Origin of the sequence: Streptococcus sp. HMSC064H09 (genome assembly GCF_001812625.1) — a bacterium.
Taxonomy (GTDB): Bacteria; Bacillota; Bacilli; order Lactobacillales; family Streptococcaceae; genus Streptococcus.
In genome coordinates, this window is record NZ_KV809556.1 from 1 (window position 1) to 50,616 (window position 50,616).

The following is a 50,616-nucleotide window of genomic DNA, read 5'->3' on the forward strand; positions in this document are numbered from 1 at the left end:
AATTCTCATTGCTAGACCTAGGTCTAGCTTTTTTTGTTTTATTTTCTTGTTAATTTCATGTTTTTAAGATATTATATGATTAGATTTTTATTCGAGAGGTATTATTATGTCAAATTTTGCATCAGCTTTTACACCTATTTCTGTTTCTTCGGCTAAGGAGAATATTGATACAGCTGAAAAATTTATTTTATTTATTGGACGTCCTTCTTGTCCATATTGTCAACTTTTTGAACCTAAATTATCAAATGTGGCACGTAATTCAAATCTTACTATTTTCTATATTAATAGCGAAAATAGTGAAGAATTAGAGGATATTCAAGCTTTACGTAAAAGATATGGTATTGCTACAGTTCCTGCTCTCTTTGTTTCAGAAAATGGAGCTGCTAAGGTTGTATGTGACTCATCTCTTTCTGAGGATGATATTTTAGATTTTATTTCTTAGTCTTTTTGGAGGTTCTTATGTTTATTTGTAAACACGAGGTCCAGTATTATGAAACAGATCGAATGGGTATTACTCATCATTCTAATTATGTTCGATGGATGGAAGAGGCGAGAACTTTTTTTCTAAGAGAGATAGGTTGGCCTTATGAAAAAATTGAAGAGGAGGGAATTATCTCTCCTGTTACTTCAATTTCCTGTGACTATAAAGCTACTTCTACTTTTGCAGATGTAATTTCTATCGAGACTAATGTTAAAAGAGTTAAATCTGCTAAACTTACTTTTGTATACAATATGGTAAATCAAAACGGAATCCTTGTTTGTACAGCTGTTTCTGAACATAGTTTCTTGTCTAAGAACGGTAGTTTTGTCAATCTTAAAAGAGATTATTCGTCATTTTTTAATCTTTTAAAAGAGCATTCAGTTATGCAATAAAAAAGAAGAAAATCAAATCGATTTTCTTCTTTTATTTGGCAAGGAGTTTTTTATAAATAGCTAAATTTTCATCATCAAATACGTTAAATATTACTTTTTTTATTATACTTGACTCGTCAATAAAGGTTTTGACTGTTTGAATGGCGATTTTGGCAGCTTCTTGTTTTGGGAAATTGAAATCTCCAGTTGATAGACATGGTATAGCAATTGATTCAATGTTATTTTTCTCAGCTAGTGCTAATACTGAAAGATAACTTTTTGCTAAAAGATCTTCATCAATTTGTGTCGGTTGGTCTACTATTTTTGGACCTACTGTATGAATGACAAAGGCAGAAGGAAGATTGTAAGCTGGGGTGATTTTAGCCATGCCAACGGGTTCTTCATATCCTTGTTCTAAGATGAGCTCGAAACAAGCTTGGCGTAACTGAACTCCTGCGTATGTATGAATAGCGTTATCTACACAATCATGAAGTGGTTTCATACATCCAAGTAAGGTTTTATTAGCTGCATTTACGATTGCATCTACTTCGAGTCTTGTAATATCACCTTTCCAGAGGTAGATTCGATCATCTTGTGGAATGGGCTGGAGCGAACTGAGTTGTACAAATCCTCTTTCCCCTTTTCTAACTTGTAGGTAAAGGTCTTGGATTGTTAAGAATTGTGTTGATGCTGCCATTGGTTTACGTGTATTAAAGAGTGCTCTGAGAAGTTTTTGTTTTTCCTCGAGTTCTTCTGGGATAATCAAATCATGTAATTCTAGATTTTCTTTTTTGAGTTCACCTATGAGATAGGTAATCATTGCATCTTTATCCATATTTACTCATTTCTATTTTTATAGTTTTTTATTATTATACTCCCAAGACTGCCTGTGGGCAAGTGATGTCTATGATAGGTAATGACTAATATTTGATAAGAATTTTTTATGTATGTGTCAAATTCTTGCAATAGCCTTTAGAATCATATAGAATAGGTCTACAAAAGTTTTATAATGTCTAGGAGGATGATTAAATGACACAAGTAGTAACAGATGCTACATTTGAACAAGAAACAGCTGAAGGCCTCGTTTTGATTGATTTTTGGGCAACTTGGTGTGGGCCTTGCTTGATGCAAGCACCAATTCTTGAGCAACTTTCTGAAGAAATTTCAGAAGATGAACTTAAGATTGTTAAAATTGATGTTGATGAGAACCCAGAAACAGCTCAGAAGTTTGGAATTATGTCTATTCCAACTTTACTCTTCAAAAAAGATGGTGAGGTTGTTAAGCAAGTAGCAGGTGTACATACAAAAGAACAAATTAAAGCTATCGTTGCCGAGCTTAGCTAACTAATCGTCACAGTCCCGTTTGGGGATTTTTATTTTTAGTTTATTCAAACGACGAGGAGAATCATATGTCTTATTCATTTCAAAATCCTGGTGATGAGGTTATAGAATCTTATTTAAAATCTGCAAAGACGATTGCAATTGTTGGTTTATCTCATCGCAAGGAGGCAGCATCTTATCAGGTTGCTCATTTTCTACAAGCTGCTGGTTATCGTATTATACCAGTAAATCCCAAACTAAAAGGTCAGGAGCTTCTAGGAGAGCATGTTTATGCTCATCTTAAAGATATCCCATTTTCGATTGATATTGTTGATGTATTTAGACGAAGTGAGCTTTTACCAGATGTTGCCTATGATTTTCTTGAAACGGATGCAACAGTTTTTTGGAGTCAAATTGGTCTTGAGAATGAGGAGGCTGAGACTATTCTTCGTCAAGCGAAGAGACAGGATATTGTAATGAATCGTTGTACAAAGAGAGAATATATGCGACTCTTTGTTTAATAAAATGAAAAGGTGAGTGAGCTATGCTCGCTCGTTTTTGTTATAATAGAGCTATGATTGAAATTTTTGATACGCATACCCATCTTAATGTGGATAATTTTGCAGGAAAAGAACAAGAAGAAATAGATTTTGCAGCTGAACTAGGTGTTATTAAAATGAATATTGTTGGTTTTGATAAGCCAACAATTGATAAATCTTTAGCACTATCAGAGAAGTATGATCAACTATATAGTACGATTGGATGGCATCCTACGGAAGCAGGGTCCTATTCTCAGGAAATTGAGGATATGATTGTATCACAATTGGATAATCCCAAAGTAGTGGCACTTGGAGAAATCGGTTTGGATTATTATTGGATGGAAGATCCTAAAGAGATTCAGATTGATGTCTTTAAGCGTCAAATAGCTTTGTCAAAGAAACACAATCTACCTTTTGTTGTCCATACACGTGATGCACTCGAGGATACTTACGCTGTTATTAAAGAAGTTGGTGTTGGTCCTCGTGGGGGGATTATGCACTCCTACTCAGGATCCCTAGAGATGGCTCAAAAATTTGTTGATCTTGGAATGATGATTTCATTTTCAGGTGTTGTAACTTTTAGGAAAGCTTTGGATGTCCAAGAAGCTGCTCAGAAGTTACCTTTAGATAAGATTCTGGTTGAAACGGATGCACCGTATTTGGCACCCGTTCCCAAACGTGGTCGAGAGAATCGTACAGGCTATACACGTTACGTAGTAGACAAGATTGCTGAGCTTCGTGGTTTAACAAGTGAAGAGGTTGCTAGGGCTACTTATAATAATGCGATGAGGATTTTTGGGCTGGATGAATAAAATAAAAATTCAAGAAGTCATCGTGGTAGAAGGTAAGGATGATACTGCAAATTTGAGACGCTTTTATGAGGTGGATACCTATGAGACTAGAGGCTCTGCTATCAATGAAGACGACTTAGAGCGTATCAATAAGCTTAATGATTTACGCGGGGTGATTGTTTTTACTGATCCAGACTATAATGGTGAACGTATCCGTAAAATCATCATGGAAGCTGTTCCGACAGCAAAGCATGCTTTTTTAAACCGTGGGGAAGCAACACCAAAATCTAAGACTAAAGGTCGTTCATTGGGTGTTGAGCATGCGAGTTTTGAGGATCTTCAAAAGGCCTTATCTGGAGTTCTAGGTAGTTACGATGATGATAATCAGTTTGATATTAGTAAATCAAATCTTATGAAGTTAGGACTACTAATGGGAGCAGATAGTCGAAAGCGTCGAGAATATTTGGGCGAGGCGCTTCGTATTGGTTATTGCAATGGAAAGCAGCTTCTAAAACGTTTGGAATTGTTTGGAATCACTCTAGAGGAGCTGGAAGAGGCTATGTCAAATTATTAGACTACCAGTAATCTTAAAATCAAATCGCTATTAAGTAGCTTATTATAGAGGTTGGGATAATTAAGAATTTGGACCTATTTTTTGTCCAAATATAAAAATCGTGAAATTAATAAGAAAAGAGAATAAATGAGAATTGCAGATTATAGCGTGACCAAGGCTGTCCTTGAACGCCATGGCTTTACCTTTAAGAAGTCTTTCGGACAGAACTTCTTAACAGATACAAATATTTTACAAAAAATTGTTGATACGGCAGAGATTGATAAAAATGTCAATGTAATTGAAATTGGACCTGGTATTGGAGCATTAACAGAATTCTTGGCTGAAAATGCTGCGGAAGTTATGGCTTTTGAAATTGATGATCGATTGGTTCCGATTTTGGAGGATACATTACGTGATCATGATAATGTTAACGTGATTAATGAAGATGTTCTCAAGGCGGATTTACAGACACGAGTAAAAGAATTTAAAAATCCAGAACTACCAATTAAGGTCGTAGCCAATTTGCCATATTATATTACGACGCCAATCTTGATGCATTTGATTGAGAGTAAGATTCCTTTTGCAGAATTTGTCGTTATGATGCAAAAAGAAGTCGCTGACCGTATTTCTGCAGAGCCTAATAGTAAGGCTTATGGTTCTCTATCAATTGCTGTTCAGTATTATATGATCGCTAAAGTGGCATTCATTGTCCCTCGTACAGTCTTTGTACCAGCCCCTAATGTTGACTCAGCTATTTTGAAGATGACGCGTCGTGAACAACCGTTGGTTGAAGTTAAAGATGAGGATTTCCTTTTCCGAGTGGCTAAGGCTAGCTTTGTCCATCGTCGTAAGACATTGTGGAATAATTTAACAAATCATTTTGGTAAATCTGAGGAAGTGAAAGCCAAACTTGAGCAGGCTTTGGAAATTGCAGATATAAAACCTTCTATTCGTGGAGAGGCTTTATCTATTTCTGATTTTGCACACTTATCAGATGCTTTGAGAGAAGCAGGCCTATAATTCAAAAATCCCACTGAGATTCAGTGGGATTTTTAGCTATGCGGAGAGAGGGATTTGAACCCTCACGCTTGAAAAAGCACATGCGCCTGAAGCATGCGTGTCTGCCATTCCACCACCTCCGCAGATGATATGCCTATTATACTGCAATCTATTGAAAATGCAAGGAGGCCCATGGGAAATGGAAGATCCGTTTTTTTGTTCCAGAAAAGCTTTCTAATTTGTGATATAATAGGGCTATTAAACGAATGAGGAGTTCACTTGCAAGGAAGAATTATCAAAGCACTGGCAGGTTTCTATTATGTAGAGCATGATGGTGTTGTATACCAGACGCGTGCACGAGGAAATTTTAGAAAAAAAGGACAAACACCTTATGTTGGAGATTTTGTTGAATTTTCAGCAGAGGAAAATTCAGAAGGTTATATCCTTAAAATTGGTCAACGAATCAATAGTTTAGTGCGTCCACCCATTGTCAATATAAATCAGGCTGTGGTTATTATGTCTGCCAAGGAACCGGATTTTAACAGTAATCTTTTGGACCGTTTTTTGGTTTTACTAGAGCATAAAAATATAAAGCCTGTAATCTATATTTCTAAGATGGACTTGGTTGAAGATGATTCAGAAATGAAAGCTATTCAAAAACAGTATCAAAAAATTGGTTTTGATTTTATCTTCAGTTTGGAAGAACTATTGCCGCTCTTGACTGATAAAATAACAGTCTTTATGGGACAGACAGGTGTTGGAAAATCAACCTTGTTGAACCGTATTGCCCCACAGTTACATATAGAAACAGGTGAGATTTCAGACAGTCTAGGTCGTGGACGTCATACTACAAGGGCTGTAAGTCTTTATGACGTTCATGGTGGGAAGATTGCTGATACACCAGGATTCTCTTCGCTAGATTATGAAGTGGATAATGCAGAGGACTTGAGTGAAGCTTTTCCGGAAATCCGTCAAGCTAGTCATGGCTGTAAATTCCGTTCTTGTACTCATACCCATGAGCCTTCTTGTGCTGTTAAGGATGAGGTTGAAAATGGCCAGATCTGGCAAGTCCGTTATGATAATTACCTTCAATTTTTAAGTGAAATTGAAAATCGTCGTGAAACATATAAAAAAACTGTAAAAAGAAAGTAGGTCTCTCATGTCATATAAAATTGCTCCTTCTATCCTAGCTGCTGATTACGCTAATTTTGCTTCAGAACTAGCTCGTATTGATGCATCAGGTGCGGAGTATGTTCACATTGATATTATGGATGGTCAATTTGTTCCTAATATCAGTTGGGGAGCAGATGTGGTTGCTAGCATGCGTAAACATAGCAAGTTAGTTTTTGATTGTCACCTTATGGTTGTTGATCCTGAGCGTTATGTGGATGCCTATGCACAAGCTGGTGCAGATATCATGACCATTCATGTTGAAGCCACTAAGCATATCCATGGTGCCCTCCAGAAAATCAAAGCTGCTGGTATGAAAGCAGGTGTTGTGATTAATCCTGGAACCCCAGTTGAGGCACTTATTCCTGTACTTGATTTAGTGGATCAAGTACTTATCATGACTGTAAATCCAGGTTTTGGTGGTCAGGCGTTCATTCCAGAAATGATGTCTAAAGTAGAGCGTGTTGTGGAGCTTCGTGAAAAAGGTGGCTATTCATTCGATATTGAAGTTGATGGTGGTGTAGATAACAACACTATTGCAGCATGTGCCAAGGCGGGGGCTAATGTTTTTGTAGCGGGCTCTTACCTCTTCAAAAATCCTGATTTGACAGCGCAAGTTCAAACGCTTCGTGATGCTATCGATGCCTAAAATAGCTTTATTTGTCGGTGGTGAGCTAGAGTGGTTCGCTACCGATTTTGATTATTTTGTTGGGGTGGATCGTGCGTGCTTACGTTTGTTGGAGTTAGGTTTACCTCTTGATTTGGCTGTCGGAGACTTTGATTCAGTATCTCGGTCAGAGTTAGAGATGATTCAATCAGCTGCCAAAGATTGTATGATTGCTCCAGCTGAAAAGGATGATACGGATACAGAGTTAGCCCTAAAAATTATATTTCAGCTATATCCTGAGGCGGAAGTAACTATTTTTGGTGCTTTTGGTGGCAGAATTGATCATATGTTATCAAATATATTTTTGGTCAGCGATCCTGAATTAGCTCCTTTTATGAGGCGTATCTGTTTGCGAGATAAGCAAAATAAGATTACTTATTATCCAGAAGGAAGTCATAAAGTTTTACCAGAACCCGGAATGACATATGTTTCTTTTTTACATGAAGGAGATGGAGAACTGACGATTTTGGGAGCAAAATACGAATTAACTAGTATGAATTATTTCCAGAAGAAAATCTATTCTAGCAATGAATTCGTTGATGGTCCGATTCAAGTGCTTGTGCCAAATGGATATGTGATTGTCATCCAGACTAAAGATAGGAGTTAGTATGATCTATCTACTTACACTTTTAACTTTATTAAGCTTGGGGATTCTTATTGCTCTTTTCTTGAAGAATATGGAGTTAAAAGAACAGATTAATAAGAGTTTGGAAGAAAATGCAGATAATCTTTCAGATCAAGTTTCGTTTCAATTGGAATCTTTTGCTAAGACAAATCAACTGGAAACGACAAAGCAATTGAACCAATTGCAGATGGAACTATATCAACAGTTGACAGATATCCGAGAGGTTTTACATCAAAATTTGTCTGATAATCGAGACCGTTCCGACCAACGCCTTGAGCAAATAAACCAAAGCTTAACCAAAGCTGTTAAAGATATGCAGGATTCCAATGAGAAACGTTTGGAACAAATGCGTCAGACAGTTGAAGAGAAACTTGAGCAAACCTTACAAACACGTTTACAAGCCTCTTTTGAGACGGTTTCAAGACAATTAGAGTCGGTTAACCAGGGCTTGGGGGAAATGAAAAATGTAGCCAAGGATGTTGGAAGTCTTAACAAGGTCCTTTCAAATACAAAAACACGAGGTATTTTGGGAGAGCTTCAATTAGGGCAAATTATTGAAGACATATTGACTGTTAATCAGTACGAGCGAGAATTTCCTACGGTATCAGGTTCAAGTGAACGAGTTGAATATGCAATCAAAATGCCAGGAAACCATAAAGATGAATATATCTACCTTCCCATTGATTCTAAGTTTCCTTTGGAAGATTACTATCGTCTGGAAGATGCTTATGAGTCTGGTAATAAAGAGGAGATTGAGAATCACCGTAAGTCACTTTTGACTAGTATTAAGCGATTTGCAAAGGATATTAACAAGAAGTATCTTAACCCACCTGAAACCACAAATTTTGGTATATTATTTTTGCCGACGGAAGGACTTTATGCTGAGGTAGTACGTCAACCAGCCTTCTTTGATGCCCTTCGTCGCGAGGAGAATATTGTTATCGCAGGGCCGTCAACCTTATCAGCACTCTTGAATTCATTGTCTGTAGGATTTAGAACTTTGAATATTCAAAAGAATGCGGATGATATTAGTAAGATTTTAGGCAACGTCAAACTAGAGTTTGGCAGGTTTGGAGATATGTTAGCTAAAGCTCAGAAACAATTGAATACAGCAAGTAAAACCGTCGATAGTCTTCTTAACACAAGGAGTAGGGCAATTGTTAGAGCTCTTGATACAATTGAAACCTATCAAGACAGTGCGACACAAAGTTTGTTGGATTTACCACGATTAGAAAACGAGGACAAGCATGAAGATTAATCAAATGAAAAAAGACGAGTATTTTGAAGGTTTTTATCTGATTAAGCGTGCAGAGGTACGTAAGACAAGAGCAGGAAAGGATTACATTGCCTTTACATTCCAGGATGATACTGGAGAGATTTCAGGCAACCTATGGGATGCTCAGCCTTATAATGTCGAAGAATTTACCGCAGGTAAAGTAGTGCATATGGAGGGCCGTCGAGAGGTTTATAATAATACTCCTCAGGTAAACCAAATTACCTTACGCTTGCCTACATTTGGTGAGCCAAATGATCCGGCTGATTTCAAAGAGAAACCACCAGTAAATCCTTCCGAAGTACGCGAATACCTAGAGCAAATGATTTTCAAGATTGAGGAAGCAACTTGGCAGCGTGTTGTTCGTGCCCTCTATCGAAAGTATAATAAAGAGTTTTTCACTTTTCCAGCTGCTAAAACAAATCATCATGCCTTTGAAAGTGGACTAGCCTATCATACAGCTACTATGGTTCGCTTAGCGGACAGCATTGGAGATATTTATCCAGAGCTCAATAAGAGTCTACTCTTTGCCGGAATTATGCTTCATGATTTAGCTAAGGTTATTGAACTTACTGGTCCTGAAAATACTGAGTATACGGTTCGTGGAAACTTGATTGGTCATATTGCTTTGATTGATGAAGAAATCACTAAGGTGCTCATGGAGCTCAATATTGACGATACGCGTGAGGATGTCGTTGTTTTGCGTCATGTCATTCTTAGCCACCACGGACAACTAGAGTATGGTAGTCCAGTGCGCCCCCGTATTATGGAAGCAGAAATTATTCATATGATTGATAATCTTGATGCCAGTATGATGATGATGACGACAGCACTTAACCTAGTAGGTCCAGGAGAAATGACAAATCGTCTCTTTGCTATGGATAATCGTTCCTTCTACAAGCCAAAATTTGATTAAAATCGAAATTAAGCGAGCATTTCATATGAAAATGTTCGTTTTTTGCTGTATTATGGTATAATAGTTAAAAAGTACAGAAAATATAGGTAACATATGAAATTAAAACGAAGTGAGCGCATGGTAGTTATTTCAAACTACCTGATTAATAATCCTTATCAATTGACAAGCCTCAACACCTTTGCAGAGCGTTATGAAGCTGCAAAGTCTTCAATCTCAGAAGATGTTGCTATCATTAAAAAAGCTTTTGAGGAAAGTCAAATAGGAGAAATCGAAACAGTAACTGGTGCATCTGGTGGGGTTATGTTTACACCGACTATTTCTGATGAAGATGCAAGAAGTCTGGTTGAAGATCTTTGTAAACGTCTTTCCGAGAGTGATCGTATCTTACCAGGTGGTTATCTCTACCTATCTGATTTACTGAGTACACCGTCTATTTTAAAAAATGTTGGTCGTATCATTGCCAGTGCCTTTAAAGGACAAAAAATTGATGCCGTTATGACTGTTGCAACTAAAGGAGTTCCTTTAGCAAATGCAGTAGCAGATGTCTTGAACATTCCATTTGTTATTGTTCGTCGTGACTTGAAAATTACAGAAGGTTCAACCGTATCGGTAAACTACGTTAGTGGTTCAAGTGATCGTATTGAAAAGATGTTCCTTTCAAAACGTAGTTTGAAACCTAATAGCCGTGTCCTTATTGTCGATGATTTTCTTAAAGGTGGCGGTACCATTACGGGTATGATTAGCTTGCTTTCAGAATTTGATAGTGAGTTAGTAGGTGTAGCTGTATTCGCAGAGAATGCTAAAGGCGATCGTGATATCCATGAATATAAATCATTACTTACTGTTTCTGACATCGATGTAAAAGCACAGAAGGTAGAAGTTGAAGTCGGTAATATTTTTGATAAATAATTAATCTACGATAGTATTCCTAATTTAACGATTAGGAATTTTTCTTTTTAACAAGAAAGTCTTGACAATAATCATCAAAAAATGATACTATATTAGACGGTACTTTTTACTTTTGGTCTCTCAAAAGTGTACAGAGACGTGCTGACATAAGTTGCAAAAGTACACACAGATATGGGCTGTCACCAAGTGCCATATCAACCAAAAATAAAAAAACACAGGAGAATGTAGATGCCTACAATTAACCAATTGGTTCGTAAACCACGTCAATCAAAAGTTGTAAAATCTAAATCACCAGCTTTGAACGTTGGTTACAACAGCCACAAAAAAGTTCAAACTAACGTATCTTCACCACAAAAACGTGGTGTTGCAACACGTGTTGGAACAATGACACCTAAGAAACCTAACTCAGCCCTTCGTAAATTCGCTCGTGTACGTTTGAGCAACCTTATCGAAGTTACTGCTTACATCCCAGGTATCGGACACAACCTCCAAGAACACAGCGTTGTTCTTATCCGTGGTGGACGTGTAAAAGACCTTCCAGGGGTACGTTACCACATCGTCCGTGGTGCACTTGATACTGCAGGTGTAGCTGATCGTAAACAAAGCCGTTCTAAATACGGTGCTAAACGTCCTAAAGGATAAGAAGGGAGATAAGATAAAATGAGTCGTAAAAATAGAGCGCCTAAACGCGAAGTGTTGGCAGATCCATTGTACAATTCAAAAATCGTTACACGTCTTATCAACCGTGTAATGCTTGACGGTAAACGTGGTACTGCTGCAACAATCGTATACGATGCTTTCGAGCAAATCAAAGAAGCAACTGGAAACGATGCTCTTGAAGTATTTGAAACAGCTATGGACAACATCATGCCTGTACTTGAAGTACGTGCACGTCGTGTCGGTGGTTCAAACTACCAAGTCCCAGTTGAAGTTCGTCCAGAACGTCGTACAACTCTTGGTCTTCGTTGGTTGGTTAACGCATCACGTGCGCGTGGTGAACACACTATGAAAGATCGTCTTGCAAAAGAAATCATGGATGCTGCAAACAACACTGGTGCATCAGTTAAGAAACGTGAAGATACTCACAAAATGGCTGAAGCAAACCGTGCCTTTGCACACTTCCGCTGGTAATCATAAGTTTCAAGCTGAATTACAGTCATATATTCATAAGCTAAGATTATGGATTTGTAATAGGCTGACTCTGAATTTAAATAATATTATTCATATCATTTGAAAACCAGTTAAATATTAGTGAAAAAACGGGTAGGTCCTGCCTATCCGTTTTTTGACAATAATGTTATAATAAATAAGTAAACTAAAATATTTATAGGAGAATAAACCTAATGGCACGCGAATTTTCACTTGCAAAAACTCGTAATATCGGTATCATGGCCCACGTCGATGCCGGTAAAACAACTACAACAGAGCGTATCCTTTACTACACTGGTAAAATCCACAAAATCGGTGAAACTCACGAAGGTGCATCACAAATGGACTGGATGGAGCAAGAACAAGAGCGTGGTATCACAATCACATCTGCCGCTACAACAGCACAATGGGATGGTCACCGCGTTAACATCATCGATACACCAGGACACGTGGACTTCACAATCGAAGTACAACGTTCACTCCGTGTATTGGATGGTGCCGTAACCGTTCTTGACTCACAATCAGGTGTAGAACCTCAAACTGAAACAGTTTGGCGTCAAGCAACTGAGTATGGTGTTCCACGTATCGTATTTGCCAACAAAATGGATAAAATCGGTGCAGACTTCCTTTACTCAGTAAGCACACTTCACGATCGTCTTCAAGCAAACGCACACCCAATCCAATTGCCAATCGGTGCTGAAGATGATTTCCGTGGTATCATTGACTTGATTAAAATGAAAGCTGAAATCTATACTAATGACCTTGGTACAGATATTCTTGAAGAAGATATTCCAGCTGATTACGTTGATCAAGCAAACGAATACCGTGAAAAATTGATCGAAGCAGTTGCTGAAACTGACGAAGATTTGATGATGAAATACCTTGAAGGTGAAGAAATCACTAACGAGGAATTGAAAGCAGCTATCCGTCGTGCAACAATCAACGTTGAATTCTTCCCAGTTCTTTGTGGTTCTGCCTTCAAGAACAAAGGTGTTCAATTGATGCTTGATGCGGTTATCGATTACCTTCCAAGTCCACTTGATATCCCTGCAATCAAAGGTATCAACCCAGATACAGACGAAGAAGAAACTCGTCCAGCATCTGATGATGAGCCATTTGCAGCTCTTGCCTTCAAGATCATGACTGACCCATTTGTAGGTCGTTTGACATTTATCCGTGTTTACTCAGGTATCCTTCAATCAGGTTCATATGTAATGAACACATCTAAAGGTAAACGTGAACGTATCGGACGTATCCTTCAAATGCACGCTAACAGCCGTCAAGAAATTGAACAAGTATACGCTGGTGATATCGCTGCTGCTATCGGTTTGAAAGATACTACAACTGGTGACTCATTGACTGATGAAAAAGCTAAAGTTATTCTTGAGTCAATCGAAGTTCCAGAACCAGTTATCCAATTGATGGTTGAGCCTAAGACTAAAGCTGACCAAGATAAGATGGGTATCGGTCTTCAAAAACTTGCTGAAGAAGATCCAACATTCCGTGTTGAAACTAACCCTGAAACTGGTGAAACAGTTATCTCTGGTATGGGTGAACTTCACCTTGATGTCCTTGTTGACCGTTTGAAACGTGAACACAAAGTTGAAGCAAACGTTGGTGCTCCACAAGTATCTTACCGTGAAACATTCCGTGCTGGAACACAAGCACGTGGATTCTTCAAACGTCAATCTGGTGGTAAAGGTCAGTTTGGTGATGTTTGGATTGAATTTACTCCAAATGAAGAAGGTAAAGGTTTCGAATTCGAAAATGCTATCGTCGGTGGTGTGGTTCCACGTGAATTCATCCCTGCAGTAGAAAAAGGATTGGAAGAATCTATGGCTAACGGTGTCCTTGCTGGATACCCAATGGTTGACATCAAAGCTAAGCTTTACGATGGTTCATACCACGATGTCGATTCATCTGAAACTGCCTTCAAGATTGCTGCGTCTCTTGCACTTAAAGAAGCTGCTAAGACTGCACAACCAACTATCCTTGAACCAATGATGCTTGTAACAATCACTGTTCCTGAAGAAAACCTTGGTGATGTTATGGGTCACGTTACAGCTCGTCGTGGACGTGTTGATGGTATGGAAGCACACGGTAACAGCCAAATCGTTCGTGCGTATGTTCCACTTGCTGAAATGTTCGGTTATGCAACAACACTTCGTTCTGCAACTCAAGGTCGTGGTACATTCATGATGGTATTTGACCACTATGAAGATGTTCCTAAATCAGTTCAAGAAGAAATCATCAAGAAAAATTCTGGTGAAGCTTAATTAGAACTTATAAAGTTAAGGTACTTATGAAAGTAAGTGCCTTTTCTATTTGCAATTTTTTGAAAAAAATTATATAATATGACTGTTGAAAGGTTGAATTGAAAGCGCTCAAGTTAATCTTTTCACAATAGGGAGAGCTTGCTCTCAAAATTATATTTATTTGATTTTCATAAGGAGGAAATCACTAATGGTAGTTAAAGTTGGTATTAACGGTTTCGGTCGTATCGGTCGTCTTGCTTTCCGTCGTATCCAAAACGTAGAAGGTGTTGAAGTTACACGCATCAACGACCTTACAGATCCAGTTATGCTTGCACACTTGTTGAAATACGACACAACTCAAGGTCGTTTCGACGGTACTGTTGAAGTTAAAGATGGTGGATTTGAAGTTAACGGTAAATTCGTTAAAGTTTCTGCTGAACGTGACCCAGAACAAATTGACTGGGCTAACGACGGTGTAGAAATCGTTCTTGAAGCAACTGGTTTCTTTGCTAAGAAAGATGCTGCTGAAAAACACTTGCACGAAGGTGGAGCTAAGAAAGTTGTTATCACTGCTCCTGGTGGAAACGATGTTAAAACAATCGTATTTAACACTAACCACGATATCCTTGATGGTACTGAAACAGTTATCTCAGGTGCTTCATGTACTACAAACTGCTTGGCTCCAATGGCTAAAGCATTGCAAGATAACTTCGGTGTTAAACAAGGTTTGATGACTACTATCCACGCTTACACTGGTGACCAAATGATCCTTGACGGACCACACCGTGGTGGTGACCTTCGTCGTGCACGTGCTGGTGCTGCAAACATCGTTCCTAACTCAACTGGTGCTGCTAAAGCTATCGGTTTGGTTATCCCAGAATTGAACGGTAAACTTGACGGTGCTGCACAACGTGTTCCAGTTCCAACTGGATCAGTTACTGAATTGGTAGCAGTTCTTGAAAAAGACGTTACTGTTGATGAAGTGAACGCAGCTATGAAAGCAGCTTCAAACGAATCATTCGGTTACACTGAAGATCCAATCGTATCTTCAGATATCGTAGGTATTTCTTACGGTTCATTGTTTGATGCAACTCAAACTAAAGTACAAACTGTTGATGGTAAACAATTGGTTAAAGTTGTTTCTTGGTACGACAACGAAATGTCATACACTTCACAACTTGTACGTACTCTTGAATACTTCGCGAAAATCGCTAAATAATTCAATTGTATAAAAAGAAGAGCTTCGGCTCTTTTTTTATTTTCCAAAATAATAAAACAGCCGTATAAATAGGCTGTTATAATCTCAGTAGGATTGTGATTTATGAATAAGCTAGAAGGCATTCCAAATGAGTAGAAAGAGCATGATACAACCCCAGGCGTTTTTATTATGTTTTTGTATAGCTAGCATACCATAAATAAGTATAAAAACGGTAAGTGATTCAAATAGGGTATAGACATCAAAACCAATGATTCCATGGATAAGGAGGCAAAAAATCGCACAAGTTATTGCCCCACTATCTAACCAAATGTAAGGAGATGGAAAACGTATGCGTATCTTTTCAGCGATGACTACATAGTTAAATCCTTCCCAGAATCCCCAAATAAGACAGATGAATAGGTATGCCAGGATATTACTAGGAAATGATTGGCTCATTACTTCTTTTGTTAATTGTATTGATTGAAGAGGTAGATAGGAATGAATCTGATGAGTAATTCCTTTAAATATGATAAGTGGTAGGGCTACAAGAAGAGATTGAAAAAGGGTGGTAACTAGATTTTTGGTGATTAATCCAAAGTGTCTGAAAGATTCTTTGCGATAAAGCATAACAGTGCTGGTTCCTAAGCCTGCGATGGCAAATTGACAACTAGCTAATAAGATTAATCGCAGCCATAGCGGTACTGAGGTTTGGTTAGTGTATGAAAAAAGAGTTGGTTTAAGAGTAAGAAAGAGGAGCAGAGGAACAAGGGTAAGAATAAGGATTACATTTAGATCATGGTCAGCTTGTTTCTGCTTCTTGTTTAGCGGTTTTTTCATGGATATTCGACCTTTCTATTTAGATTATATGCTAAATGTCTTATACTAGCAATAAGCTAGAAATCCTTCTGATTTTGCTATCTCTTTTATGCATTTTGTGATATAATGAAAACGTATTAAAAAATTAAGGAGTCTGATCAAATGGCTAAATTGACTGTTAAAGATGTTGACTTGAAAGGGAAAAAAGTTCTCGTTCGTGTTGACTTCAACGTACCTGTAAAAGATGGCGTGATCACTAACGACAACCGTATCACTGCTGCCCTTCCAACTATCAAGTACATTCTTGAACAAGGTGGACGTGCAATCCTCTTCTCTCACCTTGGACGTGTAAAAGAAGAAGCTGATAAAGAAGGCAAATCACTTGCTCCTGTAGCTGCTGACTTGGCTGCTAAATTGGGTCAAGACGTTAAATTTATCCCAGGTGTTACACGTGGTGCTGAATTGGAAGCAGCTGTTAACGCTCTTGAAGATGGACAAGTTCTCTTGGTTGAAAACACTCGTTTTGAAGATGTTGATGGCAAGAAAGAATCTAAAAATGATCCTGAACTTGGTAAATACTGGGCATCACTTGGAGATGGTATCTTCGTAAACGATGCATTCGGTACAGCTCACCGTGCACACGCATCTAACGTTGGTATCTCAGCAAACGTTGATAAAGCTGTTGCTGGTTTCCTTCTTGAAAACGAAATTGCTTACATCAAAGAAGCAGTTGAAACTCCAGAACGTCCATTCGTAGCTATCCTTGGTGGTTCTAAAGTATCTGATAAGATTGGTGTTATCGAAAACCTTCTTGCAAAAGCTGATAAAGTTCTTATCGGTGGTGGTATGACTTACACATTCTACAAAGCACAAGGTATCGAAATCGGTAACTCACTTGTAGAAGAAGATAAACTTGATGTTGCTAAAGCTCTTCTTGAAAAATCAAACGGTAAATTGATCTTGCCAGTTGACTCAAAAGAAGCTAATGCATTTGCTGACTACACTGAAGTGAAAGACACTGAAGGTGAAGCAGTAGACCCAGGTTTCCTTGGTTTGGATATCGGTCCTAAATCAATTGCTGAATTCGATAAAGCCTTGACTGGTGCGAAAACAGTTGTATGGAATGGTCCTATGGGTGTATTTGAAAACCCTGACTTCCAAGCTGGTACAATCGGTGTGATGGACGCAATCGTGAAACAACCAGGCGTTAAATCAATCATCGGTGGTGGTGACTCAGCTGCTGCAGCAATCAACCTTGGACGTGCAGATAAATTCTCATGGATCTCTACTGGTGGTGGTGCTTCTATGGAACTTCTTGAAGGTAAAGAACTTCCAGGATTGGCTGCACTTACTGATAAATAAGTCTATTAGAATGAAAAGAGTTGGGAAACCAACTCTTTTTTGTGTCATCCCTTTGAATATTTGATAGAGGCTAAAATTATTATTGGGAAGTAAATTTCTCTCAAAAAATTGCGATTATTAGTTTGAACTTTGCGTCATAATACTGTAGAAGTAACCAAAAGTTTCATAATCATGTTAAAATAGTAAAATGGGATTGAAATTTGAACCGAAAAAATTTAAATTTGGTATGCGTACACTTAAGACGGGGATTGCTGTCTTTCTTGTTTTAGGTCTTTTTTCTGCTTTAGGGTGGGAAGGGCTTCAGATTGGTTGTTTGACAGCAGTCTTTAGTCTTCGAGAAAATTTTGACAGAAGTATTCAGTTTGGTAAATCACGTATTTTTGCGAATACGGTTGGAGGGCTTTTGTCGCTATTATTTTACTTTGTGAATATGTGGTTTAATCATTCAGTTTGGGTGACCTTGCTATTGGTTCCAATTTTGACCATGCTGACGATTGTCATTAATGTGTCTTTTAATAATGCATCTGGTGTTATTGGAGGGGTGGCTGCACTTCTGATTATTACCTTGTCCATTCCACCTGATAATACTTTTACTTATGTTATTGCTCGAGTCTTTGAAACTTTCTGTGGAGTCTTTATTGCAATCCTTGTCAATTATGATTATGATTGGCTACTTAAACATTTAAAATAAGAATGATAGGGTTCTATTGAACTCTATTTTTTATGTTTTTTTGATAAAATCCTTAAATTAGAGCGAATAGACAATATAATGTTCGGGAATTGCTCGTTGTGTAAGAAAAAGTAACATAAACTGTTGACATGTAGAAATATTCAGAATATAATTGTTAGGAAAGGAGGATGATCATGGCAAGAGAGAAAGAATTAAGGCGTTCTCTAGCTGTTTTTCCGATTGGAACAGTTATGAAATTGACGGATTTAACTGCTCGTCAAATTCGTTACTATGAAGATCAAGGTTTAATTCAACCTGAACGTACAGCTGGAAATCGTCGGATGTACTCATTAAATGATATGGATCGTTTATTGGAAATCAAAGATTTTTTGGATGATGGTTACAATATTGCAGCGATTAAGCATGAGTACGAAGAGCGTGAAGTTCGTGCCCAACAAAAACAAGCGGCTTTAACAGATGCGGACGTTCGACGTATCTTGCATGATGAACTCCTTCAGCAAGGCCGTTTTACGACCCCGTCACAACAATTTGGTAACTTGCGTATCTAATTACGCTTTGAACTTTTATTTTTGGTTTTTATAAAGGAGACCCCTATTATGGCAATCACAGCAGCTGATATTCGTCGCGAAGTCAAAGAGAAGAATGTTACTTTCTTGCGTTTAATGTTCTCTGATATTCTTGGTGTTATGAAGAACGTTGAAATTCCTGCGACAGATGAACAGTTGGATAAGGTACTTTCAAATAAAGCTATGTTTGATGGTTCATCAATCGAGGGATTTGTTCGTATCAACGAATCTGATATGTATCTTTACCCAGATCTTGATACGTGGACAGTTTTCCCTTGGGGGGATGAAAATGGTGCAGTAGCTGGTCTTATTTGTGATATCTATACCTCTGCAGGTGAACCATTTGCTGGTGACCCTCGTGGTAACTTGAAAAAGGCTTTGCGTCATATGGAAGAAGTTGGTTATAAATCATTTAACCTTGGACCAGAACCAGAATTCTTCCTTTTCAAATTAGATGAACAAGGTAATCCTACACTTGAAGTTAACGATAAAGGTGGTTATTTTGACCTTGCGCCAACTGACCTTGCAGATAACACACGTCGTGAAATCGTTAATGTGTTGACAGAAATGGGATTCGATGTTGAAGCATCTCACCACGAAGTGGCTGTTGGTCAACATGAAATCGACTTCAAGTATACAGATGTTTTGAAGGCTTGTGATAATATCCAAATTTTCAAATTGGTTGTTAAGACAATCGCTCGTAAACATGGTCTTTATGCGACATTTATGGCGAAACCTAAATATGGTATTGCTGGTAGCGGTATGCACTGTAACATGTCTCTCTTCACTGAAGAAGGAAATGCATTCTTTGATCCAGAGGATCCACGTGGTATGCAATTGTCTCAAGATGCTTACTACTTCCTTGGTGGTTTGATGAAACATGCATACAACTATACTGCAATTATTAACCCAACAGTTAACTCTTACAAACGTTTGGTTCCTGGATACGAAGCTCCTGTATATATTGCATGGGCAGGTAGCAACCGTTCACCATTGATCCGCGTTCCTGCGTCTCGAGGTATGGGTACACGTTTGGAATTGCGTTCAGTAGACCCAATGGCAAACCCATACTTGGCACTTGCTGTACTTTTGGAAGCTGGTCTTGATGGTATTATTAACAAGATTGATGCTCCAGATCCAGTTGAAACAAATATCTACTCAATGTCTCCTGAAGAACGTAAAGAAGCTGGTATTATTGATTTGCCATCAACACTTCGTAACGCTCTTAAAGCATTGGAAACAGATGAAGTGGTTCGCCAAGCTTTGGGTAATCATATCTATACAAACTTCCTTGATGCGAAACGTATGGAATGGGCAAGTTATGCTACCTTTGTTTCACAATGGGAAATTGATAACTACTTGGACATTTATTAAGAAATTAAATTTGAAAATCAGGTTATGCCTGGTTTTCTTTTTCTTTTAAATTTATTAAGTTCTTGGACAAATTACGTAGTTTTAACTGAGCTGTTTTCTTTTGTCATATTTCTTTATTCCCCCTTAATCGCATTAAAATATGAGAGTGTTAAACTAATTTTATATTAATCTTATTCAGGGGGAAATATGAAAACTACAAAAAAAGCTGCTTTGGCAGTAGCCTCAAGTGCATTATTGCTTGGTCTTACAGTCGCACAAACAGTTAATGCTGATACTTATACAGTTCAAAATGGAGATTCATTCTTCGGGATTGCAAGTCAGTATGGTGTAGATCCTTATCAATTGGCAGCTGAAAATGGCATGACTATTTGGTCAACAATTGTTCCTGGTGGAAGCTTGGAAGTTTCAGGTGCTACGACAGCAGTTGAGGAAACAACAGAAGCTTCTTCTTCAGAGGTAACAGCTACTGATTCAGATGCTACTTGGAATCGTTATCCAGTTGGGCAATGTACATGGGGTGTTAAGGAAGTCGCTCCATGGGCAAGTAACTGGTGGGGTAATGGTGGCGATTGGGCAGGAAGCGCTGCTAGCCAAGGTTATGCTGTAGGTTCAACACCTGTGACAGGATCAATTGTATGTTGGACTGATGGTGGTTATGGTCACGTTGGTTATGTAACAGAAGTTGGTCAAGATGGTCAAATTCAAATCTTGGAGTCAAACTATAACAACCAGCAACAAATCAACAACTATCGTGGTTGGTTTGACCCACAAAACTCAACTACACCAGGTTCAGTATCTTACATTTATCCAGGTGCATAAAATGAAAAAAGCGTTATAAGCGCTTTTTTTTTACTTGTTGGAAGGGTTGTGCTCCAGATTGGATTTAAACTTAAAAAAAATGGTAGCTAGAGGACAGCCTGACACTCAGCACTCTAAAAATAATCTGAGTTCACGCATCTTATATGTAAGCTAAAAGACGGTTCAAATGAGCCGTCTTTTTCATGTATTCAACTATCGTTCACTAAAGGATATTTGAAAATTATACATTGTACATTTAGGATTTTTACAAACTTTTATAACTTTACCACGCGCTCTATCTTCTGCATAAAACCATAAAACTTCGTTACATTTTGTGCATCTTTCAGTCATATTTGTCCTCCTATAGTTTATTACCACAGTTACAACACCGTTCTGGTCGGTCGCTTGTTTTTCGCCCACAGGTTGGGCATTCAATAGTTGCTGTAAGAATTTTTTTAACTTGTTTAATCATAATGATTACCATCCAGATTTCTTTTGACAAGTTCCATAATTGCAGTTATGGTAAGAAAGATTGTGGTAAATAGCTTCTTTACACCAATCGCATTTATTACCGCTTAAAGCTCGTTCACAAGCACAATACCATTCATTAGGGTTTCCCATTACGATTCCTCCTTGTTTTATATTTTAAGTCCAAAGTTTTTCGCCCATTCTTCCAAAGTTAGCCCACTCTGTGTTGATAAATCTAAAAGAGCCATTTCTATTTTCGCACGCCCCCCTTCGACTTCCGTTTTCCATCGTAAAGCTTCCTCTAGGTTTGGTATGACCACTTCTAATCTTCTTACAAATCTTTCGGTATCTTCTTTTTCTCGAAAAAGTTGCTTGTATTCATCACGATTTGCGGAACCTAGTTTTCCTCCAATTTCATTGAGGTCAGCTAAAAGTTCATAACGGATATTTTGGGCTGTTTCTAGCACTCTTCTAGCTAGTTCTAATTTTTCGTTGTATTCCTTTGTAGCAGACTCATTTGATTGTATTTTAAACCAAAAAAATCCACCTACAATCGCAATTACCAATATCAAAAAAAACATATTTTCTCCTTAACAAAACCTCTAAGCATTTGTAGCACATTAAAAATCGTATTTATCTTAATACGAAAAACCTCCTTATTTTATTTTTACTCAAAAATACCTGCTACAATAGGTGTGAGTTTGTTTTAGCGAACGGTCGTCAACTAAAACAATGAAAAATCAAAAAAATGCCAACGTGACAGAGCCTATAAACCTTGTCAAATCAGCATTTTAAATATTTTTATTGGTAACTTTGATTGTTTTAACAAACGACCGTTTACTAAAACTGTTGATAGGTTAAATTTACTATTTTTCTAAGGATTTGTCAATCAATTATAGGTTATTTTTTCTATTTATTTGAATACCATTACGCTTTAGTACATTATAAATAGTTGCGGTAGAAATATTCAGCTGATTCGCAATCTTACGTACAGTCAGTTCTTTTTGTAAGTATTGCTTTATTATTTGTTTTTCTTTAGACTGTTCCAACCCTTTATTACCAAGTTTTACACCTTTTTCTTTCGCTTTACGGAGTCCGTCTTTAGTACGTTCAGAAATTGCTTGAAGCTCCCATTCTGCCACATAACCCAACATCAAACAAAAGAACTTTCCAGTTAAAGAATCTGTTTCAATATTTTCATGAATAGATTGAAGATGAATACCATGTTTGGTTAAATCTTCAATAATAGCAGAGAGGTGAAACATCTTTCTGGTAAGTCTATCCAATTTATATACGACAAAATTTGTTTTAACACCTTTCTGGGCGTATTTTTTCGCCATTTTCATAGCTTTTTTGAGTTGTGGTCGCTCTTGGTTTCCACCTGAATCTTTTTCGATAAAGAGCTTATCGCAGAATTTGAGAGCTTCAGTTTGAACAGATAGTCCCAATTCTTGTCGATTATCTGTTGAGCTAACTCTGGCATAGCCGATAGTAATAGAATCTTTATTTTGACATTGTTCAATATTTTTCTTCACATTTTTCCTCCTTACTTTACTATTGTAGCAGGGTAGATATATTTTAGAGAAAAATTAACGAAATGAAAAAGACCCACGAGGATGGGGCTTGGGGGTACAATGTGGTAGAATTGCCATTTTAGTCAGTTCCTTTGCTCTGTAATGTGCGAGAGACAGTCAACAAAAAACGTATTCATTTGTTGTTGCGCCATTATTAACCAGGTCAAATACTTAAAATTGTTCTTCCCATTGCTTTGTATAATAAATAAAAGTGCTTGCTCTTTCAAAGAATAAAAATCCTCCTGTTAATGTTGACCCAGAGAAATATTTTACTATAGATTACACCTCGATAAATAGTAAAATAAGAAACCTTTTGAAAAATCTTCTGCTTCTTTGTATAATAATACTGTAAATAATAATTATTCTATTTCAGGATTCTTGTTTGACTATTTTCCAATTTCGCCACAATTTATTTCACAATAATTTATGGAGGAATCAAATATGGCATCAAAAAACAAGAAAATTTTTCCCTATGTTTATACTGGTCTTGGTATAATTTGTTTACCTTTTAATTTAGTTAACTCTCCAAATGTTATTCATGATGGTATAAATAAGTTAGAAGCGTATAGAATGGTAAACTTTCCCAAAGAAGTCAAAGAATTTGGAGATACTCTTGCAGGAAATCCAGATAAAGCGATTGAAGAACTTAAAGGTATTACACAAGATAACAATGATTTAAGTAACAATATTTTAAAAGATTTATCTGAGACAAAGTTTGAGATTGAAAATATAAAAACAATACAAACTAACCAAAATCAATACTCATCACCTAAAGAGCCAAATCCTCAAGACATTGTTAATGTTACCGTTATTAATGTTTGCACGGGAGAAAAGCAACAAGTTAAAATGACTTATGCAGAATACCTTAGTTACATTCAACATTAAGCAGCATATTTCTTAGAGAAAAAATAGGTAGTATAACAAAAGCGAAAAATAAAAAGCACCACTCAGAATGGTGCTAAATAGAAAAGAACCTAAACAATAGAATAACAAAATATTTACATGAAACTGTAAGTCCCTGTCTCATCACCTTGAGCTATACTTGCAGTTTTTTGTTGTCTTCTACTGAATAACTTTTACATTATACACCAAAAGTTCTATTTTGTCAATAATTTTCTGAATTTTCTTTATTTTAACAGATTCTTCACCTCCCCAAACCTCTTCAAACTCTCCAGCTCATCAATCGCCTCAACATCATATAGGCCGACCTGCACAGGCGTTTCCGACAATTCCTTTCGAAAATGTTGACCCAACTTTACCAAAAATTCTGGGTTGTATCCAATCTCCAATAATTCCAACAAAGTTTTCGCCGTTTGGGTTAGGTGGAAGGCGTGATAGTTAAAAACATAGTCTTCGGCTTTAGTGGTAAAAACCAGCACTCTCTCATCGGTTTGAAATCCCGCCAGTTCGCCTTGCTTCACTAAAATCTCGTGCCGTCCACCACCCAAAAGCAAACCCGCCTCCAGCAGTTTCGAAATCTCCACCGCCTTGACCTCAAAAGTTTCATACAGCTCAAAGAAATCTTCGTGCGAAATCAGCTGGTGGTCTTCGACATACTCACCCGATAGTTCATCAAAGGAATTGTCATAAAAAGTCAGCGGTGCTATTTTTCGAAAAAGTGTGATATCTTCTTGGCTCAATAAATTAAGGGCTTGAACCGTTCGAGGGTTGGGGTTACTGGTGTTTGTGACGAGGTCTTCAAACAGAAAATTCGAAACTGCTTGCTCTTTTTGAAATTCCAGAGAATGGTAGCTGACCTGATTATCTTTAGCATTGGCAAGGGCGTAATAGAGACATTCCGCCAAAAAGAGATAAGGTCGAGTTTGGTAATGCTGTTCGAAAGAGTGTTTCAGACCACTGTAAATATCTTTGGGAAAGTTAGCGGAAGTTTCCAAAAGCTGGTAAATTTCTTCAATCGTGTCGTGGAGTTCAAACTTGCTTTCACGGTAGTTTTCGTTTTTCAAGCGTTTTTCTACCGTAAACAAGTAACTTGCAACATCTCCCCTTATCTCATCGTCTTTAATGAAATAATATAGAGTTCGCCCTTGATTTGCTCCGCTGTAAAGCTTGTTAAAGCTGGTATCGGCAATGTTTCCCAACGCATCCTCATACAGTGTCTTAGTGATACCTACGGCAACCTTTTTCGGCACAGCCCAGTTCTCGTACTTGGAATGGTTGAAGATAATAGAGAGTAGTTTTGAAAATGTGAACATAGGCAAACCTAGCAAATGGCATTACTTTGGCATTGAAATGGAACAAAATAGCCTTTCCGTGGAGATATAATAGAGCCATCAGTTAGCTAACAACATTATATCACACCAGAGCTCGGGCGTGATAGAGATAGGAGGACTTGCTTATAGGCGAATAACTGTAACATATTTCATCAAAGAATAAAGGAGAAACCTCATGAATCACATTCAAAAATCAACCCCAAAAGCAGAACTTTCTCAACTTGTTAATCCCTATCAGTTAAAAGTCGCAAAAACACTTAGCGAAGCGATGGCAGATAATCAAGCCTTAGAGCTTCTAGCTAATGATATTTTATATAAAGTGGGCAATTTGGCACTTACTCAGTCTGAAATACTCAAAAATACTCCAGAAGCTAAAGACTATACAGATTATATTCTTAAAGCATTTACTTATTATGCTACTGAAAAGATGAAATGAGGTAGCTTCATGGTGGATTACTTTATAGCTTTTATAATTATCGTCGTTGCCATATTTATTTGGGATTGGTTCGAAAAACCAAAACCAGAAGACAAAAAACACTGTAGTGAAGAAGAAATTGCCCTGGCAGATTTTCTGGAAAAACGGAAAGAAATCAATGAACTCTTCTTGGTTGCTAAAGCAGAAATGCGAAAAATTTCAAGAAAATAAAAGGACTGTTTAGACTAGACAAATGGTCAAAATATGTTGAAATATACTACTGTTTCATTGCTTAAATTTCATTCTAATCGCTCTTAAAACTGAAGGCAACTAAATTTAACTTTTCACCAACTTTCTTGTATAAATGGAGACAGAAAGGAGACCAGCCATGAAAAAACTAATAGCATATATTCTTGGATTTGTTGCTTGCGCTTGGCTCATTAACTGGGCGGTGAAACTAATTCTGGAAGTTTGGTGGTTCTTGGTTTTGATGACAGCGGTTGTTTTCATCGGCTGGCTTGCCTTTCGGATTATTAAAACTAAAGATTGGAGGTAGAGATGAAAAGAAAATTTGAAACACTATCTTGGAGTGAACTCAACTGGATGCGCCCGTTTAAAATAGATGATGTGAAATCTATGCTGGGTCAACTGGTGGGGTTGACTCGGCGCAAAGCGGTTATTTTTGAAATTCGACTATCTAAGAATCGTGTACGCTATCTGCTAGGAACAGAAGAACAAGACAAGCGACATATCAGCCAACTAATTCAATCACACCGAGCTATTCAGTTTTCAAGAGCTCCTAAACGCGAAAAACTTTCGGTTGCGCGGTTAGTGAACATCAAAGAGTCTCACTATGCTTTAAAAACGGACTCTGTAGAAAACATGATACGTTCAAGCCTTGCAATTTCAAAAATACTTCAGCCAGATGAAACAGTAGTTGTTCAGTTGGTCATTGGTGCAGGCTCACCACCTCGGCCGCAGCCAAAAGATTTGCCGAATTTATCCGTTAAATGGTATCAAGTGATTACAAATAATATTCCTGAGCTTTCCGAAAATTCCAAAAAGCTGATGAAACAAAAATTAAACCAATCTACTTTTAAGTGTGAAATTCGTCTTGGTGTCCAATCTCGCAGTATTTTGCGAACAAAGGAATTTTTTGATAGCCTACTTAGTAGTTTTCGCATGATGGAGTCAAATGCAACCATCGAATTAAAACCATTAGCTATCCAAAAACTAAATCAAGCACAACCTTCTTGGGCTTATCCCTATAGCTTGGGAATTTCAGACCTTGCTTGTTTTCTACTTCTACCAATTGGTGAAGAAAATATTGCAGGCGTACCAAATGTTCACCCTAAATTAGTAGTGCCACCTTTAGGTTACAATGTTAATCGAAAAACTCAGCGAAGTTTGGCGCAAACGGTTGAAAGTCAATCAAGACCAATTCAAATTTCAGCTCAAGCTGGCAAAAGGCATACCGTTTTTCTCGGTTCAACAGGTTGTGGTAAAACCACCACCATGAGTCATTTGATTTTATCAGATATACAATCTAAACATCATAGCGTAGTTGTGGTGGACGCCAAAGGTCAACTTACTCATGAATTATTAGAACGCACGTCAACTGAACACGATGAAGATATAGTAGTCATCTCGCCAACTGCCAAACGAGTTGTTGGTATAAATCCTTTTGAACTCACAAAACACGGTATTGAACCCGAAGTTATCGCAGACTATCTGTTGGAGCTATTTAAAGGACTTTATCCTGAACATTTTGGGATTTACTCGCTGGATATTTTGTCGCACAGTTTTTTAACTCTGGCGCGCATTCCAAACACTTCTTTAGTCATGCTACCAAGTTTACTCACTAATCAATCCTTTCGAAATAAACTATTAAGAGAGTTAAAAGACCCAATCGGGCTGGAAAGTTTCTGGAACTGGTTTGAGCTACTCAGTGAAGCTCAACGTCACCAGATGTTAAACCCCATTTTGAATAAATTCCGACAGTTTTTGCTTCGTCCGCAACTTCGGGCAATGTTGGGACAAACTAATCCAAATTTCAGTCTTGCAGAAATCTTCAAAAGCAGAAAAATCGTATTGATTCCACTAAATAAATCGGTAATCGGTTCAGAATCTGCGAAACTCATTGGTAGCCTCATCACTTCAATACTCTGGATGCTAATTTTGCGCCAGTCTTCGGTTGAGCCAAGTAAACGCCAATCGGTCTTTATCTATATCGATGAGACACCGAGTTTCCTAGGAATCCCCAATTCTAACTTAGACGAAGCACTTTCGCAATCTCGTCAGTTTAATGTTGGCTGGAATATCGGCTTCCAGCATCTTGCACAGATGTCACCCCAGTTAAAAGCTGGAATTGAATCTAATGTTGCGAATAAAATTGTTTTTGGCTTAAATCTTGATGAAGCTCGCGAAATGGCAAAATATACTCTGGAGATTGATAAAGAAGATTTTTACAGCTTACCCCCATTTTGGGCATATATTCGTACTGAAATTTCACAAAACACTTATCGATGGATTATTGGTAAAGCCTACCCACCTAAACCAAAAATTAGAGATAGTCGCACGCCATTTTTGAATAGCTTGAGCCGATACGGACAAGATATTTCAGAAATTGAAAGCCAATTTAAAAACTACATTTTTGAAAAATCTGCTTCAAAAAATGAAGATTCTAATCAAAAATTAACAGATTTAGGGAGGAAAAAGCTTTCCAATCGCTCTTCGAATCGTGTTGATGAAGAAAATTCTTCCACCCCTGACAAATAAAGGTTTTTAAGATTTTTACTAACACGACTTACTCCGTAACTAAGCACATTTTACGGGAGCACACCTTTTAAATTTAATGGAGAACAAAACAGATGAAATGGAATTACAAAACAGATAACGACAAGCAAATTCTTTACTTTTTAAGTCAAGCTAGATATGCCACTACCAACCAACTAGCCAGATTATTTTTTGACAGTAGCGTGAGGGCTGACACCTCAATTCGCCGAGCTAGTTTTGCGCTTCAAAGTCTGAAGAAAGCTGGATTGATTTCACACTTGAAACGGCGAATTGGTGGCGTACGCCGTGGCTCTGCTTCTTATGTTTGGCAAATTACTTTTCAGGGACTAAAATTCCTTAAAAAACAAGATGACAGTATTATATTGCGTTATAAAAATAAATACGAGCCAACTCAACATCATGTTGAGCATACTTTAGCGATTACGGAAATTTTTGTTGAGACGCTGGAGGCTGTTCGAAATTCAGAAAAACTGTCGCTTGAAACTTTTTCCTTTGAGCCAAACTCTTGGCGCAGCTACCAAAAACTTTCTGGTGTTGGAATGACCCTAAAACCAGATGCTTATTTAGAGCTGGTTAATCACGATTACGAAGACCATTATTTTCTGGAGATAGACCGAAGCACAGAAAGTCTTGCGCGCATAGTAAATACTTGCAAGAAATATATTGAATATTATCGGTCAGGTATAGAACAGCGACAAAAGGAAGTTTTTCCCTATGTTTTGTGGGTTGTGCCAGATGACAAGCGAAAGCTTGCGATTTCGAAAGTGATTCAAAAAGAACTCTACAGTTTTTGGGAATTATTCACTGTGATTACTTTAGACGAATATTCAGATTATATCAAAGGAGGGGTTTCTAATGAATCAGAAGAATCAAGATAGAGATTCAAAGCAGGCTTTACACACCGCAGATGAAATTTGTCGAATTGGTCGAACGACTTACTTAATCCGTCACCGTTTTACTGGAAATCGCAATCTTGAAAATGTCCTAGAAAGGTTGATTTTAAGCGATAAATCACTACTTTAACAGTAGTAAGAATGGTATAATAGAAGTATAAGGTGTGTGAACTCCAAAAGGAGAAAAACACATGAACAGAACTTTGACAATTTCAGATTATAAACAAGTAGATACTTCGAAACTTTCAGATATTACAGTGGTTTATTGTCGCTTAAGTCAAGATGATGGACTGGACGGAGATAGTAACTCAATTACCAATCAGAAGAAAATCCTGCTTGATGTAGTTGTAAAAGAAAGTCTCTCTAATCCTATTTTGTTTGTCGATGATGGCTTTAGTGGTACAAATTTTGACCGTCCAGCTATTTCAGAAGCTCTTAGATTGGTAGAAAATCGGCAAGTTTCGAACTTTATCGTTAAGGATTTAAGCCGTTTAGGTCGGTCTTATATCAAGGTTGGTCAACTAACGGAAATTACTTTTCCGAGCTTTGACGTTCGCTTTATCGCTCTTAATGACGGTATAGATTCTAGTAAGCCTAATGAAACTAATTCTATTTTCTTACCAATTAAGAGTTTAATGGACGAAATGTATGCGGCGGATACCAGCAAGAAGATTCGGGCAGTGGTGCAATCTAAAGCGAGAGCTGGCGAGCGTGTTACAGTAAATCCACCTTATGGCTACCTCAAAACCCCAAACAACCCTAAAAATTGGATTGTTGACCCAGTTGCCAGTGAGGTTGTGAAGCGGATTTTCCAGGAAGCAAAAAGTGGAAAAAGTCTTTCAGAGATTTCAAAAGGTTTAAAAAATGACAAAATTTTTAAACCAGACCGTCACCGAATAGAAATTGGTTTGAAACCTATTTCCTCCAGTCCAAATGTGGAAACTCTACCGTATTTTTGGACACGAGAAACCTTAAGCGCTATCTTAGGGCGTGAAGAGTATCTGGGGCATACGGTCAATCTTCGAACACGGACAAAATCTTATAAAGACAAACGTAAAGTAGATAACCCAAAAGAAGATTGGCTAATTTTCAAAAATACTCATGAAGCAATTATCGACCAAGAAACTTTTGATATTGTCCGAAAAATGCGAAATCATAAGCGGTCTAATCAACGGTATAAAAATCGGATTGGTCATGAAAACTTGTTTGCTGGATTAGTTTTTTGTGGAACTTGTGGGCGAAAACATTATTTTTGCCCACAAGAGAAAAATGGACTCAACCACGACCATTACAAGTGTTCTGGCTACCGTAAGCTGATTGATGGTTGTGAAAATCCCCACTATATTCAAAAATCTGCCTTGATTGAGATTGTGAGTGGTAAACTCCGCCAAACTATTCAGGAAATCCACTTCGACCAAGAAGCCTTTTTGAAAAAGTTAGAACAGCAAAGCCAAGCTCAATTCAGCAGAAACAATAAATGCCAGCGCCAGCAACTTCAAAAGGATGAACACCGCTCTAAAGAGATTGACAGCATCATTCAGAAGCTTTATGAAGATAATCTACTTGGAAAAATTTCAGATGAACGCTTTGTGAAGCTAAGTCAGAGCTATGAAGAAGAACAGAAACAGCTTCAAGCTTCCATTTCTGATTTAACTGAAAAACTCGCCAAACAACAAGAAGACAGCTTGAATATCTCCAAGTTTATGGCGAGAATTTCAAAATATACAGAGCTTCCAAAATTGACCGTTGAAATAGTGAATGAACTGATTGACAAGATTGTTATTCAGAAACCAACTGGCACGAAACGCAATCGAATTATTCAGGTTGACATTTACTACAATTTCATCGGAAAATTAAATAATGAAAAAAGCGAGCCAAACAACTAGGCTCGCTAATATTAACCCATTTAACTAAACTGCTATATGTCAGGTCAGTTGATGGCTACCATTTTTTTATTTATCAGGTGTGAGAATCATTGGAATAATGATTGGTTCACGTTCTGTTTTTTCATATAAGAATGGGCGTAAAGCATTGACGATTGCTCCGTTAACGGATTGGATGCTAGCATCCTTATTTTTAAGAGCGATACGAATAGCATTGAATAGAATGCGTTGGCTCTCACGAATAAGATCGCCTGATTCACGCATATAGATGAAGCCACGGCTGAGGATGTCTGGGCCAGCCAGAATCATCTTAGACTTGAAGTCGACAGTTGCTACGGCAAGTACGACACCATCTTCAGAGAGATCACGACGGTCACGAAGAACGGCAGCTCCGATATCCCCAATACCATTACCATCAACATAGATATCTTGAGCATTGAAGTGACCTGCACGACGCGCAGAGTCTTTTGTTAGGGCTAAGACATCACCATTTTCCATGATAAAGATATTATCTTTTGGAACACCACAATCAACAGCAAGACCTGCGTGGACTTTCTGCATGCGGTATTCACCGTGAACAGGCATAAAGAATTTTGGTTTGATCAAACGAAGCATGAGTTTTTGCTCTTGTTGACCACCGTGTCCAGAGGTATGGATATTGTTGATTTTACCGTGGATAACATCGACACCAGCTTCTTGAATAGTATTAATCAAGCGGTTTACGCTGGTTGTGTTTCCTGGGATAGGGCTAGATGAGAAGATAACAGTGTCACCAGGTTGCAGTGTCACTTGGCGGTGCATCCCGTTAGCGATACGTGCAAGGGCTGCCATAGGCTCTCCTTGAGAACCGGTACACATGATAAGAATCTCACTGGCATGGTAGTTTTTCATCTCACTAGGGTCAATGATAGTTCCTTTTGGAACTTTGATGTAGCCTAGTTCAACCCCATTGACAATGGCTTTTTCCATAGAACGTCCGAAGACAACAATCTTACGGCCAGTTTTTACAGCGGCTTCGGCAGCTTGTTGCAGACGGAAAATGTTTGAGGCAAATGAGGCGAAGATAATACGTCCGTGGATGCCTTCAATGATTTTCATGATAGATTGGCCGACGACTTTCTCGGAATTTGTGAAAGTTGGTACTTCAGCATTGGTTGAGTCTGAGAGGAGGCAAAGAACGCCTTCTTCACCAAGTGCAGCCATACGGTGAAGGTCTGCTGGCTCACCTACTGGGGTGAAGTCAAACTTAAAGTCACCGGTACACACAATTTTACCTTGAGGTGTATGGATGACAATACCGAGAGGTTCTGGAATTGAGTGAGTAGTGCGGAAGAAGGTCACGCTCATATTTTTGAAAGTAAGCTCTGTATTAGCATTAATTTCATAGAGTTGTGCGTCACGAAGTAGTCCGTGTTCTTCCAATTTTCCTTTGATAAGAGCAAGAGCAAGTGGCCCTGCATAAATTGGGATATTTGCCTGTTTAAGAAGGAAGGGGATCCCACCAATATGGTCTTCGTGACCGTGGGTAATGACAAGTGCCTTTACACGATCAACATTTTCAACGATGTAAGAATAGTCCGGGATAACATAATCGATTCCGAGAAGATCATCCTCGGGGAATTTAATACCCGCATCGACGATTATAATCTCATCTTGGTATTCAATACCATAGGTATTTTTACCGATTTCCCCCAAACCACCAATCGCATAAACCCCAACTTCTTCAGGTTTTAGATTGATTTTTGATGCCATGGTCTTAGAACTCCGTTACTTCAAAAACGCCTGTTTCTTTTTCGTATTCAAGGGCTTTTTCTGAGAGGAGCTCGATGAATTCGATGTTATAGGCAGTGTTTTTTTCGATGATTTTACGAGCTTGGATACGTCCCTCAAGTTCAGTTTCTGCATCGATATCTAGGTAGAGTGATTTTGTCTGTTCACGGCGTGGATTACGCTCTTTAGTTTCTTGGTAAAAGACTTTATAAATCATGGTTTTCCTTTCTTTCCAAAAGGCTCTGCCATTCTATAAAAAAACCGGTCAAGTTAATCTTTCTATGATTTACTTGACGTTATGATATTCACTTTATGAGTAATAGCTAGTAGCCTTGATTCGTTTAACAATTACTATTATTGTACCATAAGATAAGGGCTAGATAAAGAAAATGGCGGAAAAAGTTGGAAAATGTTCGTTTCTGGGAAACAGTGACTTGTGTTATAATAGAAAAGCATAAAAGGAAACAAGGAAAAAAGATGAAAATATTAGCATTTGATACTTCTAGCACAGCTTTATCAGTAGCCTTGTTAGAAGATGAGAAACTAGTGGCAGAGTCAACTGTCACAGTAAAAAAGAACCACAGTATTAGTCTAATGCCCACCATTGATTTTTTAGTTGCTCAGGCAGGCTGGCAACCGTCTGATTTAGAACGTATTGTGGTTGCACAGGGTCCTGGATCCTACACAGGGCTTCGTGTGGCTGTCGCAACAGCTAAGACTTTAGCCTATGCCCTCGACATTGATTTGGTGGGAGTTTCAAGTCTACAGGCACTGACAGACCTTACAGTTGACGGTGTTGTGATTCCTATCATGGATGCTCGTCGTAATAATGTTTACGTTGGTTTTTATGAAAATGGTCAGGCCCTCGTCCCAGATTGCCATGCATCTTTTGTAGATGTTCTGGAGCAAGCTAAAACTTTTGAAAAGGTGACATTTGTCGGTGAAGTGGCTAATTTTGTGGATCAGATTAAAGAAAGCCTTCCAGAAGCAACTATCTTGTCAAGTCTTCCGTCTGCCCAGTTAATTGGTCGTTTAGGCTTGTCCTTGCCTTCTGTTGATGTAGATGCTTTTGTTCCACATTACTTGAAGCGAGTTGAGGCGGAGGAGAATTGGCTTAAGACGCATGAGGAGACTAACCGTGACAACTACATCAAGCGCGTCTAGATTGAGTAGCCAAGAGCAAGCTCAACTGATTTATCGGATTTTGTCGGATGTTTATGACAAATCTCCGTGGACGATAGAACAAGTGGTAGCAGACTTGGCTTTGGATACTACGGAGTATTTCTATGTTTATGATCAGGAAGAAGTTGTTGGTTTTTTAGCCCTTCAAAATTTAGTGGGTGAGCTTGAGGTGACCAATATCGCCATTTTAAAAGCTTACCAGGGGCGTGGTTATGCTAGTCAGCTGATGAAGCATTTGGAAGAGCGTAGTGAACCTATATTCCTAGAAGTGAGGGCTTCAAATCAAGTCGCTCAGGCACTTTATAGAAAATTTGGTTTTGAAAGTCTAGGAATTCGGAAAAATTATTATCATGAGCCTCAAGAAGATGCAGTTATCATGAGGCGAGAGGAAGTCTAATGGCAGATAGATATATTTTGGCAGTGGAGAGCTCGTGTGATGAGACTTCAGTTGCCGTTTTGAAAAATGAGAAAGTACTTTTAAGTAATATTATTGCCAGTCAGGTGGAAAGCCATAAACGTTTTGGTGGTGTTGTTCCTGAGGTGGCTAGTCGTCACCATGTGGAAGTGGTGACTCTTTGCATTAAAGATGCCCTTTCTGAGGCGGGAATTACTGCTGAACAACTAGATGCTGTAGCAGTAACCTATGGTCCTGGTTTGGTCGGGGCGCTCTTGGTCGGGATGGCAGCGGCTAAGGCCTTCGCTTGGGCACATGGGTTGCCTTTGATTCCAGTTAACCATATGGCTGGGCATCTTATGGCAGCGCGTGAGGTTCAAGAATTGGAATATCCCCTCTTAGCACTTTTGGTGTCTGGGGGACACACAGAGTTGGTTTATGTGTCAGAACCGGGGAATTACAAGATTGTTGGTGAGACACGTGATGATGCAGTTGGTGAGGCCTATGACAAGGTCGGGCGTGTGATGGGGTTGACCTACCCAGCCGGGCGTGAAATTGATGAATTGGCTCATAAAGGGAAAGATGTTTATGATTTTCCACGCGCTATGATTAAGGAAGACCACTTGGAGTTTTCATTTTCAGGCCTGAAGTCAGCTTTCATCAATTTGCATCACAATGCAGAACAGAAGGGAGAAGTTCTAGTCAAAGAGGACCTTTGTGCATCCTTCCAAGCTGCTGTGTTGGATATTCTCCTAGCTAAGACTAAGAAAGCCTTGGAGCGTTATCCTGTCAAGACACTTGTTGTTGCAGGTGGTGTGGCAGCTAATCAAGGATTACGTGAACGTTTGGCTGAAGAAATCACAGATGTAGATGTGGTTATTCCGCCTTTACGTCTTTGTGGTGACAATGCTGGTATGATTGCTCTAGCAGCCGCTATTGAATGTAATCAAAAACATTTTGCTGAGTTGGACTTGAATGCAAAACCAAGTCTAGCCTTTGCAGGATTTGAAGAATAAGAAGAGCCTCTTACTAGTTTGGTAAGAGGTTCCTTTAGAAAGGAATTGAGTGTGTCTGACTTTCGTTTAGGTATAAAAGCCGCGGTACCGACAGCTTTAGGCTATGTAGCTATTGGCCTAGCCTTTGGTGTTGTAGCAGCTGCTTCGGGTCTATCAGCCCTTGAGGTTGGCCTCATGTGTGCCTTGGTCTATGGTGGCTCGGCTCAGTTTGCTATGTGTGCATTAGTAGTTGCAGGAGCTAGCCTTGGTGAGTTAACCTTGACTGTTTTCTTAGTTAATTTGCGTAACATGTTGATGAGTTTACATGCAACGACGATTTTTACAAAAACAAGCCTCTGGAATCAGCTGGGAATTGGTAGTCTGATTACGGATGAAAGTTATGGTGTCTTGTTGGGAGAATATGTGCATCATAAAGATATTTCTGCGAACTGGATGCATGGGAACAATATTTTCAGCTATCTGGTTTGGATTGTATCATCAGTTGTTGGGTGTTTGATTGGTTCCATGATTCCTAATCCTGAGCTTTTTGGTTTGGATTTTGCCTTGATTGCCATGTTTATAGGTTTGTTAAGTAGTCAGATAGATGCTTTGTTAGGTGAAGGCGTGCGTAAGCTATTCTTGATTTTACTATCTATTGCTGTGGCTTATCTGAGCTTTAGTGTCATCTTGTCGGAATCTTTGGCTGTTTTACTGGCTACTTTAGTTGGATGTAGTGTGGGGGTGATGTGTGATGGCCGTCAATAATTTTATTCTCATTGCCATTCTACTTGGGTTTGTGGTTAGCTGGGTGCCCCGTGTTCTCCCCTTTGTATTAGTGAAATACAAGGGCTTACCAGATATCGTTGTTCGATTTTTGCACTACTTACCAGTTTCTATCCTCTTTGCTCTGATTCTCTCTAGTCTTACGACTGAGAAGATTGGTCACTTGCCACAGTTTAAGTGGATGGAAATACTGGCTACAGTGCCAACGGTAATTGTAGCATTTAAGAGCAAAAATTTGCTCTATGCAGTAATCGTCGGTATAGTGTCGATGGCCCTGATTCGTTTAGTGTTTTAGTAAATGAAAAGACTTGGAGTTGCTCTTAGTGAGTTGCTTTCCAAGTCTTTTTTAGTTATTGTTAAAAAAGGCAGCTATATCGTCTTCACTGAGACCAATCATTGGATCTATAGTTGACCAATTATCTTCAGTTAAACGATAGTTTTCTTCGGTTTGCACAGGTTTGTTAACAGACTTATCCACAGGCTGTGAATAAGTGTTAATAAGAGTTGGAGATGGATTTATATTTCCCGAAATGTCTTTGTTTTCAAGGGGTTCTGAGGATCCGTTGTTTTCCTTTTTGGTTTGATTGGATGCGTCTATTGCCTCGATTGTAACAATCTTCTCGACAGACTTATCAACAGCTTGTGTATAAGTTTGTTCAAAACGTTGGATGAGATAAGTATTTCGTTTAGCCCCCTCGTTGTGAACAGCATAATCGAAGGCTGCGATTTCCCCTAGCATGACTAGTTTACTCTTGGCGCGTGTGATTGCGGTGTAAATGAGGTTACGTTGTAGCATACGCCCACTTTGGCGTGTGATGGGAAGGATAACGACTGGGAACTCACTCCCTTGGGATTTGTGGATTGACATAGCATAGGCCAGAGTAATCTTATTCCATTCGTTACGAGGATAGATAACCTCATTGCCGTCGAAGGACATGTAAATTTCGTCCTGTTTGCTTTCAGTATATTTACCAGGAATGAGATCAGTAATGATTCCGATGTCTCCATTGAAGACATTGAGTTCTGTATCGTTGACCAGATGGAGAATCTTGTCGTTCTTGCGGAAGAAGATATCATTAAAGGCGAACTGATTGGCCTTTTCTTGAGGATTAAGTAGGTCTTGCATAATGGTATTGAGATTGTTAATACCAGCCTGTCCTCGGTACATGGGGGCTAGAATCTGCACATCCTGAGCAGCAATCCCGCTCTTTATAGCAGCAGAGACAATTTTTGGAACCATCTGTGGAATATGGTTAGCATTGGCCTCAAAGTAAGAGCGGTCAGCCTTTTTCTCTGTGAAATCAGCGGGTAGTTGGCCTTGTCGCATCTGACTAGCCAGGGTAACGATAGTGGAATCCTCGGATTGTCTGAAAATTTTGGTTAGGGAAACCTTAGGCAAGTTATCAATCTGCAAAAGGTCAGCCAAGACTTGGCCAGGGCCTACGGAAGGTAGTTGGTCTTGGTCACCCACAATGATAACTTGTGTTGAATCAGAGATACTTTCAAAGAGTTGATTGGCCAACCAAGTATCAACCATAGAGAACTCATCGATGATAATCAAATCGCAATCGAGATAGTCCTCTAAGGTCTTAAAATCGTCCTCGCTATTGAGGCCTAAATGTCTATGAATAGTGGCGCTAGGGAGTTGGGTGAGTTCGTTCATCCGACGAGCAGCCCGTCCCGTTGGTGCTGCTAAAATAATAGGTAAATCAGACTTTTTGAGATCTAGGCCATGAAGGTCAGCATAGGTTTTAATAATGCCGTTAATAACAGTTGTTTTCCCTGTTCCAGGACCCCCTGTCAGGATGAAGACTTTGCTTTGTAGGGCTTTGATAATGGCATCTTTTTGAACCTGATCATAAGTAATACCAAGCTCCTCTTCCACCCCTTCAAGGCTGTCTAAGATTTTGTCTTCAGAGCTGACGTCAGGTTGGTCCTTCATGATACGAGTTAGGTGGGTATAAATGCCCTGTTCCGCAAAATATAGGGTATTATCAAAGATTTTAGTCTCTACATTTTGCACCTTATCCTCTTGGATAAGATTGGTTAATTGGTTAGCGACCAAGGCGGGGTCAAGTTCAATCGGACGAGCACCTTCCAAAAGAATGATGGTCCGTTCAAGCAAGGCTTTGGCTTCTATGTAGGTGTCGCCTTCTTCCATACTGGCTTCTAGTAGACAATGAATCAAGGCTGCTCGTAAACGCTCAGGAGCATCACTAGCAATTCCAAGACGTTCAGCTAGTTGGTCAGCCATTTTAAAACCGATTCCTTGAATCTCCTCTACTAATAGATAAGGGTGTTCCTCAATAAGATTTAGTGACTCTTCCTTATATTGGTTGAAAATTTGTGAGGCGGCCTTTGGTGTGAGTCCATAGCTAGAAAGTTTGGACAGGACTTGCTCGGCTCCATAATTGATTTTTAACTTAGCAACAAAGGCTTCTCGATTGACCTTGGAGAGGTTGGGAATCTGCTCTAATTCGCTAGGATTCTCGAGAATCTTGTCAATAGGATCTTCTCCGTAAATTTCGACAATACGCTCGGCCGTTTTTTTACCGATTCCTTTGAAATTGTCGCTGGCAAAATATTTGATAAGACCGCTGGCAGAAGGTTTTGAACGCTCGTAGCGGGTCATTTGTAGCTGTTCCCCATATTTAGGGTGATTGGTTAGTTGGCCCCAGAAGGTATAGTCTTCACCCTCCATGACATCCCCCATAGTTCCTGTGACAATGATTTCGTAGTCTTCAAAATCACTGTCCGTTTCGTCAATCTCTAAGAGTAAGATACGAAAAAAATTGCTAGCGTTTTCGAAAATGACGCGTTCGATAGTTCCTGAAAAATAAAATTCTTGCATGTGTTTTTCCTAGATACATAATAAGGCTGGGTTTCCCCAACCTTATCTTATTTAGTAGTTTTAGTTGTCTTCAACGGTACCAATTTTATTAAGTGGCCAGAAGCGGAATTTGACTTCCCCTACAAGAGCACTCTTGTCAAAGTAACCAACTTCGCGGCTATCTTTTGAAACGATACGGTTATCTCCAAGTAGGAAATATTTGCCTTCAGGAACAGTGACAGAGAAAGTGGTGTTTTTGTCTGCGTTGACAGTGAAGGCCTTAGATTCTTTAGCCAGTTGTTGGAAGTAATCGCGGTATGCATACTCTTTTTGTAGCTTATCTTTGGCAAAGGCAGCCTGGAATTCTTTGAGGTATTCTTCCTTGACTTCTTTACCGTTGACAGTAAGTTTATCGTTTTGATAGGTAATGGTATCACCTGGCATCCCAATGACACGTTTTACGATTTGTTTCGTCTTACCATTTTCAACCTCCTTGGCAACGACAATATCAAAGCGTTCAATGGACGTGTGTTTCAAAACAATAACACGCTGGTTATTGGCGAGAGTTGGATCCATTGAGTGGCCGTCAACCTGAACAGGAAGCCAGAGGAAGAGGCGAGTCAAGAGGAAGAATGTGATAAAGAGGATAAAGAGTCCCCATTCACGAAGAAAAATGAGAAAGTATTGGGTCCATTTGTTTTTCATAGTTAAGGCCTTTCAGGGTTATTTTAAGCGTTGGTAGGCTTTTTTAGTATTGGCGAAATGATATTTAGCAGTAGCTTGGAGAGCCTGATCTCCGTAGGCTTGAAGAAGCTTGGCTGCGACCTGGTCGGACTTAGCACCAGCACCTGAAGGAAGAGTATAACCTACTTCTTGGCTGAGTTTATCCAGATTTTCCAGGAAGAGATTGCGAGCGATGATAGAGCTCACCGCGACAGCTAGGTATTTACCTTCGGCTTTTTCTTCTAAAGTAATAGGGAAGTCAAAGCGATTACGTTCGTTCTTGAGATATTTTTGATAATTTTTCTCGCTGGTGAAGGCATCGATGACAATCTTATCTGGTTTAGCACCTGATTGTAACAATAGGAAGATAGCCTGATTATGGAGGGCTACTTTAACGGACACAGCATTATGATTCTTACCGTCTCCAACCACTTCATTGTACTTTCTAGGCGAAAGAAGGAGTGCCTTGTGAGGAATTTTCTCCTCCAACATAGGTGCAATCTGACGAATCTTGATATCGTTAAGATTTTTAGAATCATCAACTCCTAGAGATTTCAAAAAGGCATGGTCAGCTGGGGTAACTAGACTAGCTACAACAGCTAGACCACCAAAATAGGAGCCATTTCCGACTTCGTCTGATCCAATTAGGGCTAGGTTTTGCCCATCAGGTGAATGCTTAGGTTCAGCTTGGTATCCAAAACGGCTAGCTAGGATTTCTGGCTTAGCACCTTGGAAAGTTACCTTTCCTGAAGTATAGGCGATGACACTTATTCCATCGACCTTGGCTGAAAAACTTGCATAAGGATTTTTAGTCGCAGTCGCATAGCTTGCTAGGTCCTTCTGGAGTGTCGAAATCTGCTCTGCTGTCATTTTTAATACGATTGTGCCCATGAAATCTATTTTAGCACAAAAAAGGAGAATTGGTAGATATTTTACAGACTCGGAATCCCTGAAAATTATTTTTCTAGAGAAGTGCAAAGTCTAAAATTTACGAAAGTTAAAATTTAGGATATAATGATTAGAAAGAGAATGCCTAACCCTGCTCTTTTTTCCACAATTAGAAGAAATAGGTTGGCATTTAAGTGTCGAACACGCCTCAGAGTAAGTGTCTGAATCTTACTAAAAAATGGCGATATAAAAGCAATAAAATAAGGAGAAGCTGCGGTGGCGAATCCGTGACCACCATTGATTGGCAGCTAACAAGCAAATGGCAAATAAGAACCGTTACAAATTTCATTTTGGAGAGAAGAACCTCACGCTAACAACTGATAAAGATAACCTATTCATGGAAGAGGTTGAGCGTGTTGCCCACGAGAAATATAAAATTATCAAAGAGCAGATGAAAAACGCTGACAATGAAACGATTGCTATCCTAATGGCTATCAATTCTTTGTCGACTCAGTTGGAACGTGAAATCCAAGTTGAAGATATGGAAAAAGAGTTGGAAACATTGAGAGCTAAGCAACTTGAACAACTTAAGGTCAAGGCGACAGCTACAAATGACGATGAGGATGACGCATGATTGGACTCCTTGTCTTAGCTATCGTGGCTTGGAATTTCTACATTGGCTACCGTCGAGGCCTCTTTATGCAAGCTTATTACGTGGTTTCAGTCATTATTGCCATGTGTGTAGCGGCCTACTTTTACCGGTCGCTAGGAGAGGCTATCAATCTTTGGGTACCTTATACCAATCCAACCAAAGATGCTAGTTTAGCTTTTTTTACAGACCAAAATATTTTTTCACTTGACCGCGTCTATTATGCAGGTGTTGCCTATTTTGCCATTTACTGTGTGGCTTATTATGGTTTGCGCTTTCTTGGTATTTTCTTCCACTTTGTGAGAATTGAGCGACTTGACCAGAGACGATTTCAAGTGGTAGGTGGTGTCTTGGCCTCCTTAGTGAGTCTTGTGCCTTTGACTATGTTTGGGAATATTCTTGCGACTGTTCCCATGAATAACATTCAAACGGTCTTGTCATCTAGCTGGGTTTTGCGCCTTTTGATTAATTGGAATTTTCCAGTTAGTCAGATTATCCAGCACTTGTGGACAAGTGTGATATAGAAAATAGAAGTCTTCCTTGATTAAGGGAGGCTTTTTTGTTCTTTGTTTTGGTAACATATGAAAAAAGACTGAACACAAGGTCTCAGTCTTTCTTATCTATTTTTACCCTAAGGTTGCAATGGTACATCCGGAACCACCAGCACTTTGTGGGGCATATTCAAAACTTTTAACATGGCGATGACGGCGGAGATATTTGGTAACAGCATCACGGATGACACCTGTACCAATACCGTGGATGATGTCCACCTGACTCATGTTATTAAGTAGGGCTTGGTCAATAAAGGCATCAAGCTCTTGCATAGCTTCTTCGTAACGTTTCCCACGAAGGTCTAGACGGGCACGAGGACCGCCAGATGTCTTCTTGGCTTTTTTAACCACGTTAATCTGTTTTTTCTTAGGTTGTTGGGCTTCAGCTTGGGCACGAACCAGAGTGAATTCGTCTGCCTTGAGGGTCATCTTGATGAGACCGACCTGAGCTTCCCAGTTACCATTTTTGGCTTGACTGGTAAGGGTACCACGTTGCCCATAGGCGGTAACGATGATATCATCTCCGACACGAGGGGCACGCGCAGCCTTTTCTTTCTTAGCCTTACGAAGGACCTTATTCTTAGAGAGGTCCACTTGTGGGGCAAGTTTCTTGAGTTTTCCTTTGGCGTCGATAACTTCATGAGGTTTGAGTTGACTCTTATCGTGGAGATTTTTGAGAATACTATCGCTCTCAGCCAAAGCGGTATCAACCATCTCTTGAATTTCTTTTTGAGCCTTTTCGAGTTCCTTGTCGTATTCATGGGAGAATTCGTTATAGAGTTTCTTGACCGCACGGTTGAATTTAAGGTTTTCTTGCTCAACGTCCTTGATGTGCTCCAGACGTTTTTGTGTTTCCACAGTTTGGGCTTCAAGTTGCTCGATGATACGGTTGACATCACTATCAGTATCCGTGAGGTTTTCTGCTTCCTTGACAATAATCTCATTCAAGCCGAGGCGACGAGCGATTTCAAAGGCGTTAGAGCGACCAGGGACACCCTGCATAAAACGATAGGTAGGGCTTAGAGTTGCTGTGTCAAACTCCATACTAGCATTTTCCACATGTTGCGTCTCAATCCCATAGGCCTTAAGCTCAGGATAGTGAGTAGTAGCCATGGTCTTAATCTGACTCAAACGGAGGTGCTCTAGGATTGCCATGGCTAGACTAGCCCCTTCCTGAGGGTCAGTACCAGCCCCAAGCTCATCGACCAAGACAAGACTGTTGTTGTCGGCAGCATCCAAAATCTCGACAATGTGGGTCATGTGACTAGAGAATGTTGACAAACTCTGTTCGATAGACTGTTCATCTCCGATGTCCGCAAAAATCTCTTGGAAAATGGCCACACGACTGCCCTTATCAGCCAAAATTGGAAGACCAGATTGAGCCATCAGTTGTGCTAGTCCTAGAGTTTTAAGCATGACCGTTTTACCACCGGTATTGGGACCTGTGATGACAATGGCTGTGAGGTCCTCATCAAATCTCAAATCGTTGGCTACTGGATTGATCAAAAGTGGGTGACGAACGTTAAGCAGTTGGAGTGTTTGGTTGTCACTAATCTTTGGAATAACCGCCTTCTTATCCTGGAGATAGAGGTATTTCCCACGAATAAAGTCCATGTGGCCCAAAATCCAAGCGTTGTTGGCGATAGCAGCAGCTTGTGGACGGAGTTGATCAGACAGTTCATGCAGGATGCGGGCCATCTCATGGCGTTCGTCTGCACGTAATTGTGTAATTTCTTCGTTAAGCTGGATAACGGCGCGTGGCTCGATATACACTGTGTTTCCAGAGCTTGAGATGTCATGCACAACCCCAGCAATACGGTTACGGTAGGTATTTTTGACAGGAAGCACTGAACGACCATTACGACTAGCAATCAAACTCTCAGCCAACATGTGACCAGATTTCTTGAGAATGTCTTGCAAGGTCTGGCGAATGGCATCATCGCAAGATTTGAGTTGACGACGGATATTTTGTAACTCAGGGCTAGCAAAATGCTCAATGAAACCACCATCATTGATACTTTGAAGGCTTCCTTGTAGACTTGGGAAGGCCTCGATCTTTTCGAAAAGACGTTTAAGAGCGACGAGCTCAACATTTTCAAGGTCAGCGTAGAAGCGACCAAGGTCAGCCGAAGCTTGCAGCACCTTCTTGATGGCAATGAGCTCCTGGATATTGAGATTAGCATCCAGTTCCAAGCGACGTAAGGGCTCAGAAATATCTCTCAGGCTACCAATAGCAAAGCCATGGTGCTCTACGAAAATCTCAGCCATTTCTTGAATTTCTGTAAATTGATTTTGAATTCTTTCTGGATTGGTCATAGGCACCAAGTCACGTAACTCCGCCTGAGCCTGTTCAGTCTGCAGGTATTCTGTGAACTGGTCCTTGACCTTGTTAAATTCTAATTGGTCTAAAATCTTTGTGTTCATAGCTCCTATTATAGCATATTTGGATATGGGGCGTGGAGGTGGGAAATGCCTGAGATCGTTTTGTGAGCGGACTTTTGCCATCAGCTGTTGACTGACTATTTTTACAGCTTGTCTCTGGACAATTTTCCTTTCAGTTTCTATCTTTGAACGACTATTTTATAAAACAGTCTCCGCAAAATAAGAGTTTTTCAATCAAAACCAATGCTCTCATCTATGCTATAATAAACCTATGACTAATCAGAAAAAATTACTCCTAATTGACGGTTCATCCGTTGCCTTTCGTGCCTTTTTCGCACTCTATAATCAAATTGACCGTTTTCGTAACAATAATGGCCTTCATACCAATGCTATTTACGGTTTCCACCTCATGTTGGACAACCTGCTTGAGCGAATCCAGCCGACTCATGTCTTGGTAGCTTTTGATGCTGGGAAAACAACTTTCCGTACAGAGATGTTTGCGGATTATAAGGCTGGTCGTGCCAAGACTCCAGAGGAATTCCGTGAGCAGTTTCCTTATATTCGTGAGATGTTGGCTGCACGTGGTATCGCCTATTATGACCTGGCTCAGTACGAGGCAGACGACATTATCGGTACCTTGGCTAAGATGGCTGAAAACACCAGTGAAGACTATCAAATCACGGTTGTCTCAGGGGATAAAGACTTGATTCAGCTGACTGACGAAAACACAGTCGTTGAGATTTCGAAGAAAGGTGTGGCTGAGTTTGAGGCCTTCACACCTGACTACCTCATGGAGAAAATGGGGATTACCCCAGCGCAATTCATCGACCTCAAGGCCCTCATGGGTGATAAGTCCGATAATATTCCAGGAGTTACTAAGATTGGTGAAAAGACTGGTCTTAAGCTCCTCTTGGAACACGGTTCCCTTGAAGGTATCTATGAGCATATTGATGAGATGAAGAAGTCCAAGATGAAGGAAAATCTCATCAACGACAAGGATCAAGCCTTCCTTTCTAAGACTTTGGCGACCATTGATACCCAGTCTCCTATTGAAATTGGCCTAGATGATACGGCCTTTACGGGACCTGACCTTGAAAAATTGGCGGCCTTCTATGACGAGATGGGCTTTGTTCAGTTCAAAAATGCCCTTGGTGGAGAGGCTGTGCCGCAGGATTTTGATGTGGCCTATACTGAGCCTAGCCAAGTGACAGCGGGTCACTTTAGTTCTGATGATTTCTTCTATTTTGAGATTCTTGGTGACAATTATCACACAGAACCTATCATCGGTTTTGCTTGGGGGAATGACAAGCAGATTTATGCGTCTACAGATACTGGTCTACTAAAATCAGACGCCTTCCAGGCAGCTCTTTCTAAAGCTGTTAATATCTACGATTTCAAGCGTAGTAAGGTCCTTTTGAGTCATCTAGGTATTGACTTGCCCACGGCTAATTTTGATGCACGTCTGGCCAAGTATCTCCTCTCAACAGTTGAGGACAATGAATTGTCAACCATTGCCCGTCTCTATACGGATCTACCGTTAGAAACAGATGAAGTGGTCTATGGTAAGGGAGCTAAGCGTGCCGTTCCTGAAAAAGAGGTCTTGCTCAGCCACCTGGCTAAAAAAGTCAAGGTTCTGCAGGTCGCTAAACCGGTCATGCTAGAAAAGCTAGCTGAACACGGCCAATCAGAGCTTCTCTTTGATATGGAGTTACCACTGGCAAATGTGCTAGCTAAGATGGAAATCGCTGGTATTAAGGTTAAGGGACAAACCCTTAACGAGATGGCAGTGGAAAACCAAGTAGTCATCGATAAATTGACCCAAGAAATCTATGAAATGGCGGGCGAAGAGTTTAATATCAACTCGCCAAAACAGTTGGGTGTCATCCTCTTCGAAAAGATGGGACTACCTTTGGAATACACTAAGAAAACCAAGACCGGTTACTCGACAGCTGTTGATGTCCTTGAACGTTTGGCACCAATTGCTCCAATCGTAGCTAAGATTTTGGAGTACCGCCAAATCACTAAGCTTCAGTCTACCTATGTCTTGGGGCTTCAGGACTATATTCTTGAGGATGGCAAGATCCATACCCGTTATGTGCAAGATTTAACACAGACAGGTCGCCTCTCATCAGTGGATCCAAACTTGCAAAATATCCCTGTTCGCTTGGAGCAAGGTCGTCTCATCCGTAAGGCTTTTGTCCCATCGACTGAGGATGCAGTGCTTTTAAGCTCGGATTACTCACAGATTGAGTTGCGCGTGTTGGCCCACATTTCGGGAGATGAGCATTTGATTGCTGCTTTTAAAGAGGGGGCAGATATCCATACCTCTACAGCCATGCGTGTTTTTGGCATTGAAAAGCCAGAGGATGTCACACCTAACGACCGTCGTAACGCCAAGGCTGTTAACTTTGGTATCGTTTATGGCATTTCTGACTTCGGACTTTCTAATAACCTTGGCATTAGCCGTAAAAAGGCTAAGGAGTATATCAACACTTACTTTGAGCGTTATCCTGGTATTAAGGCCTATATGGAAAATGTGGTTCGTGAGGCCAAGGATAAAGGATATGTAGAAACCCTCTTCCATCGCCGTCGTGAGTTGCCAGATATCAATTCTCGTAACTTTAATGTTCGCAACTTCGCAGAGCGTACAGCCATCAACTCGCCTATTCAGGGAAGTGCTGCTGATATCCTCAAGATTGCTATGATTAACTTAGACAAGGCTTTGGTAGAAGGTGGCTATAAAACTAAGATGCTCCTCCAAGTGCACGATGAAATCGTCCTTGAGGTGCCAAACGATGAACTTGTAGCGATGAAAGCCTTGGTTAAAGAAACCATGGAAGCTGCAGTCGAACTCGCTGTCCCACTCATTGCAGATGAGAATGACGGCCGCACATGGTATGAGGCAAAGTAAAACATGAAAGAAAATTTTCCATTTACCTACTTTCTCTTGCGTTACATGCTAGGATTCCTGGCCGTTGTCCTAGCTATCGTAGCAGTATTGGTGATTATCACCTACTTTATGACCAAGTAGAAATAGACAGATGAAAGCTGGACTGAGGTCCAGCTTTTTTTGATGCAGATATTTGTAATTGTAAAAATAATCACTAATTAATATCTAGATATTTTAATCAAAATTCTAATTTGATTGAGAATGGGATTGTTGGATCATAGTGAAAGTTATTATTATATAAGTATTCTTGATAAATAAACATAAATTAATTTTTCAAAAAACTTGACTTATCAACCATACAATTGTTAACATAATGTCAGAGAGATTTAAATGATTTAATATTTATATTAGGTCGTTTCTTATGAAAGGATAGTTATGAAAAAGAAATTAACAGGATTTGCGCTCTTATCAAGTTTGTTCTTGCTGACAGCTTGTAACGCAACAAATACGGGTGGTTCAGGCTCAGGCGACAGTGCTTCTAAGTCTGAGCAAGTGAGTGGCGATTCGTCCGAAACCGAGGAAGTGAGCTACGATGAGCTCTATGCTTCAGTCTTGGATCTCTATCGCCCTATTGCTTTGAACGGCGATACATCAGCTGTTCCAAGTGATCTTTCGTCTGACGAAGCTTATGCGACTAGCACTATTTTTGATGCTAAAAGAGCAGGAGAAAACGTGCAATATAGTTATGTAGACATCAACGGTGATGGCTCAGCTGAGCTTTTGATTGGTACTCCTGACAGTGTTCATGCCCTTTATTATCTTGATAATGATGATAAGCCTGTATTTGCCAAAAGTGCTGGAACCTTTGCCAAGGGTGGTTACTTGAGCACCATGAAATTCTATAAAGATGGTACGATTTACTGCCAACTATTCCAACGTATGAGACCTGAGGCCAAAGCTGAGACCTATGAAATCAAGGATGGAGTCTTTAACCAACTTCAATCTGTTGATTTCAGTATGTCTGAGACAACTGATGGTGCCAGTAAGGTTGGCTTAGGTGACGCCCAGACTCTGGATTTGTCTTCCGAAGATTGGTATGACTTTGATGACTCAAGTAGCGACGATACAGAAGAAAGTAGTAGCGACAGCAAGTCAAATAAAGAGACTGGTATGGACATCAATGCTATTCAGAATGGTGATTTTAGTAGTCTTGAAGGAACTTGGGAAAATGGAAGAGGAGACACTATTGTATTTAGCAAGGATAGAGTCACACAATCTGGTACAACTATTACATTAAAATTCGGAGAAGTGAAAGATGGTATTTTGAAGGAGTATAGTTCGTCGGGGGGACCTGTAGGAGGTTCACAACTTTTTATGATCCCTGCGGGAGTTTCTATTCCAAATAATAACGAATCTGATAATAGTAAAGATAGACTTTTAGGAACACAAAATGACCTTGAGATGGGTCAATCATCTGACTTTTATTATCGTAAATAAAATAAAACGTTTGGAATTTATATTCTCCATAGTGACATTTATGTCACTATTTTTTATTGGCCCACTTACCTATAATAAAAGCATAACTGAGAACAGCGACAGGAGTTCTTAATAAAAAGGAGTGTCGTATTATGATTGAATTTTTGATGTCAAAAAATGTGACTTATTTGGAATTGTTTTATATCTTTCTGGGAGTAGTTCTTTCAAAGGTATATCTTGCTTTGCGTGCCCGGAAGCACGCTAAACTTGACGCATAATAAAAAGGGTAGCACTCACTGCTATCCTTTTTTGCTGTCTTTATAAGTTTTAATCATTTTCTTCTGTGGTGTGGCCATTGGGAACTGGTCGAAGTCCTCAGCCGCTACCCAGCATAGCTCTTTATCGGTAGTGAGTTTGTTGTCATTGACGATCCCTTCCACCATCTCGATGGTCCATTTTTGGTGGCTGAAGGTATGTTTTACGGGTGTAAAACTATTGTTTGTCCACTCTGGTTTGAGGGCATAATTTTCCTCAAAAATAGCCTTTTGAGAGACTGTCTCGAGAATACTATCATCCTTTTCAAAAAGGCTGAGTTGTTGGTCGATAAAGTCCGTTTCCATGATAGGAAAGGACCAGAAACCACCTAGCAGACGTCCCTCGATATTTTTTTCGAGCAGAAATTCACCCTTTGCATTTCTGATAATAAAAGCCTGAATTTGCATAGGTTTAGGCTTCTTCTTAGGCAATTTGATAGGGTACTTGTCATAAGTTCCGTTGATATAGGCTGCACAGAAAAAGCGAATTGGACTTTCGTCTGGTCTTGGATTTTTAGCTGATTCGATATCGGTCCCAAGGTCCATAAGCGCCTGATTAAAGTCTCCTGGACGGTCAGGGTCAATCAAAATGTCCATAATCGCTTGGAAAATCTTACGATTTTTGGCGTCTCCGATATCGTAGTTAACCTCAAAGAGGCGAGCCATAACTCTCATAACATTACCATCAACAGCGGGCTCTGGGAGTCCAAAAGCGATGCTAGAAATAGCACCAGCAGTATAGGGTCCGATGCCCTTGAGTTTGGCAATATTGTCATAAGTATCTGGAAACTGACCATTAAAATCATCCATGATTTGTTGAGCAGCCTTTTGCATGTTTCGGACACGTGAATAGTAACCTAGCCCCTCCCAAGCTTTGAGAAGCTTCTCTTCTGGAGCTTCAGCCAAATCTTTAACTGTTGGGAACCAGTCTAAAAAGCGCTCGTAATAGGGAATGACAGTCTGAACCTGGGTTTGTTGTAGCATGATTTCACTGACCCAGATATAGTAGGGATTTTTAGTTCTACGCCACGGTAGGTCTCGTTTCTCTCGATCGTACCAGTCCAGGAGGGTACGACGAAAAGAGGCGATTTTCTCAGCATCCCACATGACAATGCCGTATTCTTTTAAATCTAACATGTCTCTATTGTAGCAAAGAAATCTTTTTTCAAAAAATTATGCGTTTTTCTGTTAAAAAGATTGACAAAAGTAAGCGTTTACATTATACTTAGAGTGTAAAGAAGATAAGGATTCATCAAGGAGGTAAAAGCCATGGTGAGAGTCAATATTTCAAGGTACAAAAACGGAGACTAAGATCTCTAAACAAAACAGTAGGCAAAACAAATAACTTTACCAATCATCTCTGAGGAGCGTGACCGCATGACAGTAGGACGTTACAAGAACGGAGATTAATTCAGTCGCATAAAATAGCTACAAGGGAGTGATACCACCAGAAGTCGAAAGCCAAACTCAAATCTGTTAACTTAAGAAAAAGTGAGGTAAAGCTCATGAGAAATGTTAGTAGGTATAAAAATGGAGACACTTAGGTTGTTGCGTAAAATAGCCTAAGGAGTGATACCCATGCCACACGAAACGTAAATCCTATATTCTTAAGATGAACGAGGTGAGTTCATGAAAAATATCAGTAGGTATAAAAACGGCGATTAAAAATGTTGCATAAAATAGCTACAAGGGAGTGATACCACCAG

Annotated in this window: 51 protein-coding genes and 1 tRNA gene; 39 read left to right on the plus strand and 13 right to left on the minus strand. The window is 39.4% G+C overall.

Annotated elements, in window-relative coordinates:
- The first annotated feature begins 106 nt into the window (after nt 1–106).
- Together traF and HMPREF2867_RS01375 are read left to right on the plus strand one after the other, a co-directional pair.
- On the plus strand, nt 107–442 hold the full coding sequence (traF, locus tag HMPREF2867_RS01370) for a DUF6568 family protein (protein WP_060971720.1): 336 nt from the start codon (nt 107–109) through the stop codon (nt 440–442).
- A gap of 17 nt (nt 443–459) precedes the next feature.
- A complete protein-coding gene (locus HMPREF2867_RS01375) occupies nt 460–873 on the plus strand; it encodes an acyl-CoA thioesterase (RefSeq protein WP_070575258.1) in 414 nt (137 codons plus the stop codon).
- A gap of 31 nt (nt 874–904) precedes the next feature.
- On the opposite strand, the gene HMPREF2867_RS01380 is transcribed toward HMPREF2867_RS01375, so the two are convergent.
- Nucleotides 905–1,687 carry a protein-ADP-ribose hydrolase gene (locus tag HMPREF2867_RS01380; protein ID WP_049546079.1) on the minus strand — a complete coding sequence of 261 codons (783 nt, stop codon included), beginning with the start codon at nt 1,685–1,687 and terminating at the stop codon, nt 905–907.
- Between the two features lie 194 nt (nt 1,688–1,881).
- Between HMPREF2867_RS01380 and trxA the strand changes: the two genes are divergently transcribed.
- The 5 genes from trxA (at nt 1,882) to rsmA (ending at nt 5,075) form a co-directional block, all read left to right on the plus strand.
- Nucleotides 1,882–2,196, plus strand: coding sequence for a thioredoxin (gene trxA / locus HMPREF2867_RS01385; protein ID WP_002884315.1), 315 nt, complete (start codon nt 1,882–1,884; stop codon nt 2,194–2,196).
- Nucleotides 2,197–2,261: 65 nt separating this feature from the next.
- Nucleotides 2,262–2,693 carry a CoA-binding protein gene (locus tag HMPREF2867_RS01390; RefSeq protein WP_070575261.1) on the plus strand — a complete coding sequence of 144 codons (432 nt, stop codon included), beginning with the start codon at nt 2,262–2,264 and terminating at the stop codon, nt 2,691–2,693.
- Between the two features lie 53 nt (nt 2,694–2,746).
- On the plus strand, nt 2,747–3,523 hold the full coding sequence (locus HMPREF2867_RS01395) for a TatD family hydrolase (RefSeq protein ID WP_038677055.1): 777 nt from the start codon (nt 2,747–2,749) through the stop codon (nt 3,521–3,523).
- Nucleotides 3,516–4,076, plus strand: a complete 561-nt coding sequence (gene rnmV / locus HMPREF2867_RS01400; RefSeq protein WP_013991215.1) for a ribonuclease M5 — start codon at nt 3,516–3,518, stop codon at nt 4,074–4,076. Before HMPREF2867_RS01395 ends, rnmV begins: the two co-directional genes overlap by 8 nt.
- A gap of 126 nt (nt 4,077–4,202) precedes the next feature.
- On the plus strand, nt 4,203–5,075 hold the full coding sequence (rsmA, locus tag HMPREF2867_RS01405) for a 16S rRNA (adenine(1518)-N(6)/adenine(1519)-N(6))-dimethyltransferase RsmA (protein WP_038676803.1): 873 nt from the start codon (nt 4,203–4,205) through the stop codon (nt 5,073–5,075).
- 39 nt (nt 5,076–5,114) lie between these two features.
- Here the strand turns inward: rsmA and HMPREF2867_RS01410 are convergent.
- Nucleotides 5,115–5,197: transfer RNA gene (locus tag HMPREF2867_RS01410), tRNA-Leu, on the minus strand.
- Between the two features lie 136 nt (nt 5,198–5,333).
- Between HMPREF2867_RS01410 and rsgA the strand changes: the two genes are divergently transcribed.
- The 10 genes from rsgA to gap all read left to right on the plus strand — a co-directional run bounded on the left by rsgA (nt 5,334) and on the right by gap (nt 15,237).
- Nucleotides 5,334–6,206, plus strand: a complete 873-nt coding sequence (gene rsgA, locus HMPREF2867_RS01415; RefSeq protein ID WP_038676801.1) for a ribosome small subunit-dependent GTPase A — start codon at nt 5,334–5,336, stop codon at nt 6,204–6,206.
- 7 nt (nt 6,207–6,213) lie between these two features.
- Nucleotides 6,214–6,873, plus strand: coding sequence for a ribulose-phosphate 3-epimerase (gene rpe, locus HMPREF2867_RS01420; protein ID WP_002884311.1), 660 nt, complete (start codon nt 6,214–6,216; stop codon nt 6,871–6,873).
- On the plus strand, nt 6,866–7,498 hold the full coding sequence (locus tag HMPREF2867_RS01425) for a thiamine diphosphokinase (protein WP_002884399.1): 633 nt from the start codon (nt 6,866–6,868) through the stop codon (nt 7,496–7,498). The genes rpe and HMPREF2867_RS01425 overlap by 8 nt, the downstream gene beginning before the upstream one ends.
- 1 nt (nt 7,499) lies before the next feature.
- Complete coding sequence (locus tag HMPREF2867_RS01430; RefSeq protein WP_048674992.1) at nt 7,500–8,774, plus strand: DNA recombination protein RmuC; 1,275 nt, start codon at nt 7,500–7,502, stop codon at nt 8,772–8,774.
- Nucleotides 8,764–9,705 (plus strand): 3'-5' exoribonuclease YhaM family protein, encoded by a 942-nt coding sequence (locus tag HMPREF2867_RS01435; protein WP_002884679.1) that lies wholly within the window; start codon nt 8,764–8,766, stop codon nt 9,703–9,705. Before HMPREF2867_RS01430 ends, HMPREF2867_RS01435 begins: the two co-directional genes overlap by 11 nt.
- A gap of 93 nt (nt 9,706–9,798) precedes the next feature.
- Entirely contained in the window at nt 9,799–10,614 is an 816-nt protein-coding gene (purR, locus tag HMPREF2867_RS01440) for a pur operon repressor (protein WP_002891918.1), read from the plus strand.
- A gap of 228 nt (nt 10,615–10,842) precedes the next feature.
- On the plus strand, nt 10,843–11,256 hold the full coding sequence (gene rpsL / locus HMPREF2867_RS01445) for a 30S ribosomal protein S12 (protein WP_002884809.1): 414 nt from the start codon (nt 10,843–10,845) through the stop codon (nt 11,254–11,256).
- An 18-nt stretch (nt 11,257–11,274) separates the two neighbouring features.
- Nucleotides 11,275–11,745, plus strand: coding sequence for a 30S ribosomal protein S7 (gene rpsG / locus HMPREF2867_RS01450; RefSeq protein WP_002884746.1), 471 nt, complete (start codon nt 11,275–11,277; stop codon nt 11,743–11,745).
- A gap of 212 nt (nt 11,746–11,957) precedes the next feature.
- Nucleotides 11,958–14,039 carry an elongation factor G gene (fusA, locus tag HMPREF2867_RS01455; RefSeq protein WP_002884537.1) on the plus strand — a complete coding sequence of 694 codons (2,082 nt, stop codon included), beginning with the start codon at nt 11,958–11,960 and terminating at the stop codon, nt 14,037–14,039.
- 187 nt (nt 14,040–14,226) lie between these two features.
- Complete coding sequence (gene gap, locus HMPREF2867_RS01460) at nt 14,227–15,237, plus strand: type I glyceraldehyde-3-phosphate dehydrogenase (protein ID WP_002884461.1); 1,011 nt, start codon at nt 14,227–14,229, stop codon at nt 15,235–15,237.
- A 111-nt stretch (nt 15,238–15,348) separates the two neighbouring features.
- On the opposite strand, the gene HMPREF2867_RS01465 is transcribed toward gap, so the two are convergent.
- The gene (locus HMPREF2867_RS01465; protein WP_070575263.1) at nt 15,349–16,053 is read right to left on the minus strand and encodes a hypothetical protein; all 705 of its coding nucleotides are present in this window, start codon (nt 16,051–16,053) and stop codon (nt 15,349–15,351) included.
- Nucleotides 16,054–16,194: 141 nt separating this feature from the next.
- Here HMPREF2867_RS01465 and pgk point away from each other — a divergent pair, with 141 nt between their 5' ends.
- From pgk to HMPREF2867_RS01490, 5 genes are all read left to right on the plus strand, one after another.
- Nucleotides 16,195–17,394 carry a phosphoglycerate kinase gene (gene pgk / locus HMPREF2867_RS01470; RefSeq protein WP_002884739.1) on the plus strand — a complete coding sequence of 400 codons (1,200 nt, stop codon included), beginning with the start codon at nt 16,195–16,197 and terminating at the stop codon, nt 17,392–17,394.
- Between the two features lie 187 nt (nt 17,395–17,581).
- Complete coding sequence (locus tag HMPREF2867_RS01475; protein ID WP_002884568.1) at nt 17,582–18,085, plus strand: FUSC family protein; 504 nt, start codon at nt 17,582–17,584, stop codon at nt 18,083–18,085.
- A gap of 173 nt (nt 18,086–18,258) precedes the next feature.
- Complete coding sequence (locus tag HMPREF2867_RS01480; protein WP_004183576.1) at nt 18,259–18,633, plus strand: MerR family transcriptional regulator; 375 nt, start codon at nt 18,259–18,261, stop codon at nt 18,631–18,633.
- A 48-nt stretch (nt 18,634–18,681) separates the two neighbouring features.
- Complete coding sequence (glnA, locus tag HMPREF2867_RS01485; protein ID WP_002884322.1) at nt 18,682–20,025, plus strand: type I glutamate--ammonia ligase; 1,344 nt, start codon at nt 18,682–18,684, stop codon at nt 20,023–20,025.
- A gap of 186 nt (nt 20,026–20,211) precedes the next feature.
- Nucleotides 20,212–20,844 carry a CHAP domain-containing protein gene (locus HMPREF2867_RS01490; RefSeq protein ID WP_038676797.1) on the plus strand — a complete coding sequence of 211 codons (633 nt, stop codon included), beginning with the start codon at nt 20,212–20,214 and terminating at the stop codon, nt 20,842–20,844.
- Nucleotides 20,845–21,461: 617 nt separating this feature from the next.
- Here HMPREF2867_RS01490 and HMPREF2867_RS01495 read toward each other — a convergent pair.
- A complete protein-coding gene (locus HMPREF2867_RS01495; protein WP_070575267.1) occupies nt 21,462–21,872 on the minus strand; it encodes a hypothetical protein in 411 nt (136 codons plus the stop codon).
- Between the two features lie 312 nt (nt 21,873–22,184).
- A complete protein-coding gene (locus tag HMPREF2867_RS01500; RefSeq protein ID WP_070575270.1) occupies nt 22,185–22,826 on the minus strand; it encodes a recombinase family protein in 642 nt (213 codons plus the stop codon).
- 480 nt (nt 22,827–23,306) lie between these two features.
- On the opposite strand from HMPREF2867_RS01500, the gene HMPREF2867_RS01505 reads away from it, so the two are divergent.
- Nucleotides 23,307–23,750 (plus strand): hypothetical protein, encoded by a 444-nt coding sequence (locus HMPREF2867_RS01505; RefSeq protein WP_070575272.1) that lies wholly within the window; start codon nt 23,307–23,309, stop codon nt 23,748–23,750.
- Nucleotides 23,751–23,992: 242 nt separating this feature from the next.
- Here the strand turns inward: HMPREF2867_RS01505 and HMPREF2867_RS01510 are convergent, their stop codons facing one another.
- A complete protein-coding gene (locus tag HMPREF2867_RS01510; protein WP_218108581.1) occupies nt 23,993–25,015 on the minus strand; it encodes a hypothetical protein in 1,023 nt (340 codons plus the stop codon).
- Nucleotides 25,016–25,271: 256 nt separating this feature from the next.
- Here HMPREF2867_RS01510 and HMPREF2867_RS01515 point away from each other — a divergent pair, with 256 nt between their 5' ends.
- The 7 genes from HMPREF2867_RS01515 to HMPREF2867_RS01535 all read left to right on the plus strand — a co-directional run bounded on the left by HMPREF2867_RS01515 (nt 25,272) and on the right by HMPREF2867_RS01535 (nt 31,086).
- Nucleotides 25,272–25,532: a hypothetical protein gene (locus HMPREF2867_RS01515; protein WP_070575278.1), complete on the plus strand. Its 261-nt coding sequence runs from the start codon at nt 25,272–25,274 to the stop codon at nt 25,530–25,532.
- Between the two features lie 9 nt (nt 25,533–25,541).
- Nucleotides 25,542–25,742, plus strand: a complete 201-nt coding sequence (locus tag HMPREF2867_RS01520; RefSeq protein WP_070575281.1) for a hypothetical protein — start codon at nt 25,542–25,544, stop codon at nt 25,740–25,742.
- 157 nt (nt 25,743–25,899) lie between these two features.
- On the plus strand, nt 25,900–26,067 hold the full coding sequence (locus HMPREF2867_RS11270; protein ID WP_162837457.1) for a hypothetical protein: 168 nt from the start codon (nt 25,900–25,902) through the stop codon (nt 26,065–26,067).
- 2 nt (nt 26,068–26,069) lie between these two features.
- Nucleotides 26,070–28,289, plus strand: a complete 2,220-nt coding sequence (locus HMPREF2867_RS01525) for a type IV secretory system conjugative DNA transfer family protein (RefSeq protein WP_070575284.1) — start codon at nt 26,070–26,072, stop codon at nt 28,287–28,289.
- A gap of 92 nt (nt 28,290–28,381) precedes the next feature.
- On the plus strand, nt 28,382–29,185 hold the full coding sequence (locus HMPREF2867_RS01530; protein WP_070575287.1) for a replication-relaxation family protein: 804 nt from the start codon (nt 28,382–28,384) through the stop codon (nt 29,183–29,185).
- Entirely contained in the window at nt 29,163–29,330 is a 168-nt protein-coding gene (locus HMPREF2867_RS11275) for a hypothetical protein (RefSeq protein WP_162837456.1), read from the plus strand. The genes HMPREF2867_RS01530 and HMPREF2867_RS11275 overlap by 23 nt, the downstream gene beginning before the upstream one ends.
- Nucleotides 29,331–29,391: 61 nt before the next feature.
- Complete coding sequence (locus tag HMPREF2867_RS01535; protein WP_070575291.1) at nt 29,392–31,086, plus strand: recombinase family protein; 1,695 nt, start codon at nt 29,392–29,394, stop codon at nt 31,084–31,086.
- Nucleotides 31,087–31,152: 66 nt separating this feature from the next.
- Here the strand turns inward: HMPREF2867_RS01535 and rnjA are convergent, their stop codons facing one another.
- Together rnjA and HMPREF2867_RS01545 are read right to left on the minus strand one after the other, a co-directional pair.
- On the minus strand, nt 31,153–32,835 hold the full coding sequence (gene rnjA, locus HMPREF2867_RS01540) for a ribonuclease J1 (protein ID WP_002884294.1): 1,683 nt from the start codon (nt 32,833–32,835) through the stop codon (nt 31,153–31,155).
- A 4-nt stretch (nt 32,836–32,839) separates the two neighbouring features.
- Nucleotides 32,840–33,070, minus strand: coding sequence for a DNA-dependent RNA polymerase subunit epsilon (locus HMPREF2867_RS01545; protein WP_022495963.1), 231 nt, complete (start codon nt 33,068–33,070; stop codon nt 32,840–32,842).
- A 260-nt stretch (nt 33,071–33,330) separates the two neighbouring features.
- Between HMPREF2867_RS01545 and tsaB the strand changes: the two genes are divergently transcribed.
- Genes tsaB through HMPREF2867_RS01570 form a run of 5 tightly spaced genes read left to right on the plus strand, consistent with a single transcriptional unit; the run spans nt 33,331 to nt 36,502 of the window.
- Nucleotides 33,331–34,017 carry a tRNA (adenosine(37)-N6)-threonylcarbamoyltransferase complex dimerization subunit type 1 TsaB gene (gene tsaB / locus HMPREF2867_RS01550; protein WP_038676795.1) on the plus strand — a complete coding sequence of 229 codons (687 nt, stop codon included), beginning with the start codon at nt 33,331–33,333 and terminating at the stop codon, nt 34,015–34,017.
- Nucleotides 33,977–34,432, plus strand: coding sequence for a ribosomal protein S18-alanine N-acetyltransferase (gene rimI / locus HMPREF2867_RS01555; protein WP_038676793.1), 456 nt, complete (start codon nt 33,977–33,979; stop codon nt 34,430–34,432). Before tsaB ends, rimI begins: the two co-directional genes overlap by 41 nt.
- A complete protein-coding gene (tsaD, locus tag HMPREF2867_RS01560; protein WP_038676790.1) occupies nt 34,432–35,445 on the plus strand; it encodes a tRNA (adenosine(37)-N6)-threonylcarbamoyltransferase complex transferase subunit TsaD in 1,014 nt (337 codons plus the stop codon). Before rimI ends, tsaD begins: the two co-directional genes overlap by 1 nt.
- 45 nt (nt 35,446–35,490) lie before the next feature.
- A complete protein-coding gene (locus HMPREF2867_RS01565; RefSeq protein WP_371106465.1) occupies nt 35,491–36,189 on the plus strand; it encodes an AzlC family ABC transporter permease in 699 nt (232 codons plus the stop codon).
- The gene (locus HMPREF2867_RS01570; RefSeq protein WP_060971710.1) at nt 36,176–36,502 is read left to right on the plus strand and encodes an AzlD domain-containing protein; all 327 of its coding nucleotides are present in this window, start codon (nt 36,176–36,178) and stop codon (nt 36,500–36,502) included. Before HMPREF2867_RS01565 ends, HMPREF2867_RS01570 begins: the two co-directional genes overlap by 14 nt.
- A 51-nt stretch (nt 36,503–36,553) precedes the next feature.
- Here the strand turns inward: HMPREF2867_RS01570 and HMPREF2867_RS01575 are convergent, their stop codons facing one another.
- From HMPREF2867_RS01575 to rnhC, 3 genes are read right to left on the minus strand one after another with little or no spacing between them, the layout of a single operon-like run.
- Complete coding sequence (locus HMPREF2867_RS01575; RefSeq protein ID WP_070575298.1) at nt 36,554–39,058, minus strand: SF1B family DNA helicase RecD2; 2,505 nt, start codon at nt 39,056–39,058, stop codon at nt 36,554–36,556.
- Between the two features lie 60 nt (nt 39,059–39,118).
- Nucleotides 39,119–39,742 carry a signal peptidase I gene (lepB, locus tag HMPREF2867_RS01580; protein ID WP_013991198.1) on the minus strand — a complete coding sequence of 208 codons (624 nt, stop codon included), beginning with the start codon at nt 39,740–39,742 and terminating at the stop codon, nt 39,119–39,121.
- Between the two features lie 18 nt (nt 39,743–39,760).
- Entirely contained in the window at nt 39,761–40,651 is an 891-nt protein-coding gene (gene rnhC, locus HMPREF2867_RS01585) for a ribonuclease HIII (protein ID WP_070575302.1), read from the minus strand.
- A 316-nt stretch (nt 40,652–40,967) separates the two neighbouring features.
- Between rnhC and zapA the strand changes: the two genes are divergently transcribed.
- A complete protein-coding gene (gene zapA, locus HMPREF2867_RS01590; RefSeq protein WP_004183554.1) occupies nt 40,968–41,282 on the plus strand; it encodes a cell division protein ZapA in 315 nt (104 codons plus the stop codon).
- Entirely contained in the window at nt 41,279–41,821 is a 543-nt protein-coding gene (locus HMPREF2867_RS01595; protein ID WP_060971706.1) for a CvpA family protein, read from the plus strand. Before zapA ends, HMPREF2867_RS01595 begins: the two co-directional genes overlap by 4 nt.
- A 102-nt stretch (nt 41,822–41,923) precedes the next feature.
- Here the strand turns inward: HMPREF2867_RS01595 and HMPREF2867_RS01600 are convergent, their stop codons facing one another.
- A complete protein-coding gene (locus HMPREF2867_RS01600) occupies nt 41,924–44,272 on the minus strand; it encodes an endonuclease MutS2 (protein ID WP_070575304.1) in 2,349 nt (782 codons plus the stop codon).
- 229 nt (nt 44,273–44,501) lie between these two features.
- On the opposite strand from HMPREF2867_RS01600, the gene polA reads away from it, so the two are divergent.
- Both polA and HMPREF2867_RS11485 read left to right on the plus strand, forming a co-directional pair.
- On the plus strand, nt 44,502–47,141 hold the full coding sequence (gene polA, locus HMPREF2867_RS01605; protein WP_070575307.1) for a DNA polymerase I: 2,640 nt from the start codon (nt 44,502–44,504) through the stop codon (nt 47,139–47,141).
- A gap of 414 nt (nt 47,142–47,555) precedes the next feature.
- The gene (locus tag HMPREF2867_RS11485; RefSeq protein ID WP_064520741.1) at nt 47,556–48,617 is read left to right on the plus strand and encodes a DUF6287 domain-containing protein; all 1,062 of its coding nucleotides are present in this window, start codon (nt 47,556–47,558) and stop codon (nt 48,615–48,617) included.
- 278 nt (nt 48,618–48,895) lie between these two features.
- Here HMPREF2867_RS11485 and mutY read toward each other — a convergent pair whose 3' ends face one another.
- A complete protein-coding gene (mutY, locus tag HMPREF2867_RS01615) occupies nt 48,896–50,047 on the minus strand; it encodes an A/G-specific adenine glycosylase (protein ID WP_070575310.1) in 1,152 nt (383 codons plus the stop codon).
- Nucleotides 50,048–50,616 lie beyond the last annotated feature (569 nt).

Bases quoted from the DNA above. Each gene is read 5' to 3' on its own strand.
- HMPREF2867_RS01435 (WP_002884679.1), top strand. From the start codon at position 8,764: ATGAAGATTAATCAAATGAAAAAAGACGAGTATTTTGAAGGTTTTTAT.
- HMPREF2867_RS01495 (WP_070575267.1), bottom strand. From the start codon at position 21,872: ATGTTTTTTTTGATATTGGTAATTGCGATTGTAGGTGGATTTTTTTGG.
- HMPREF2867_RS01465 (WP_070575263.1), bottom strand. From the start codon at position 16,053: ATGAAAAAACCGCTAAACAAGAAGCAGAAACAAGCTGACCATGATCTA.
- HMPREF2867_RS01380 (WP_049546079.1), bottom strand. From the start codon at position 1,687: ATGGATAAAGATGCAATGATTACCTATCTCATAGGTGAACTCAAAAAA.
- HMPREF2867_RS01375 (WP_070575258.1), top strand. From the start codon at position 460: ATGTTTATTTGTAAACACGAGGTCCAGTATTATGAAACAGATCGAATG.
- HMPREF2867_RS01430 (WP_048674992.1), top strand. From the start codon at position 7,500: ATGATCTATCTACTTACACTTTTAACTTTATTAAGCTTGGGGATTCTT.
- HMPREF2867_RS01575 (WP_070575298.1), bottom strand. From the start codon at position 39,058: ATGCAAGAATTTTATTTTTCAGGAACTATCGAACGCGTCATTTTCGAA.
- HMPREF2867_RS01545 (WP_022495963.1), bottom strand. From the start codon at position 33,070: ATGATTTATAAAGTCTTTTACCAAGAAACTAAAGAGCGTAATCCACGC.
- HMPREF2867_RS01525 (WP_070575284.1), top strand. From the start codon at position 26,070: ATGAAAAGAAAATTTGAAACACTATCTTGGAGTGAACTCAACTGGATG.
- rnjA (WP_002884294.1), bottom strand. From the start codon at position 32,835: ATGGCATCAAAAATCAATCTAAAACCTGAAGAAGTTGGGGTTTATGCG.
- rnhC (WP_070575302.1), bottom strand. From the start codon at position 40,651: ATGGGCACAATCGTATTAAAAATGACAGCAGAGCAGATTTCGACACTC.
- rsmA (WP_038676803.1), top strand. From the start codon at position 4,203: ATGAGAATTGCAGATTATAGCGTGACCAAGGCTGTCCTTGAACGCCAT.
- rpe (WP_002884311.1), top strand. From the start codon at position 6,214: ATGTCATATAAAATTGCTCCTTCTATCCTAGCTGCTGATTACGCTAAT.
- traF (WP_060971720.1), top strand. From the start codon at position 107: ATGTCAAATTTTGCATCAGCTTTTACACCTATTTCTGTTTCTTCGGCT.
- rpsL (WP_002884809.1), top strand. From the start codon at position 10,843: ATGCCTACAATTAACCAATTGGTTCGTAAACCACGTCAATCAAAAGTT.
- HMPREF2867_RS01395 (WP_038677055.1), top strand. From the start codon at position 2,747: ATGATTGAAATTTTTGATACGCATACCCATCTTAATGTGGATAATTTT.
- lepB (WP_013991198.1), bottom strand. From the start codon at position 39,742: ATGAAAAACAAATGGACCCAATACTTTCTCATTTTTCTTCGTGAATGG.
- polA (WP_070575307.1), top strand. From the start codon at position 44,502: ATGACTAATCAGAAAAAATTACTCCTAATTGACGGTTCATCCGTTGCC.
- zapA (WP_004183554.1), top strand. From the start codon at position 40,968: ATGGCAAATAAGAACCGTTACAAATTTCATTTTGGAGAGAAGAACCTC.
- HMPREF2867_RS11275 (WP_162837456.1), top strand. From the start codon at position 29,163: ATGAATCAGAAGAATCAAGATAGAGATTCAAAGCAGGCTTTACACACC.
- HMPREF2867_RS01530 (WP_070575287.1), top strand. From the start codon at position 28,382: ATGAAATGGAATTACAAAACAGATAACGACAAGCAAATTCTTTACTTT.
- HMPREF2867_RS01490 (WP_038676797.1), top strand. From the start codon at position 20,212: ATGAAAACTACAAAAAAAGCTGCTTTGGCAGTAGCCTCAAGTGCATTA.
- HMPREF2867_RS01425 (WP_002884399.1), top strand. From the start codon at position 6,866: ATGCCTAAAATAGCTTTATTTGTCGGTGGTGAGCTAGAGTGGTTCGCT.
- HMPREF2867_RS11485 (WP_064520741.1), top strand. From the start codon at position 47,556: ATGAAAAAGAAATTAACAGGATTTGCGCTCTTATCAAGTTTGTTCTTG.
- glnA (WP_002884322.1), top strand. From the start codon at position 18,682: ATGGCAATCACAGCAGCTGATATTCGTCGCGAAGTCAAAGAGAAGAAT.
- tsaB (WP_038676795.1), top strand. From the start codon at position 33,331: ATGAAAATATTAGCATTTGATACTTCTAGCACAGCTTTATCAGTAGCC.
- HMPREF2867_RS01570 (WP_060971710.1), top strand. From the start codon at position 36,176: ATGGCCGTCAATAATTTTATTCTCATTGCCATTCTACTTGGGTTTGTG.
- trxA (WP_002884315.1), top strand. From the start codon at position 1,882: ATGACACAAGTAGTAACAGATGCTACATTTGAACAAGAAACAGCTGAA.
- HMPREF2867_RS01600 (WP_070575304.1), bottom strand. From the start codon at position 44,272: ATGAACACAAAGATTTTAGACCAATTAGAATTTAACAAGGTCAAGGAC.
- gap (WP_002884461.1), top strand. From the start codon at position 14,227: ATGGTAGTTAAAGTTGGTATTAACGGTTTCGGTCGTATCGGTCGTCTT.
- rpsG (WP_002884746.1), top strand. From the start codon at position 11,275: ATGAGTCGTAAAAATAGAGCGCCTAAACGCGAAGTGTTGGCAGATCCA.
- HMPREF2867_RS01480 (WP_004183576.1), top strand. From the start codon at position 18,259: ATGGCAAGAGAGAAAGAATTAAGGCGTTCTCTAGCTGTTTTTCCGATT.
- rnmV (WP_013991215.1), top strand. From the start codon at position 3,516: ATGAATAAAATAAAAATTCAAGAAGTCATCGTGGTAGAAGGTAAGGAT.
- HMPREF2867_RS01475 (WP_002884568.1), top strand. From the start codon at position 17,582: ATGGGATTGAAATTTGAACCGAAAAAATTTAAATTTGGTATGCGTACA.
- HMPREF2867_RS01595 (WP_060971706.1), top strand. From the start codon at position 41,279: ATGATTGGACTCCTTGTCTTAGCTATCGTGGCTTGGAATTTCTACATT.
- HMPREF2867_RS01515 (WP_070575278.1), top strand. From the start codon at position 25,272: ATGAATCACATTCAAAAATCAACCCCAAAAGCAGAACTTTCTCAACTT.
- HMPREF2867_RS01535 (WP_070575291.1), top strand. From the start codon at position 29,392: ATGAACAGAACTTTGACAATTTCAGATTATAAACAAGTAGATACTTCG.
- tsaD (WP_038676790.1), top strand. From the start codon at position 34,432: ATGGCAGATAGATATATTTTGGCAGTGGAGAGCTCGTGTGATGAGACT.
- fusA (WP_002884537.1), top strand. From the start codon at position 11,958: ATGGCACGCGAATTTTCACTTGCAAAAACTCGTAATATCGGTATCATG.
- pgk (WP_002884739.1), top strand. From the start codon at position 16,195: ATGGCTAAATTGACTGTTAAAGATGTTGACTTGAAAGGGAAAAAAGTT.
- HMPREF2867_RS01520 (WP_070575281.1), top strand. From the start codon at position 25,542: ATGGTGGATTACTTTATAGCTTTTATAATTATCGTCGTTGCCATATTT.
- HMPREF2867_RS01390 (WP_070575261.1), top strand. From the start codon at position 2,262: ATGTCTTATTCATTTCAAAATCCTGGTGATGAGGTTATAGAATCTTAT.
- mutY (WP_070575310.1), bottom strand. From the start codon at position 50,047: ATGTTAGATTTAAAAGAATACGGCATTGTCATGTGGGATGCTGAGAAA.
- rimI (WP_038676793.1), top strand. From the start codon at position 33,977: ATGAGGAGACTAACCGTGACAACTACATCAAGCGCGTCTAGATTGAGT.
- HMPREF2867_RS11270 (WP_162837457.1), top strand. From the start codon at position 25,900: ATGAAAAAACTAATAGCATATATTCTTGGATTTGTTGCTTGCGCTTGG.
- purR (WP_002891918.1), top strand. From the start codon at position 9,799: ATGAAATTAAAACGAAGTGAGCGCATGGTAGTTATTTCAAACTACCTG.
- HMPREF2867_RS01505 (WP_070575272.1), top strand. From the start codon at position 23,307: ATGGCATCAAAAAACAAGAAAATTTTTCCCTATGTTTATACTGGTCTT.